Annotated in this window: 45 protein-coding genes and 1 tRNA gene; 24 read left to right on the top strand and 22 right to left on the bottom strand. The window is 62.6% G+C overall.

Translation table 11 applies throughout. The features are described 5' to 3' along the window. Nucleotides 1–111: 111 nt before the first annotated feature. The gene (locus EDF71_RS22875; RefSeq protein WP_133858839.1) at nucleotides 112–1,632 is read right to left on the bottom strand and encodes a helicase HerA-like C-terminal domain-containing protein; all 1,521 of its coding nucleotides are present in this window, start codon (nucleotides 1,630–1,632) and stop codon (nucleotides 112–114) included. Nucleotides 1,633–1,710: 78 nt separating this feature from the next. On the opposite strand from EDF71_RS22875, the gene EDF71_RS22880 reads away from it, so the two are divergent. From EDF71_RS22880 to EDF71_RS22920, 9 genes are all read left to right on the top strand, one after another. Beyond that, the gene (locus EDF71_RS22880) at nucleotides 1,711–2,430 is read left to right on the top strand and encodes a YebC/PmpR family DNA-binding transcriptional regulator (RefSeq protein WP_133858840.1); all 720 of its coding nucleotides are present in this window, start codon (nucleotides 1,711–1,713) and stop codon (nucleotides 2,428–2,430) included. Further along, nucleotides 2,427–3,704, top strand: a complete 1,278-nt coding sequence (purD, locus tag EDF71_RS22885) for a phosphoribosylamine--glycine ligase (RefSeq protein WP_133858841.1) — start codon at nucleotides 2,427–2,429, stop codon at nucleotides 3,702–3,704. Before EDF71_RS22880 ends, purD begins: the two co-directional genes overlap by 4 nt. Nucleotides 3,705–3,734: 30 nt before the next feature. After that, nucleotides 3,735–4,694, top strand: coding sequence for an oxygen-dependent coproporphyrinogen oxidase (gene hemF / locus EDF71_RS22890; protein ID WP_243854412.1), 960 nt, complete (start codon nucleotides 3,735–3,737; stop codon nucleotides 4,692–4,694). Between the two features lie 268 nt (nucleotides 4,695–4,962). Then, nucleotides 4,963–5,679 (top strand): ribosome silencing factor, encoded by a 717-nt coding sequence (gene rsfS / locus EDF71_RS22895; protein ID WP_133858842.1) that lies wholly within the window; start codon nucleotides 4,963–4,965, stop codon nucleotides 5,677–5,679. 72 nt (nucleotides 5,680–5,751) lie between these two features. Then, entirely contained in the window at nucleotides 5,752–6,219 is a 468-nt protein-coding gene (gene rlmH, locus EDF71_RS22900) for a 23S rRNA (pseudouridine(1915)-N(3))-methyltransferase RlmH (RefSeq protein ID WP_116925617.1), read from the top strand. Nucleotides 6,220–6,372: 153 nt separating this feature from the next. Next, on the top strand, nucleotides 6,373–6,987 hold the full coding sequence (locus tag EDF71_RS22905; protein ID WP_133858843.1) for a Maf family protein: 615 nt from the start codon (nucleotides 6,373–6,375) through the stop codon (nucleotides 6,985–6,987). 21 nt (nucleotides 6,988–7,008) lie between these two features. Beyond that, on the top strand, nucleotides 7,009–8,496 hold the full coding sequence (gene rng, locus EDF71_RS22910; protein WP_133858844.1) for a ribonuclease G: 1,488 nt from the start codon (nucleotides 7,009–7,011) through the stop codon (nucleotides 8,494–8,496). Between the two features lie 190 nt (nucleotides 8,497–8,686). After that, nucleotides 8,687–9,205, top strand: a complete 519-nt coding sequence (locus tag EDF71_RS22915) for a helix-turn-helix transcriptional regulator (RefSeq protein ID WP_133858845.1) — start codon at nucleotides 8,687–8,689, stop codon at nucleotides 9,203–9,205. After that, nucleotides 9,202–10,476: a HipA domain-containing protein gene (locus EDF71_RS22920; protein WP_133858846.1), complete on the top strand. Its 1,275-nt coding sequence runs from the start codon at nucleotides 9,202–9,204 to the stop codon at nucleotides 10,474–10,476. The genes EDF71_RS22915 and EDF71_RS22920 overlap by 4 nt, the downstream gene beginning before the upstream one ends. A gap of 124 nt (nucleotides 10,477–10,600) precedes the next feature. Here the strand turns inward: EDF71_RS22920 and EDF71_RS22925 are convergent, their stop codons facing one another. The 3 genes from EDF71_RS22925 to EDF71_RS22935 form a co-directional block, all read right to left on the bottom strand. Further along, the gene (locus EDF71_RS22925; RefSeq protein WP_133858847.1) at nucleotides 10,601–11,764 is read right to left on the bottom strand and encodes a pyridoxal phosphate-dependent aminotransferase; all 1,164 of its coding nucleotides are present in this window, start codon (nucleotides 11,762–11,764) and stop codon (nucleotides 10,601–10,603) included. A 90-nt stretch (nucleotides 11,765–11,854) separates the two neighbouring features. Then, complete coding sequence (locus EDF71_RS22930) at nucleotides 11,855–12,796, bottom strand: CysB family HTH-type transcriptional regulator (protein ID WP_133858848.1); 942 nt, start codon at nucleotides 12,794–12,796, stop codon at nucleotides 11,855–11,857. 170 nt (nucleotides 12,797–12,966) lie between these two features. Beyond that, nucleotides 12,967–13,371 carry a CbiX/SirB N-terminal domain-containing protein gene (locus tag EDF71_RS22935; RefSeq protein ID WP_133858849.1) on the bottom strand — a complete coding sequence of 135 codons (405 nt, stop codon included), beginning with the start codon at nucleotides 13,369–13,371 and terminating at the stop codon, nucleotides 12,967–12,969. A gap of 293 nt (nucleotides 13,372–13,664) precedes the next feature. On the opposite strand from EDF71_RS22935, the gene EDF71_RS22940 reads away from it, so the two are divergent. The 5 genes from EDF71_RS22940 (at nucleotide 13,665) to EDF71_RS22960 (ending at nucleotide 21,883) form a co-directional block, all read left to right on the top strand. Next, the gene (locus tag EDF71_RS22940; RefSeq protein WP_243854413.1) at nucleotides 13,665–14,909 is read left to right on the top strand and encodes an efflux RND transporter periplasmic adaptor subunit; all 1,245 of its coding nucleotides are present in this window, start codon (nucleotides 13,665–13,667) and stop codon (nucleotides 14,907–14,909) included. A gap of 24 nt (nucleotides 14,910–14,933) precedes the next feature. Beyond that, nucleotides 14,934–18,104, top strand: coding sequence for an efflux RND transporter permease subunit (locus EDF71_RS22945; RefSeq protein ID WP_133858851.1), 3,171 nt, complete (start codon nucleotides 14,934–14,936; stop codon nucleotides 18,102–18,104). A gap of 20 nt (nucleotides 18,105–18,124) precedes the next feature. Continuing rightward, entirely contained in the window at nucleotides 18,125–19,645 is a 1,521-nt protein-coding gene (locus tag EDF71_RS22950) for an efflux transporter outer membrane subunit (RefSeq protein ID WP_133858878.1), read from the top strand. A gap of 66 nt (nucleotides 19,646–19,711) precedes the next feature. Next, nucleotides 19,712–20,848, top strand: a complete 1,137-nt coding sequence (locus EDF71_RS22955; protein ID WP_133858852.1) for an NAD(P)/FAD-dependent oxidoreductase — start codon at nucleotides 19,712–19,714, stop codon at nucleotides 20,846–20,848. Between the two features lie 96 nt (nucleotides 20,849–20,944). After that, the gene (locus tag EDF71_RS22960; protein WP_243854414.1) at nucleotides 20,945–21,883 is read left to right on the top strand and encodes an AEC family transporter; all 939 of its coding nucleotides are present in this window, start codon (nucleotides 20,945–20,947) and stop codon (nucleotides 21,881–21,883) included. A 5-nt stretch (nucleotides 21,884–21,888) separates the two neighbouring features. On the opposite strand, the gene EDF71_RS22965 is transcribed toward EDF71_RS22960, so the two are convergent. The 4 genes from EDF71_RS22965 to EDF71_RS22980 form a co-directional block, all read right to left on the bottom strand. Continuing rightward, entirely contained in the window at nucleotides 21,889–22,428 is a 540-nt protein-coding gene (locus EDF71_RS22965; protein WP_133858854.1) for a GNAT family N-acetyltransferase, read from the bottom strand. A gap of 5 nt (nucleotides 22,429–22,433) precedes the next feature. Next, nucleotides 22,434–23,105: a pyridoxamine 5'-phosphate oxidase gene (gene pdxH, locus EDF71_RS22970; protein ID WP_192817000.1), complete on the bottom strand. Its 672-nt coding sequence runs from the start codon at nucleotides 23,103–23,105 to the stop codon at nucleotides 22,434–22,436. A 78-nt stretch (nucleotides 23,106–23,183) separates the two neighbouring features. Next, the gene (locus EDF71_RS22975) at nucleotides 23,184–23,720 is read right to left on the bottom strand and encodes a superoxide dismutase family protein (RefSeq protein ID WP_133858855.1); all 537 of its coding nucleotides are present in this window, start codon (nucleotides 23,718–23,720) and stop codon (nucleotides 23,184–23,186) included. A gap of 108 nt (nucleotides 23,721–23,828) precedes the next feature. Further along, complete coding sequence (locus tag EDF71_RS22980) at nucleotides 23,829–24,749, bottom strand: LysR family transcriptional regulator (RefSeq protein WP_133858856.1); 921 nt, start codon at nucleotides 24,747–24,749, stop codon at nucleotides 23,829–23,831. Between the two features lie 87 nt (nucleotides 24,750–24,836). On the opposite strand from EDF71_RS22980, the gene EDF71_RS22985 reads away from it, so the two are divergent. Further along, the gene (locus EDF71_RS22985) at nucleotides 24,837–25,847 is read left to right on the top strand and encodes a bile acid:sodium symporter family protein (protein WP_133858857.1); all 1,011 of its coding nucleotides are present in this window, start codon (nucleotides 24,837–24,839) and stop codon (nucleotides 25,845–25,847) included. 54 nt (nucleotides 25,848–25,901) lie between these two features. On the opposite strand, the gene EDF71_RS22990 is transcribed toward EDF71_RS22985, so the two are convergent. Both EDF71_RS22990 and EDF71_RS22995 read right to left on the bottom strand, forming a co-directional pair. Then, complete coding sequence (locus EDF71_RS22990) at nucleotides 25,902–26,381, bottom strand: hypothetical protein (protein WP_133858858.1); 480 nt, start codon at nucleotides 26,379–26,381, stop codon at nucleotides 25,902–25,904. Between the two features lie 157 nt (nucleotides 26,382–26,538). After that, a complete protein-coding gene (locus tag EDF71_RS22995) occupies nucleotides 26,539–27,717 on the bottom strand; it encodes a DUF72 domain-containing protein (RefSeq protein ID WP_133858859.1) in 1,179 nt (392 codons plus the stop codon). A 216-nt stretch (nucleotides 27,718–27,933) separates the two neighbouring features. Between EDF71_RS22995 and EDF71_RS23000 the strand changes: the two genes are divergently transcribed. After that, the gene (locus tag EDF71_RS23000; protein WP_133858860.1) at nucleotides 27,934–30,324 is read left to right on the top strand and encodes a Tex family protein; all 2,391 of its coding nucleotides are present in this window, start codon (nucleotides 27,934–27,936) and stop codon (nucleotides 30,322–30,324) included. Between the two features lie 164 nt (nucleotides 30,325–30,488). Next, complete coding sequence (locus EDF71_RS23005; protein WP_243854415.1) at nucleotides 30,489–32,456, top strand: AI-2E family transporter; 1,968 nt, start codon at nucleotides 30,489–30,491, stop codon at nucleotides 32,454–32,456. Nucleotides 32,457–32,479: 23 nt separating this feature from the next. On the opposite strand, the gene EDF71_RS23010 is transcribed toward EDF71_RS23005, so the two are convergent. Then, nucleotides 32,480–33,382: a LysR family transcriptional regulator gene (locus EDF71_RS23010; RefSeq protein WP_133858861.1), complete on the bottom strand. Its 903-nt coding sequence runs from the start codon at nucleotides 33,380–33,382 to the stop codon at nucleotides 32,480–32,482. Between the two features lie 75 nt (nucleotides 33,383–33,457). Between EDF71_RS23010 and EDF71_RS23015 the strand changes: the two genes are divergently transcribed. The 5 genes from EDF71_RS23015 to ggt all read left to right on the top strand — a co-directional run bounded on the left by EDF71_RS23015 (nucleotide 33,458) and on the right by ggt (nucleotide 38,958). Further along, nucleotides 33,458–34,639: an MFS transporter gene (locus tag EDF71_RS23015; protein ID WP_133858862.1), complete on the top strand. Its 1,182-nt coding sequence runs from the start codon at nucleotides 33,458–33,460 to the stop codon at nucleotides 34,637–34,639. Nucleotides 34,640–34,905: 266 nt separating this feature from the next. Beyond that, the gene (dkgB, locus tag EDF71_RS23020; RefSeq protein ID WP_133858863.1) at nucleotides 34,906–35,709 is read left to right on the top strand and encodes a 2,5-didehydrogluconate reductase DkgB; all 804 of its coding nucleotides are present in this window, start codon (nucleotides 34,906–34,908) and stop codon (nucleotides 35,707–35,709) included. Between the two features lie 108 nt (nucleotides 35,710–35,817). Beyond that, entirely contained in the window at nucleotides 35,818–36,342 is a 525-nt protein-coding gene (locus EDF71_RS25155) for a hypothetical protein (RefSeq protein WP_166656620.1), read from the top strand. A gap of 79 nt (nucleotides 36,343–36,421) precedes the next feature. Beyond that, a complete protein-coding gene (locus EDF71_RS25160) occupies nucleotides 36,422–36,682 on the top strand; it encodes a hypothetical protein (protein ID WP_166656621.1) in 261 nt (86 codons plus the stop codon). A gap of 275 nt (nucleotides 36,683–36,957) precedes the next feature. Further along, nucleotides 36,958–38,958 (top strand): gamma-glutamyltransferase, encoded by a 2,001-nt coding sequence (gene ggt, locus EDF71_RS23030; protein ID WP_133858865.1) that lies wholly within the window; start codon nucleotides 36,958–36,960, stop codon nucleotides 38,956–38,958. 99 nt (nucleotides 38,959–39,057) lie between these two features. Here the strand turns inward: ggt and phnX are convergent, their stop codons facing one another. The 5 genes from phnX to EDF71_RS23055 all read right to left on the bottom strand — a co-directional run bounded on the left by phnX (nucleotide 39,058) and on the right by EDF71_RS23055 (nucleotide 45,227). Further along, nucleotides 39,058–39,894 (bottom strand): phosphonoacetaldehyde hydrolase, encoded by an 837-nt coding sequence (gene phnX, locus EDF71_RS23035; protein ID WP_133858866.1) that lies wholly within the window; start codon nucleotides 39,892–39,894, stop codon nucleotides 39,058–39,060. An 87-nt stretch (nucleotides 39,895–39,981) separates the two neighbouring features. Beyond that, a complete protein-coding gene (locus EDF71_RS23040) occupies nucleotides 39,982–41,115 on the bottom strand; it encodes a TIGR03364 family FAD-dependent oxidoreductase (protein WP_133858867.1) in 1,134 nt (377 codons plus the stop codon). Nucleotides 41,116–41,148: 33 nt separating this feature from the next. Continuing rightward, on the bottom strand, nucleotides 41,149–42,870 hold the full coding sequence (locus EDF71_RS23045; protein WP_133858868.1) for a putative 2-aminoethylphosphonate ABC transporter permease subunit: 1,722 nt from the start codon (nucleotides 42,868–42,870) through the stop codon (nucleotides 41,149–41,151). Between the two features lie 81 nt (nucleotides 42,871–42,951). Beyond that, entirely contained in the window at nucleotides 42,952–44,082 is a 1,131-nt protein-coding gene (locus EDF71_RS23050; protein WP_243854418.1) for a putative 2-aminoethylphosphonate ABC transporter ATP-binding protein, read from the bottom strand. Nucleotides 44,083–44,192: 110 nt separating this feature from the next. Then, a complete protein-coding gene (locus tag EDF71_RS23055; RefSeq protein WP_133858870.1) occupies nucleotides 44,193–45,227 on the bottom strand; it encodes a putative 2-aminoethylphosphonate ABC transporter substrate-binding protein in 1,035 nt (344 codons plus the stop codon). Nucleotides 45,228–45,468: 241 nt separating this feature from the next. On the opposite strand from EDF71_RS23055, the gene EDF71_RS23060 reads away from it, so the two are divergent. Further along, nucleotides 45,469–45,915 carry a ribonuclease HI family protein gene (locus EDF71_RS23060; protein WP_133858871.1) on the top strand — a complete coding sequence of 149 codons (447 nt, stop codon included), beginning with the start codon at nucleotides 45,469–45,471 and terminating at the stop codon, nucleotides 45,913–45,915. A gap of 34 nt (nucleotides 45,916–45,949) precedes the next feature. On the opposite strand, the gene EDF71_RS23065 is transcribed toward EDF71_RS23060, so the two are convergent. Then, nucleotides 45,950–47,038 (bottom strand): DNA-binding protein, encoded by a 1,089-nt coding sequence (locus EDF71_RS23065; protein ID WP_133858872.1) that lies wholly within the window; start codon nucleotides 47,036–47,038, stop codon nucleotides 45,950–45,952. 178 nt (nucleotides 47,039–47,216) lie between these two features. On the opposite strand from EDF71_RS23065, the gene EDF71_RS23070 reads away from it, so the two are divergent. Then, complete coding sequence (locus EDF71_RS23070; RefSeq protein WP_243854416.1) at nucleotides 47,217–48,263, top strand: site-specific integrase; 1,047 nt, start codon at nucleotides 47,217–47,219, stop codon at nucleotides 48,261–48,263. A gap of 137 nt (nucleotides 48,264–48,400) precedes the next feature. Here the strand turns inward: EDF71_RS23070 and EDF71_RS23075 are convergent, their stop codons facing one another. The 5 genes from EDF71_RS23075 to EDF71_RS25165 all read right to left on the bottom strand — a co-directional run. Next, nucleotides 48,401–49,978 carry a PQQ-binding-like beta-propeller repeat protein gene (locus EDF71_RS23075; protein WP_133858874.1) on the bottom strand — a complete coding sequence of 526 codons (1,578 nt, stop codon included), beginning with the start codon at nucleotides 49,976–49,978 and terminating at the stop codon, nucleotides 48,401–48,403. A gap of 238 nt (nucleotides 49,979–50,216) precedes the next feature. Next, on the bottom strand, nucleotides 50,217–51,038 hold the full coding sequence (locus EDF71_RS23080) for a heparan-alpha-glucosaminide N-acetyltransferase (RefSeq protein ID WP_133858875.1): 822 nt from the start codon (nucleotides 51,036–51,038) through the stop codon (nucleotides 50,217–50,219). A gap of 149 nt (nucleotides 51,039–51,187) precedes the next feature. Continuing rightward, a tRNA-Pro gene (locus EDF71_RS23085) sits at nucleotides 51,188–51,264 on the bottom strand. A 69-nt stretch (nucleotides 51,265–51,333) separates the two neighbouring features. Beyond that, complete coding sequence (locus EDF71_RS23090) at nucleotides 51,334–51,849, bottom strand: TssQ family T6SS-associated lipoprotein (protein WP_133858876.1); 516 nt, start codon at nucleotides 51,847–51,849, stop codon at nucleotides 51,334–51,336. A 29-nt stretch (nucleotides 51,850–51,878) separates the two neighbouring features. Next, the coding region (locus tag EDF71_RS25165; protein WP_166656622.1) for a hypothetical protein at nucleotides 51,879–52,838 on the bottom strand (960 nt) is incomplete at its 5' end.

Raw genomic sequence — 52,838 nt, forward strand, 5'->3', positions numbered from 1 at the left:
CATCAAGCGCCGCGCCTACGGATATCGAGATGAGGACTACTTCTTTCTCAAGATCCGCGCCGCGTTCCCCGGTATTCCTCGATGAACCTTTTTTTTGCTCTGCAGCGCAGTCTACTTTTTGCCGCCCATGATGCTGCCCAGCACGCCGCGCAGAATCTGGTTGCCCAGCTTGGTGCCAAAGGAGCGGGCGGTGGACTTGGCCATGGACTGCACAATGCCGTCCTTCTTGCCGCCGCGCGGGCCGGTTGTGCCAAACAGGATGTCGTTGATGCTGCCCATCAGGCCGCCATCCTCGGCACCGGCAGTGCCAGCAGCCGCGCCTGCGCCCGGCTTGCCGCCTTGCGCTGCGGTAGCCTGGCCGGCACGTGCCTTCAGGATCTCGTAGGCCGATTCGCGGTCCACCGGTGTGTCGTAGACGCCGGCGACCAGCGAATTCTTCAGCAAGGCCTGGCGCTGCTCGGTAGTGATGGGGCCGATCTGGCTGCCGGGTGGCAGCACATAGACGCGCTCGGTCACGCTGGGGCGGCCTTTTTCGTCCAGAAAGCTCACGAGCGCCTCGCCCACAGCCAGTTCGGTGATCGCCGCCTCGATGTTCAGCCCCGGGTTGGCGCGCATCGTGGTGGCCGTGGCTTTGACGGCTTTTTGATCACGCGGCGTGAAGGCGCGCAGCGCATGCTGCACGCGGTTGCCGAGCTGGGCGAGCACGCTGTCGGGAATGTCCAGCGGGTTTTGCGTGACGAAATACACGCCCACGCCCTTGGAGCGCACCAGGCGCACGACCAGCTCGATGCGCTCTTGCAGCACCTTGGGTGCATCATTGAACAGCAGGTGGGCCTCGTCAAAGAAGAAGACCAGCTTGGGCTTGTCCGGGTCGCCAATTTCCGGGAGCTTCTCGTACAGATCGGACAGCATCCACAGCAGGAAGGTGGAGTACAGGCGCGGCGAATTCATCAGCTTGTCGGCCGCGAGGATGTTGATCACCCCTTGCGTGCCCACGGTCTGCATCATGTCGTCGATGTTGAGCATGGGCTCGCCAAAGAAGCTGTTGCCGCCTTGCTGCTCGATCTGCAGCAGACCGCGCTGGATGGCGCCCACGCTGGCCGAGCTGATGTTACCGTAGTCGGTGGTGAACTGCTTGGCGTTCTCGCCCACATAGGACAGCATGGCGCGCAAGTCCTTGAGGTCGAGCAGCAGCATGCCGTTGTCATCGGCAATCTTGAAGACCAGGTTGAGCACGCCCATCTGCGTGTCATTCAAGTCCAGCATGCGGCCCAGCAGCAAGGGGCCCATGTCCGAGATGGTGGCGCGCACCGGGTGGCCTTGCTCGCCAAACACATCCCACAAGGTGGTGGGGCAGGCCTTGGGCGTGGGCAGGTCAATACCACGGTCCTGCAAAGTGGCGGCCAGCTTGCCGCCAATCTGGCCTACCTGGCTGATGCCGGTCAAATCCCCTTTGATATCGGCCATGAACACCGGCACGCCAATGCCCGAGAATCCCTCGGCCAATGTCTGAAGGGTTACAGTCTTGCCCGTGCCGGTCGCGCCGGTGATCAGCCCGTGTCGATTGGCCAGGCCAGGAAGCAAAAAACACTCCGTTGTGCCATTTTTGGCAACCAGTAGGGGTTCAGCCATCGTAGGTTTCCTCTCCAGCATCAAAGTCAAAAGTAAAATCGCAGTCTAGCTAGATAAAACAATAGCAAAGGAAATTCTGTGGCAGGACACAGCAAATGGGCCAATATTCAACACCGCAAGGGTCGTCAGGACGAAAAACGCGGCAAGGTATGGACCCGTATCATTCGTGAAATTATGGTCGCTGCGCGCCAGGGCGGTGCAGATTTGAGCGCCAACCCGCGTTTGCGTCTGGCGATCGATAAGGCCAAGGCGGCCAACATGCCGGCCGACAACATCAAGCGCAACATCGACAAGGCCACCGGCAACCTCGAAGGCGTGACTTACGAGGAAATCCGCTACGAAGGCTATGGCATCGGTGGCGCGGCCATCATTGTCGACACCATGACGGACAACCGCGTGCGCACGGTAGCCGATGTGCGCCATGCGTTCAGCAAGCACGGCGGCAACATGGGCACCGAAGGCTCGGTGTCCTTCCAGTTCCGTAACCTGGGGCAACTGGTGTTCGCCCCCGGTGCCGATGAGGAAAAGATCATGGAAGTGGCGCTGGAAGCCGGCGCCGACGATGTGATCACCGACGAGGAGGGCGCGGTCGAAGTGCTGACGCCCCCGTCAGAATTTGAAGCGGTGCGCAATGCGCTGGAGGCAGCGGGCTTCAAGCCCGAGGTGGCCGAAGTGACGATGCGCCCCGAAAATACCGTAGATCTGGATGAGGAAGGTGCGGCCAAGATGCAAAAATTGCTGGACGCACTGGAAGATCTGGATGATGTTCAAGATGTTTACCATAACGCGGCGCTATGAAGGTACTTGTGATTGGTGGCGGCGGCCGTGAACACGCAATGGCCTGGAAGTTGGCGCAATCGCCCAAGGTCTCCAAAGTCTATGTAGCCCCGGGCAACGCAGGCACCGCACGCGACAAGCGTCTGGAAAACCTGCCGATCACCGATGTGGTTCAGCTGCGCGAATGGGCGCAGGACAACGGTGTGCAGCTGTCCGTCGTCGGCCCCGAGGCGCCTTTGGCCGCCGGCGTGGTGGACGAGTTCCGCGCCCACGGCATGAAGATCTTCGGCCCGACCAAGGCTGCTGCGCAGCTGGAAAGCTCCAAGGCCTTCTCCAAGGATTTCATGGCACGCCATGGCATCCCGACGGCGCAGTACGAGACCTTCAGCGACCCGGTGGCGGCCCATGCCTACATCGACAAGCTGGGCGCGCCCATCGTCGTCAAGGCCGACGGCCTGGCTGCCGGCAAGGGCGTGGTGGTGGCTACCACCGCCCAGGAAGCGCACGATGCCGTGGACTTCATGCTGGTGGACAACAAGTACGGCGTCGCCCATAACGATGGCGGTGCCCGCGTGGTGATCGAGGAGTTTCTCGATGGCGAAGAGGCCAGCTTCATCGTGCTGTGCGACGGCAAGAGCGTGGCGGCCATGGCGACCAGCCAGGACCACAAGCGCCTGAAGGACGGCGACCAGGGCCCCAACACCGGCGGCATGGGTGCCTACTCGCCCGCCCCGGTGGTGACGGCCGATGTGCATGCCCGCGCGATGCGCGAGATCATACTGCCCACCATCCGTGGCATGGAAAAAGACGGCATCCCCTACACCGGTTTCCTGTACGCGGGCCTGATGATCGACAAGGCGGGTCACCCCAAGACCTTGGAGTTCAACTGCCGCATGGGTGACCCGGAAACCCAGCCGATCATGATGCGCCTCAAGAGCGATCTGGTCGATGTGATGCAGGCTGCCACCGACGGCAAGCTCGACCAGATCGAGCTGCAGTGGGACCGCCGCACCGCGCTGGGCGTGGTGATGGCTGCCCATGGCTACCCGGACGCACCCCGCAAGGGCGATGTGATCACCGGTCTGCCAGAGGACGAAGAAGAAGTGATGGTCTTCCACGCCGGCACCACGGTGCAGGATGGCAAGCCCGTCACCAGCGGTGGCCGCGTGCTGTGTGTGACTGCCTTGGCCGACAACGTCAAGCAGGCGCAGCAGCGCGTGTATGCCGCTGCCGCGCAGGTGCATTTCGTTGGCGCGCAATACCGCCACGACATCGGCTACCGCGCGGTCAAGTGACCGTTCGCAAGCCCACAGTGAGCCCCGCCCGTGCTGTCCTCTTCCGTTGACCAACTGAACGCCGGGGCGGAGGCCCTGGCGGTGGCCGCCTATCTCCAATCGCTGCAGGCTTCGATCACCGATGCCGTTGAAGCGCAGGAGCAGGAGGCGGGCAGCGCCGTTCGCTTTCTGGCTGATGCCTGGCAAAAGGCGCCCGGTGAGAAGCTGCAAGGCCAGGGTCTGACCAAGATCCTGGAAGGCGGCACGGTGTTTGAGCGTGCTGGCGTGGGCTTTTCGCAAGTGCGGGGCCCACAGCTGCCACCTTCGGCCACCCAGCACCGGCCCGAACTGGCGGGCGCGCCTTTCACGGCCATGGGTGTATCCCTGGTCTTTCATCCGCGCAACCCCTATGTGCCCACCGTGCACATGAATGTGCGCATGATTGCCGCAGGCCACCCCAGCCAGCCAGCCACCTGCTGGTTTGGTGGCGGCATGGACCTGACGCCGTTCTACCCCTTTGCCGAAGACGCGCAGCATTTTCACCAGGTCTGCCACGATGCGGTGGCGCCTTTCGGTGCCGATCTGTATCCGCGCTTCAAGCAGTGGTGTGACAGCTATTTCTTCCTCAAGCACCGCAACGAAGCGCGTGGCATCGGCGGCATCTTTTTTGATGACTTCTCCGAGCTGGGCTTTGAAGGCGGCTTTGGGATGCTGCAGTCGGTGGGCGATGCCTTTTTGAAGGCCTACCTACCCATCGTGCAACGCCGCAAGGACCAGGCCTATGGCGAGCGCGAGCGGGACTTTCAGCTCTACCGGCGCGGTCGCTATGTGGAGTTCAACCTGGTCTGGGACCGGGGTACCCACTTTGGTCTGCAGTCGGGCGGGCGCACGGAATCGATCTTGCTGTCGATGCCGCCCTTGGCCAGCTGGAGCTACCAGCGCCAGGACCCTGAGGGTTCGCCCGAGGAGCGTTTGCTGACGGAGTTTTTGCAGCCGCGTGATTGGCTGTAAGCACACCACCTGGGGCTGTCGATTCCGTATGAGTTGGGCAGCCTGAACGCCTTCGGCTGGCCCAACGCCCATGCCACAAGGCCATACCAGAGCGCCATTGGGCGCAGCCTGCGTATAATTCGCTTTCCGCTGACCGTATGCATGCCCCATCGCAGGCTGCGCGGCAGCATCTCTTGAAGGCTTTGCCCTTTTGCCACTGCGTGTTGACGCGATCAACAATAACTGCAACACGCGCTATAGTAGAAACACTTTCATCCATCACCTACTGATGACCACCGCCAAAAAATCCGAATCCACTGCCAAGAAATCTGTGCAATTGCTGCAGCGTGCCATCGTTGATGGGCTGGAAGATGTGAAAGCACAAGATATCCAGGTTTTCAATACCGAGCACCTGTCGCCGCTGTTTGAGCGCGTGATCGTGGCCGCAGGTACCTCGAACCGCCAGACCAAGGCCTTGGCTGCCAGCGTCAAGGATGCCGTCAAGGAAGCGGGCTTCCCCAAGCCACGTACCGAAGGCGAAGACAACGGCGAGTGGATCATCGTCGACTGCGGCCCCGTTGTGGCCCACATCATGCAGCCGATGATTCGCCAGTACTACCGCCTGGAAGAGATGTGGGGCGACACGCCCGTGCGCGTCAAGCTGGGCGCTGCCAAGCCCAAGGCCGCCAAGCCTGCCAAGGCCAAGGCAGAAGCTGCTGCCGACACCGCTGACAGCAAGAAAAAGCCCGCTGCCCGCAAGCCAGCAGCTGCTGACAAGGCCGCTGATGCACCGGTGAAGAAGACCGCTGCCAAGAAGCCCGCCGTCAAGAAGATCTCGGGCACCGTGGCCAAGAAGCCTGCGGCCAAGAAGACCAGCGCTGCTGCCACCGTCAAGACTGTGGTGGTCAACAAGCCCAAGGCCAGCAAGCCCGCAGCCAAGTCGGCCGCTGCCAAGCCTGCAGCCAAGAAGCCAGCGGCCAAGCGCGCAACCACCAAGGCCAAGTAAACCCCCTCAACCTGCGGGTTGGAAAGAGCTGTACTGCCAGGCAGGACAGCTCTTTTTCATTGGAGAGTTCGCATGAAGATTTTCATCGTTGCGGTGGGCCAGCATGTACCCGATTGGGCGCAGACCGCCTATGACGACTATGCCAAGCGTTTCCCGCCCGAGTTGAAGGTGGAGCTCAAGGCCGTCAAGACTGAGCCGCGTGGCTCCAAGACTGTCGAGACCCTGTATGCCGCCGAGCGCAAGCGCATCGAGGCAGCCATACCGCGCGGCACGCGCATTGTGGTGCTCGATGAGCGTGGCACCAACCTGACCACCAAGGCGCTGGCCCAGCGGGTCAAGGGCTGGCAGCTTGAAGGCGATGATGTCGCACTGATCATCGGCGGCCCCGATGGGCTGGACCCCGAGTTCAAGGCTGCCGCGCATGAGCGCATTCGCCTCTCCGACATGACCTTGCCCCATGCGATGGTGCGCGTGCTGCTGATCGAGCAGCTCTACCGCGCCTGGTCGGTCAATGCCGGCCATCCTTACCACCGCGAGTAAGGCCAGCGCGCCTGCTCTCGGCTGGGCGAGGGCAGGGCAATATCCCCGCTTGCCAGCGGGCTGCCGGATGCGTTATGCTGCAAAAATAATAGCTGCTTGCGCTGGATTGATGGGCGCAGGCGCTTTTTTCAAATCTTGGCCTCGCTTCCCACCATGCACCCCTTTGTCTACCTGGCATCTCAGTCTCCACGCCGCAGTCAACTGCTTGAACAGATCGGTATTTCCCACCGCTTGCTGGTTGCCCAGGACGACGAACCCGAACCCCAGGACCCTGAAGCGCTGGAGCTGGTGCTGCCGCGCGAATCCGCCACCGACTATGTGCAGCGCGTGACCGGTCTGAAGCTCGATGCAGCACTGGCGCGCCTGCAGCGGCGCGGGCTGGAACAGGCGCCGATTCTGTGCTCTGACACCACGGTGTCGCTGGGCCGGGATATTCTGGGCAAGCCTGAGTCGCAGGAACAGGCCCGTGAGATGCTGCAAGCGCTCAGTGGCAAGACGCACCGCGTATTGACGGCGGTGGCCCTGCAAAGCGGGCGCAAGCGCCTGACCAGCCTGTCGGTCTCCAGCGTGGAGTTCGCGGTGATGGACAGCGCGCAGATCGACGCCTATGTCGCTAGCGGTGAGCCCATGGGCAAGGCGGGCGCCTATGGCGTGCAGGGGCGGGCCGCAGCGTATATTGCCAAGATCAGCGGCAGCTATTCAGGCATCATGGGCCTGCCGGTGTTCGAGACGGCCAATGTGCTGCGGGCTGCAGGGTTTGCCATCTAAGGCCATCTAAGAATGACTTCTATGCAAAATGATATTTTGATCAATTGGGCGCCGCAGGAGACGCGGGTGGCGATCATCGAGGGCGGCGCTGTGCAGGAGCTGCACCATGAGCGCACCCTGGAGCGCGGCCTGGTCGGCAATGTCTACCTGGGCAAGATATCGCGCGTGCTGCCCGGCATGCAGTCCGCCTTTATCGACATTGGCCTGGAGCGAGCCGCATTCCTGCATGTGGCCGACGTCTGGCAGCGCCAGGAAGGCGGCCTGGCGCCGATGTTTGCCCGCAAGGGCGAGCCCCAGGTGCCGATTGAAAAGCAGATCTTCGAAGGCCAGTCGATCATGGTGCAGGTCATCAAGGACCCGATCGGCACCAAGGGCGCGCGGCTGTCCACGCAGATCAGCATTGCCGGGCGCCTGCTGGTGTACCTGCCGCAGGACGACCATATCGGCGTGTCGCAAAAGATTCCCCAGAACGAGCGCGATGCCTTGCGTGCCCGCCTGCAGGCGCTGGTGGGCACGGCGCAAACAGGTGGTGGTGGCGGCTTTATTCTGCGCACCAATGGCGAGGACTCCAGCGACGAAGAGCTGGCCGAAGACATCAGCTACCTGCGCAAGGTCTGGAAGCGCATCAAGGAAAGTGCCGCCAAGCAGGCCGCCAAAACCTTGCTGCACCAGGACCTGAGCCTGATGCAGCGCGTGCTGCGCGACATGGTCACGGAAAACACCCAGTCGATCCGCATCGATTCACGCGAGCAGTTTGTGCTGCTGCAGCAGTTTGGCCAGGAGTTCATGCCGGCCGCGTTGCCCAAGCTGCAGCTCTACAAGGGCGAGCGCCCGATCTTCGATCTGTACTCGGTCGATGAGGAAATTGCGCGTGCACTGGGCCGGCGCGTCGATCTCAAATCCGGTGGCTACCTGATCGTGGACCAGACCGAGGCCTTGACCACCGTCGATGTGAACACCGGCGGCTATGTGGGTGCGCGCAATTTTGACGACACCATCTTCAAGACCAACCTGGAAGCGGCCCATGCCATTGCCCGCCAGCTGCGGCTGCGCAACCTGGGCGGCATCATCATCGTGGACTTTATCGACATGGTGCATGAGGACCACCAGGCGCAGGTGCTGCATGAGCTGCGCAAACAACTGCAGCGCGACCGGGTCAAGACCATGTGCGGCGAGTTCTCCCAGCTGGGTCTGGTGGAGATGACGCGCAAGCGCACCCGCGAATCGCTGGCCCACATGCTCTGCACCTCCTGCCCCGTCTGCAGCGGCGTGGGCGAGGTCAAGACAGTGCGCACCGTCTGCTACGACATCCTGCGCGAAATCTTGCGCGAGGCCCGCCAGTTCAACCCCAAGGAGTTCCGCGTGCTCGCTGCCCCGCCGGTGATCGAGATGCTGCTGGACGAAGAAAGCCAGCATTTGGCTGGGCTGTCCGATTTCATCGGCAAGCCGATCTCGCTGCAGGCCGAAGGGCGGGATGGATCGGACCAGTACGATATCGTGCTGCTTTGATCCACAGCGTCGCTTCTACAGCGGCTTGATGAAAAGTGCAATTATTTTGCACTTTTTTTTTATAAATAGCAAAATATTGCCTCTTTTTCTATTGGCAATGGCGTTGTAGCAGAACAAAAGCTGGTCGATTGCTTTGTAGAGTGCTAGTATTCTTTCATCAATGCCTGAAAAATGATGAAATATTAGCGCCATGGCCAAGAAGACCGCTCCTCTTTTGCCTTCTACTACCAAGCTGCTTGTGGAGTTTGGAGAGCGGCTAAAGCTTGCGCGCCTGCGCAGAAAGCTGACGGCCAAACAGGTGGCAGAGCGTGCCGGCATGACCCCGATGACCTTGCGCTCTTTGGAGGCCGGTGGGTCCGGAGTGACGATTGGCGCTTACTTATCGGTGATGCAGGTGCTCGGACTGACCAAGGATTTGGCCATGCTTGCCACCGAGGACCAGTTGGGCCGCCAGCTCCAGGATGCGCGCTTGGTCAAAGGCGAGACTGCGCGGCCTGCTCCAGGCCAGCACATCGTCAGCGAGCCAGTGAAACCTGGGCCTTCGCGTCAATCGGTGAAGGCACCGGCGACGAAGAAAAACATGCCGAGCAAAGCATTAGCCTCGCCAGCCAGCGGCACGGCAACAGATGCTTTGGGAGATACCAAAAGCACAGCGGCACTGAGCGCCCTGCTGAGAAAAAGCAAACGCAAGGGAGCTGGTGAATCATGAGCAAGATAGCGGTCTATGCGGACTGGGAGGGGCTGCCAGGGCCTCAGCGCCTGGGTTTTCTGCACAGTCGCCGAACGCGCGCGACGGAGCTGTTTGAATTTGAATACGACGCCAAGGTGCTAGGAGAGCCGCTGCTTGCCGGTGTGCACCTGGATCCGAATCTTCAGCCGTTCAGCGGGCCGCAGTATCCCCCTGCGCCCAGCGACAAGTTTGGCGTCTTCGATGATTCAAGCCCGGATCGTTGGGGACGCAAACTGATGGATCGGCGGTTCGAGCGTGAGAAGCGTGCAGCGCTGTGGCCGGCGGATGCACGCCTCTACGAATCCGATTACCTGCTGGGTGTGCATGACCAGTACCGCGTGGGGGCCTTGCGCTACCGGCTGGAGGACGAAGGCAGCTTCCTCGACGACCGGATCGACATGGCAGCGCCTCCTTTCACGGAAATTCGCGCGTTGGAGCAAGCCAGCCGTGGCTTGGAGCAGGACCCGGACAATACGGCGGTGCAGGGACAGGACTGGCTGCGGATGCTGATTGCGCCAGGCGGCTCGCTGGGCGGCGCCAGGCCAAAAGCCAGCGTCATAGACGACGCTGGGCGCCTGTACATCGCCAAGTTCCCCAGTATCAGAGACAGCTATGACGTCGGTGGCTGGGAGATGGTGGTGAATGCACTCGCACACGGCTGTGGCATTCAGGTGGCACCCGCACAGGCCCGTAAGTTTGCCAGCGACCACCACTGCTTTATGGTGAGCCGCTTTGACCGGACGGACAGCGGGCGTCGGCTGCATTTTGCCTCGGCCATGACGATGACCGGCCATAACGATGGCGATGATGCGTCGACGGGCGTGAGCTATCTGGAGTTGGCAGAAGTCATCCTGCGTCAAGGCGCGCAGCCCAAACAGGATCTGAAAGAGCTCTGGTCACGGATCTTGTTCAACCTGCTGGTCTCCAACACGGACGACCATCTCCGCAACCACGGCTTCATCCTAGTACCCGGCAAGGGCTGGAAACTGTCACAGGCCTATGACATGAACCCGGTCGCCCATGCCGATGGCCTGAAGTTGAACATCACCGATGCAGACAATGCGCTGGATCTGGAACTGGCTAGGGAGGTTGCAGGCTATTTCCGCATCAGTCTCACCGACGCAGATGAGACCATCGATGCATATCGCGACATCGTCAGTCAGTGGCGCGCGGTCGCTGCCCATGTAGGCCTGTCGGCCAGTGAGCAGGGACGAATGGCGGGCGCCTTTCGGCTTGCCGAGGGGGCTTGAGGCCGGTCCGGTATTGAGTCAATCGGCGCACGAGCGTTGATCTGCGTGGTTTTGTTGGAAGGCTTGCGTGTTGCTACTGCAGCCTTCCGCATCCCAGCCAGATCAAGCCCCGATACCGACGCGATTAAAGCTTGCGCAAGCGCTCCAGCGCCGCCAGCAAGGTCTCGTCCTTTTTGGCATAGCAAAAGCGCACCACCTGCTGGTCAAAGCCATCGCCATAAAAGGCGGACAGTGGAATGGCTGCCACGCCCAGATCCTTAACCAGCTGCTGGCAGAAATCTGCTTCGCTGGCATCGGTGACAGCGGAGATGTCCACGCACTGGAAGTAGGTGCCGGAGCTGGGCAGCAGCTTGAGGCGCGAGCCTTCCAAGCCGGCGCGGAACAGGTCGCGCTTCTTTTGGTAGAAGGCGGGCAGGTTCAGGTAGGGCGCAGGGTCCTTCAGGTACTCGGCCAGGCCCACCTGCATGGGGGTGTTGACGGTGAAGACATTGAACTGGTGCACCTTGCGGAATTCGGCGGTCAAGGGGGCCGGTGCGGCCACGGTGGCCACCTTCCAGCCCGTCACGTGGAAGGTCTTGCCAAAGCTGCTGACCACATAGGCGCGTGCGGCCAGGCCTGGGTAGCGCGACGCGCTTTCATGGCGCTCGCCGTCGAACACCATGTGCTCGTAGACCTCATCGGCCAGCAGCAGGATATTGGTGGGGGCCAGCAGGTCTTGCAGTTGTTGCATTTCCTGTGCGGTCCAAGTGGAGCCGCTGGGGTTGTGCGGGGTGTTGATCAGCAGCAGGCGCGTGTTGGGGGTGATGGCTGCAGCGATCTTGCCGAAATCCGGGCGGAAGGTCTTGGGCGTTAGCGGCACGCGCACCGGCACGCCGCCAGCCAGCTCAATATTGGGCACATAGCTGTCGTAGCAGGGGTCCAGCACGATGACCTCGTCACCCGGGCTCACGCAGCTCAGGATGACGGTCAGGATCGCTTGGGTAGCGCCGGCGGTGACGGTGATTTCGCTGTTGGCGTCATAGCGCTTGCCATAGAGCGCTTCAATTTTCTGGGCTACCACTTCGCGCAAGGCGGGCACACCGGTCATCGGCGGGTACTGGTTGTGGCCGGCCTGCATGGCGCGGCTCACGCTGTCGATCAAGGCCGGGTCGCAGCCAAAATCCGGAAAGCCCTGGCCCAGGTTGACGGCCTTGTGCTCGGTCGCAAGCGCCGACATGACGGTGAAGATGGTGGTGCCCACATTGGGCAGGCGGCTGGGGAACGACGGGGTGAGGGCGGAAGCGGACATGGTGATCAGGGCTGGAAAAAGACCGCAGCCGGCGAGCCGGTCTGCGATCCATCGATCAATAAGCGGTTTGGGTTTTGAATAGGGAGCGGATCAGAGCTCGTAGTCAGCCACATGGCCGACCATGGCACGGGCGATCAGATCACGGCTGAGGCGATCGCTGAGCAGCTCGGCAAATTTGTAGACAAAATTGCGCATGTATGCGCCGCGCTTGAAGGCCACGCGCGCCACGCTCTCGCCAAACAAATGGCCGACAGGCCGCACGGCCAGGTCCTTGAGCGGGTCGTCGCGCATGGCCATCTCGGCCACGATGCCAATGCCCAGACCCAGGCGCACATAGGTCTTGATCACGTCGGAGTCAATGGCTTCCAGAACGATCTTGGGCGTGAGCTGGCGGGCAGCCATCGCCGAGTCGATCTTGCCCCGGCCGGTGAACGAGGGGTGGTAGGTGATCAGGGGCTCGGCCGCGATGTCTTCCAGATTGATGCGCTCCTTCTGGGCCAGCGGGTGCTGGTGGGGCATGACCAGTACGTGCTGCCATTCGTAGCAGGGCAGGGTCACCAGCTCGGGGTAGTCGGCCAGCGATTCGGTCGCCATGCCCAGGTCGGCTTGCTCGTCGATCACCATGCGGGCCACCTCGGCGGGCGTTGCCTGGTGCAGGCTGACCGTCACCTTGGGGTAGTGCTCGCGCAGGCGTGCCACCGGCGTGGGCAGCACATAGCGGGCCTGGGTGTGGGTGGTGGCGATGGAGAGGGTGCCGCTGTCTTGCGCGCTGTACTGGTCACCGATGCGCTTGAGGTTGCCGACCTCGCGCATGATGATCTCGATGCTGCGCAGCACCTGCTGGCCTGGCTCGGTGATGCGCTTGAGGCGCTTGCCATGGCGCGCAAAAATGTCGATGCCCAGCTCCTCTTCCAGCTCGATGATGGCCTTGGAGACGCCGGGTTGCGAGGTGTGCAGTGCCTTGGCCGCCTCGGTCAGGTTGAGGTTGCGGCGCGCGGCCTCTTGCACAAAGCGGAACTGATGCAGGTTCATACAATGATGCGGAATATGAATTTGCATCATTATGCTTGATTGGAATATAAAAAGCACCCGATATGCAGAAACCCAAGCTGCGGAGCGGAATTTCCCAGCATCGGTGCCAGCTCATCGCTGCAAAGGCCTGTCTTCCAGGCCCAGTGGCTGAGCCTATAGCTACTGAAGCACTAGCCCTGCAACTTGCCTGCCAGATAACCGCCCGCCATGTCCGCCAGCAGCTGAATGACGCGTGCATCCTCGCCCATCGCCGGGGCAATGCGCAGCTGCAGCTGCGGGTAGAGCGGGGCGAGTTGCTCGACCAGCGCAGGAATGTCTTCGCTGGCATGCTTTCCCACGCCAAACAGCAGAGGCCAGATGGTGATGTGGCTCAGTTGGGGATGCGATTGCAGCAGTTGGGCCACAGCGGGGCCGAGTGGCGGATCGCACCAGTCGAGGTAGGCGCAAGCCACGGCAGCCGTCGGCTGGGCTTGCTGCACCTGGGCCAGCAGGTGCTCGGCATTGCGGCGCCAGACGGGGTCCTTGGAGCCATGGGACAGCAGAATCAAACCAATGGTAGGGGTGGGGGAGGGCATGGTGGGTGGGGCGTTAGCGGTGGCAACAAGCACTGCCGTGGGTAAAGCAAGGAACCTTTGCGCATTATCGCTTTCCCATAGCGGGCCCCCATTGGGGCGCCCAAACGGATACGCATGTAGCAAAATGTACGGCTTGCGCAGCCGGGTGCAGAAAACTGTCCCATCCCCTGCAACGCTTTACACTGCCTACATATTTAGCTGTAAAAATAGTAGTTTGCTCTACCTGAAGCCAAAAACTGATGATGCCGGATGTTTCCAATTTTTCGCGCCAGTCCCTGGCAACGTTTCAATCTTTGGCAACTGTCGGAAAGCTTTCCTCCCCCCGCACGCTTGGCCATGCTGCCCGTGTAGGCGCCGTGGTGGCCGCCATCGGCTTGCTGGCTGCCTGCTCCGACAAGGCTGCACCCACGGCCGCTGCCGCGCCCCAAGCGCCTGAGGTAGGCATCATCACCGTGCAGTCTGCATCGCAGCAGCTGACGGCCGAACTGCCAGGCCGCACCAATGCCTTCATGATTGCCGAGATTCGCCCCCAGGCCAATGGCATTGTGGAAAAGCGCCTGTTCACCGAAGGCGCATCAGTCAAGGCCGGCCAGGCGCTGTACCAGTTGGATGACCGCCCTGCGCGGGCCGCCGTCAACAGTGCCGAGGCCGCTTTGGCCAAGGCCAAGGCCACGGCCCAGACCGCCCGTAGCAATGCCGCGCGCAACAGCGAACTGGTCAAGATCGACGCCATCAGCCGCCAGGTGTTTGACGACAGCCAGGCACTCGTCGCACAGACCGCCTCTGATGTCGCGGTCGCCCAGGCCGCGCTGGACAACGCCCGCATCAACCTGCAGTACACCCGCATCAGCTCGCCGATCAGCGGCAAGGTCAGCACCTCGGCCGTGACGCCCGGTGCGCTGGTCACCGCCAACCAGGCAACGGCGCTCACCACCGTGGTGCAGCTCGATCCGATGTATGTGGACTTCACCCAGTCGAGCACCGAGATGCTGCAGTTGCAGCGCGACCTGAAGGCAGGTCGCTTTCAGCGCCTTGAAGGTGACCAGATCCCCGTGCGCATCCGCCTGGACGACGGCACCGAATACAGCCATGAGGCCAAGCTCAAGTTCTCTGGCGTGATCGTCAGTGCCACCACGGGCACGGTCACCTTGCGTGCGCAGGTACCCAACCCCGATGGCGTGCTGATGCCCAATATGTATGTGCAGGCGCTGCTGCCCACGGCGGTGGCACCTGATGCCCTGCTGGTGCCGCAGCAATCGGTGGTGCGCGATTTGACGGGCAAACCGACTGTCTTCGTCATCACCGCCGAGGACAAGGTGCAAAAGCGCGCCTTGCAACTGGACCGTGCCGTTGGCAGCCAGTGGCTGGTGGGCAGTGGCCTGAAATCGGGTGAGCGCGTGGTGGTCGATGGCTTTCAGCGCTTCAAGGACGGTGACAAGGTGCGCGTCGCCGAGGTGGATCTGAAGGCACAGGCCGAGCGGGTACGTGCCCCCGGACGCATACCTGGCCAGGCCGCAGCGCCGGCAGCAGCCCAGTAAGACACCCAAACCGAGGCTGCATCCATGGCACAGTTTTTTATCCAGCGCCCCATTTTTGCGTGGGTGATCGCCATCATCATCATGTTGGGCGGGGCGCTGTCCATCTCCAAGCTGCCGCTGGAGCAATACCCTGAGATCGCGCCACCGCGCGTCACCATCGGTACCCAATACACTGGCGCATCGGCCGAGACGGTGGAGAACTCCGTCACCCAGATCATTGAGCAGCAGCTCAAGGGCATTGACAACATGCTCTACATGAGCGCGACCAGCAATGCCTCTGGCCAGGCCCGCATCACCTTGACCTTTGCACCCGGCACCAATGTGGACGTGGCCCAGGTGCAGGTGCAAAACAAGATCCAGGGCGCGCTCAACCGCCTGCCCGAATCGGTCAAAAGCCGTGGCGTCTTCATCAACAAGGGCGGCCAGGATTTTCTGGTCACCTACAGCTTCTACTCGCAAGACCCGACGATGACCGAGGTCGACATTGGTGACTACATCAATGCCAGCCTGGTCGATGTGATCGGGCGCCTTGAAGGCGTGGGTGACATTAATGTGTTCGGTACCTCGTACGCGATGCGCATCTGGATGGACCCGGCCAAGATGGAGAAATTCGGCCTGATGCCGTCGGACCTGAGCAATGCGCTGAATGCGCAAAACGCCCAGGTATCGGCCGGTCAACTGGGCGCGCTGCCCGCAGTGAACAACCAGCAGCTCAATGCCACGATCACCGCGCGCACCAAGCTCAAGACGGTCGATCAGTTCGAGGACATCGTGCTCAAGGCCGCCACTGATGGCTCGGTGGTCACCATCAAGGATGTCGCCCGCGTGGAGCTGGGCGCCGAAAACCTGAACGTGCAGGCCAAGCTCAATGGCATGCGCGGCGCCGGTATGGGCATCATCCTGGCCGATGGCGCCAACGCGATGGCGGTGTCGGATGCCGTTGCGGCCAAGCTGGCCGAGATGAAGCCGTACTTCCCCAACCAGATCGACTACTTCGTCAGCTCGGACTCCACGCCCTTTGTGCGCGCCTCCATCCATGAGGTGGTCGCCGCGCTGGGCGAGGCCATGGTGCTGGTGGTGATCGTGATGTTCGTGTTTCTGCAGAACCTGCGCGCCACCCTGATCCCGGCGATTGCCGTGCCAGTGGTGCTGCTGGGCACCTTTGGCGTGCTGTCGATTGCCGGTTACTCCATCAATACCTTGACAATGTTCGCGATGGTGCTGGCCATCGGCTTATTGGTCGATGATGCGATCGTCGTGGTGGAAAACGTCGAGCGGGTGATGCATGAGACGGGCATGTCCGCCAAGGAGGCGACCAAGGTCTCGATGCGCGAGATCACACCGGCGCTGGTCGGTATCGGCGTGACCTTGTCGGCGGTGTTTGTGCCCATGGCCTTTTTTGGCGGCTCCACCGGGGTGATCTACCGCCAGTTCTCGATCACCATCGTCGCAGCGATGGCGCTGTCGGTGTTTGTCGCGCTGACCTTGACCCCCGCACTCTGCGCCACCATCCTGAAGGCGCCCGAGCATGCCGGTGGCCATGAGCGCGCCATCCGCAAGGGCCTGTTTGGCGTCAGCGACCGGTTCTTTCGCTGGTTCAACCGCAATTTTGACCGCACCGCCACCCGCTACCAGGGCATCGTCGCCCGCAGCCTGCGCCGCGCCAAGCGCATGATGCTGATCTTTATCGCGGTGCTGCTGGGCGTGTGGCTGCTGATGCACAAGCTGCCAACCTCCTTCCTGCCGGACGAGGACCAGGGTTTTCTGTATGTGAACGTCAACCTGCCTTCGGGCGCCTCGGACGCGCGCCTGCAGGATGTGCTCGACGAGGTGCGCGAATACCTGCTCCAGCAGCCCGATATCATCAGCTTCAACCAGGTCTCGGGCCTCAATGGCGACCAGAGCTCGGCGCGCGGCTTTATCCGCCTCAAGCCCTGGGATGAACGCAAGCTGGCGTCGCAGTCGTCGGCTGCCATCGCCAACAAGGCGACCAAGGACCTGTCGCGCATCCGCGATGCGCGGGTGCTGGTGATTCTGCCGCCGGCCGTGCGCGGTCTGGGTGCCAGCTCGGGCTTCAACTTCATGGTCAAGGACATGAACAGCATTGGCCATGATGGCCTGCTGGCCGCCAGCAACCAGGTACTGGCTGCCATGCGCGCCAACCCCAATCTGACGGCGGTACGTACCACCAATCTGGACGATGCGGCCGAACTGCGGGTGGATGTGGACGACCGCAAGGCCGCTGCGCTGGGGCTGTCGTATGCCGACATCAACAGCGTGCTGTCCAGCGCGATGGGCGGTACCTATGTGAATGACTTCCTGAACAACGGCCGGGTCAAGCGCGTCTACATCATGGGCGATGCACCGCACCGCATGTTGCCGCAGGACATCGCCAAATGGACCGTGCGCAACAAGAACGGCGAGATGGTGCCCTTCGGCGCCTTCTCGGACAGCCACTGGGCCTATGGCTCGCCCCAGCTGCTGCGCTACAACGGCAGTCCGGCCTATGAGTTTGAAGGCCGCGCAGCACCTGGCATCAGCTCGGGTGCTGCGATGCAGGAGGTCGAGGCCATCCTGGCCAAGCTGCCATCCGGCCTGGGCTATGAATGGACCGGTGCCTCGCTGCAAGAGCGCCAATCCGGTGCGCAAGCGCCCATGCTGTACGCCATCTCGATCCTGTTCGTGTTCCTCTGCCTGGCTGCGCTGTACGAGAGCTGGACCGTGCCGCTGTCGGTGATGCTGGCTGTGCCGCTGGGCGTGATTGGCGCGCTGGCCGCCACCTACACCCGGGGCCTGACCAATGACGTCTATTTCCAGGTGGGCTTGCTGACGACGGTCGGCTTAGCGGCCAAGAATGCCATCCTGATTGTGGAATTCGCGGTGCAGCTGCAAGAGCAGGGCAAGCGCCTGTTTGATGCCACGGTGGAGGCGGTGCGCCTGCGCTTGCGCCCCATCCTGATGACCTCGCTGGCCTTTGGCTTTGGTGTGATTCCACTGGCCATTGGCACCGGCGCCGGTGCGGGCGGGCGTAACGCTATCGGCACGGCCGTGCTGGGCGGTATGGTGGCCTCGACCGTGCTCGGTATTTTCATGGTGCCGGTCTTCTTCCTGCTCATCCGCAGCTGGTTCCGCTCCCACAGCCGCCATGACGAGGCGCCTGCGCAGCCCAGCCCTGCGCAGGAGACCGCGCCATGAGCCGTTTTGATACTTTCTCCATGACCCGTGCCTACCGTTTGCCGCTGTCCCTGTTGGCAGCGGGCCTGCTGTCCGCCTGCAACCTGGCGCCGCAGTACCAGCGCCCCGAGCCTGCCGTTCCTGCCACGCTCGATGGCGTGGCCCAAACCTTGCCCGCCGACTTTGTCGTCGAGCCGGCTGCCGCCGACAGCTTGCAGCTGCTGCCATGGCAGCAGTGGGTGGAGAGCGCAGGGCTGCGCCAGTTGATCGAGCAGGGCCTGCAGAACAACCGCGACCTGCGCGTGGCCATCGCCAACATCGAAAAGGCGCGTGCGCAGTACGGCGTGCAGCGCGCCGACCAACTGCCCAGCTTGAACGCCAATGCCCAAGGCAGCCGCACCCGCACTGCCGATGATCTGCGCTCCTCCACGGCGCCATCCTCCGTCGCCAACCAGGTCAGCGTGCAGCTGGGCCTGGCCAGCTATGAGCTCGATTTTTGGGGCCGGGTGCGCAACCTGAGTGAGGCGGCCTTGCAGCAGTACCTGCTGGTGGAAGAAAACCGCCGCAGCGTGCAGTTGGGCCTGATCACCGATATCGCCAACGCCTGGGTGGCCCTGGCCAGCGACCAGCAACGCCTGCAACTGGCGCGCGACACGCTGGCCACGCGCGAGCAGGGCTTTGGCCTGGTGCAGCGCATGCACCAGCTGGGCGCCTCCAATGGACTGGTGCTGGCCCAGAACGAGACCGCGGTCGAGACCGCCCGCAACGATGTCGCCGCCTACGAGTCGCAGGTGGCGCGTGACCGCAATGCGCTGCAGCTGCTGGTGGGTGGGCCCATCTCGGGCGATATGCTGCCGCCGGCACCCACGGCATCGCTGAGCAGCAATGAGGTCAAGAGCGCGGGCTCCGGCCAGTTGCTCGATGGCGCCACACCCCAGGTCAAGACGCAGAGCGTAGCCACCGCGATGACCGTGGTGCCGACTGGTCTGTCATCGCAGGTGCTGTTGGCCCGGCCCGATGTGGTTGCCGCCGAGCATAGCCTGCAGGCCCAGTACGCCAGCATTGGTGCGGCGCGTGCGGCCTTCTTCCCCACCATCAGCCTGACGGCCAATGCCGGCACCGCCAGCGATGCACTGTCGGGCCTGTTCGATGGCGGCAACCGCGCCTGGAGCTTTGTGCCCCAGATCCGTTTGCCGATTTTTGACGGCGGCCGCAACCAGGCCAACCTCGACATCGCACAAGCCAACCGCGATGCGGCACTGGCCCAGTACGACAAGGCCATCCAGGTGGCTTTCCGCGAGGTGAGCGATGCGCTGGCGGACCGCGCCACGATGCAGCGGCGCCTGAACTCGCAAGCGGCCTTGGTGCAGGCCGCGAGCCGGGTGCTGCAGCTGTCGCAGGCACGCTTCAAGGCCGGGGCCGACGATTTTCTGACCGTGCTGGATGCACAGCGCAGCCTCTACGCCGCCCAGCAAACCCAGATCACCTTGATGCAGGCCGAGCAGGTCAACCGCATCAGCCTGTACAAGGCGCTGGGCGGAGGCATCGACAAGCAGCCCTGATGCTGCAGGCCTTGCTGCAATCGCGCATGGCCGCCAGGGCGATGCGCGCTGCACTACCATGGCGGCATGACTGATACCTTGCCCACCCCTGCTGACCTTAATCCTTCTGCCGAGTTTGATGAATCCCAGGCGCAGGCGGTCGATGCGCTGATTGTGGGCGCCGGGCCCGTGGGCATGTTTGCCGCCTTCCAGCTGGGCTTGCAGGGTGTGCAGGCCCAGCTGTGCGACAGCCTGCCGCAGATGGGCGGCCAGTGCATTGCGCTCTATGCCGACAAGCCCATTTACGACATCCCCGGCATTGCGCTGTGCACCGGCCGCGAGCTGGCCGCGCAGCTGCAGCAACAGATCCAGCCCTTTCACCCCGTTTTTCATGGCCACACCCAGGTCGCACAACTGCTGCCCCATGGCGATGGCCGTTGGCGTGTGCAGCTGCAGTCCATCGATGGGCCGCAGACCCGCTGGTTGCTGGCCCGTACCGTGGTGGTGACCGCCGGCGTGGGGGCCTTTGTGCCCAAGCAGCTGCGCCTGCCCGGGCTGGAGGCCTGGTTGGGGAGCCAGGTGTTCTACCATCCCGCGTTCGATGATGCCTGGCTGGAGCCTATCCTGGCGCGCCAAGCTGCGCCGCGCATTGTCATCAATGGCGGCGATGACGCGGCCGTGGAGGCCGTGCTGGCCGCTGCAGACCATGCCAGCTTGCAAGCCGCGCAACTGGTGCTGATGCACCGGCGCGACCAGTTCAATGCGCCTGATGCACTGCTGCAGCGCCTGGCGCAGTTGCGTGCCAGCGGCAGGGTCGAGGTGGTGATCGGCATGCCGCAGGCCATCGAGGCCACTGAGCAGCTGCAGGCCATCAGCTACGTCGATGCCGATGGCGCGGACCAGCGCCTGGCCTGTGACCAGCTCTGGGTATTCCAGGGCCTGTCGCCCAAGCTCGGGCCCTTGCTGGACTGGAATCTGGCGCTGGAGAAAAAGCAGCTGCAGGTAGCAACCGACAGCTTCCAGACCAGCGCCGTGGGCATCTATGCCGCCGGCGATATCGTCAGCTACCCGGGCAAACGCAAGCTGATTCTGACCGGCTTCTATGAGGCGACGATGGCGGCGATGGCCGCCATTGAATACCTGCGCGGTGAGAAGCTGTTGCTGGAGTACACGACCACCAGCAAACGCCTGCATGAGCGCCTGGGTGTCTCGCACCCAGACTGAGGGCCGGTGCCCTGGGCGACCAAGGCAGGGCGCTGCTGCGGTGATAATCCCCGCCGGGTGTGATCAACAGAGGGCGATGCAGCGATGGCGGTGATGGTGTCTTTGGTTCCGGTGGTGCTGTTCATTGCACTGGGCTACTGTGCAGGGCGGTGGGGCTGGGTCAAGGCGGCGTCGGTGCGCGATCTGTCCAATATCGTTTTTCTGATCCTCACGCCAGCCTTGCTGTTTCGCACGATGAGCACGGTGCGCGTGCAAGAGCTCAATCTGCAGACCATTGCGATCTACTTCAGCGCCGCAGGCCTGCTGTTTGTCAGCACCTTGCTGCTGCAGGGCTTCAACACCTTGGGCGCGGCGCGGGCGCTGGCCAACTGCTTCAGCAACAACATCATGATCGGCGTGCCGCTGGTCGGCATGGTGTTTGGGCAGGAAGGCCTGGTGACCTTGTTCACCATCGTCTCGGTGCATGCGCTGATTTTGATGACCTCGGCCACCATCGTGTTTGAGTTGGCCGTCATGCACCGGCAGCAGACCGCGCAAGGCGGTGGGCGCAGCTACCGCGCGATGGCCATCACCGTGGGCCGGGCGCTGAAAAACGGCATCATCCACCCGATTCCCTTGCCCATCATTTGCGGCCTGTTGTTTGCGCAGACTGGTCTCCAGATGCCCGAGGTCATCGACAGCTCGCTAAAGATGCTGGCCCAGGCGCTGGGTCCGATGGCGTTGATGCTCGTGGGCATCACCTTGTTCTTCAGTGCGGTGGGGCGCTATCTGCTGCCGGCCAGCCGCATTGCCGTGGTCAAGCTGCTGGTGCATCCGGTGCTGCTGCTGGCCATTGGCTGGCTCTGGGGGCTGCTCGGCCTGCCGCTGGTGGTGCTGGCCACCGCTGCATCGCTGCCGGTGGGCGCCAATGTGTTTCTGTTCACCCAGCGCTATGAAGTGGGGCGGGAAGAGGTCACCGCCAGCATTGCGGTATCGACCAGCCTGGCCTTGGTGACGATACCGCTGATCCTGCTGGGCCTGGCGCAGCTGCTGTAGCCTGCTCAGGCCGCTGGCTTGGGTGCGGGCTGGAGCCGGTGCTGCATCAGCAGCTCATCGTGCAGCACGCCATCGACCAGCAAGGCTGCCGGCTCGGTGCCATAGCCCTTGAATCCTGCCTGTTCATACAAGCGAATCGCGCTGGCATTGGCGGCGTTGACGCTCAGGTGGATCTGCACCGCGCCGGGCACTTGGCGGGCAAAGGCCACAGCCTGCGTCAATAAGGCCTGCGCGATGCCCTGGCCGCGAGAGGCCGGCTCCACATAGACGCCCCACAAGGCCATGCGGTGCCGGGTCTTGAGGCCGTCCTGGCGGCGGATGCCCAGCATGCCCACCAGTTGGCCGCCGGCAAAGGCACCCAGCACACCCTGGTCAGCACTGGGCGCCAGGCGCGCCTCAATCAGCGCCAAAGTGCGGTCTTTTTCTTCTTCGTAGCTGGAGCCAAAGGCGCTGGGCGATGCGCGCAGCCCGGCCAGGCGCAGGCGCTGGAAGGCAGTGGCATCAGCCGGGGTCAGCCAACGGATCTCAAAAGCAGCGGCGGGCATTCGGCTCAGGGTGCGAGGCGTTCGCGGATCCAGTCGGCGCTGTTGGGCGCTGCCTGGCGGTAGCGCAGGCGGTCATGCAGCCGGCTCTTGCGGCCCTGCCAGAACTCCCAGGTATCGGGCACCAGGCGAAAGCCACCCCAGTGCGGTGGGCGGGGTGGCTTGAGCAGGAACTGCGCGCCATACTTGGCGGCATTGGTCACCAGCACCGTGCGGCTGTCGATGACCTGACTTTGCGGGCTGGCCCAAGCGCCAATGCGCGAATCGAGTGGGCGGCTGTTGAAGTAGGCGTCGCTTTCCTCGTCCGAGACCTTCTCCACACGCCCCTCGATGCGCACCACGCGCTCCAGCTCCACCCAGTGGAACATCAGCGCGGCAAAGGGGTTGCCGGCAATCTCGCGGCCCTTGCGGCTGTCGTAATTGGTGTACCAGACGATGCCGCGCGCGTCATAGCCCTTGATCAGCACGATGCGGGTGCTCGGTCGGGCATCGGCCCCCACGGTGGCTACCGTCATCGCATTGGGCTCGGGCAACTGCGCGGCGACGGCCTCGTTCATCCAGCGGTCAAACTGGTCGATGGGCGCTGCGCAGGAGGCTGCATCGTTCAGCTCGGCGCGTTCATAGCTTTTGCGCAAATCGGCAATGGAGTGGGAGAGTTCGCTCATGGCCCGATTGTGCATCGCTTTGGCGCAGCGCAGCGACAAAAATGCCTGTGGGCCACTGGGCGCCACAGGCTTTAGGGGTAGAGCAGGGACTGCTTACTGGATCACGCCGCAGCCCAGACGCGCGCCGGAGTTGCCGGTGGGCTGGGTGGTGTAGTCGTCCTTGTCCTTGTGCACCACCACGGCGCGGCCCTTGATGTCGCTGGGCTTGCCAGTGCCGATCGACAGGTCCTTGGTCTCCCAGACCAGGAAGGCAGTGCCTGCGGCATCGGCCATCAGGCTGGGCAGGTCGCCGACATGGGATTCGGGGCCAGCCTTGCCGTGCTGGTGGCCGCTGGGGTTGTAGTGGCCGCCGGCGCTCATCGCATCAGGGGAAGAGCAGTTGCCGTTTTCATGCACATGGAAGCCATGCTCGCTGCCCGGTGCCAGGCCCTTGACCTGGGCCATCACGCGCACCGTATCGGGGTTGACCTGGTAGATGCGGAAATAGCCGCTGATGTTGTTGCCTTCGGTCGGATTGATCGTCGCCTCGGCGATCGGGGTGGCGCGGTCGGTGTGGGCGCAGGCGCTGAGCACGGCGGCCACGGCTGCGGCAGCCGCGAGCTTGGCGATGGATGGGATGCGTTGAATCATGCGAACTCTCCTGGAGCCTTGGAATAAGGGGTTGTCACAAGCCACCGTTTTTAGCATGCATGTGGGGCTGTTCTTGTAGTCTGATTGCCAGCAATTGCGGCGGCTCGCTTACAAGGTGGGTGCGGTCGTCAGGCGTTGCGCTACCAGATCCCAGACCGCTTGTGCGGCAGCGGGCAGGCTGCGCTGGCGGCGCCGCACCAGCATGATCGCGCGTTGCACCTGGGGCCGCAGATCACGCACCTGCAGGCTGCTCAAACCCTGGGCCGGTATGGCGAGGCCCGGCATGATGCTGATGCCGATGCCGGCCTCGACCATGCGAAAGGCGGTGGTCACATGGCCCACCTCTTGCACCACCGGGCTGTGCTCGGGCCCGCAGCCGCTGGCCAGCAAGGCGGCGTCCATCAAACGGCGGCTGCCCGATGCGTGGTCCAGCAGCACCAAAGGCTCGCCGCGCAGCTGGTCCCAGCGCAGGCTGCTGGCATCTAGCGCCTGCTGCACCAGCGGGTGCCCGGGCGGCAACACGGCCACAAAAGGGTCCAGTTGCAGGCTGATGTAGTCCAGGTCGCTCAGCTCCGGCGGCTCCACCACCACGCCAAAATGCACATCGCCGCTGCGCACCTGGGCCAGCACCTCTTGCTGCAGGCGGTCCACCAGCTGCAGCTGGATCTGCGGCAGCTCGCGGTTGCAGGCTGCTATGCAGGCCGGCATCAGCGCGGCCGACAGGGTGGGGCTGCTGGCAATGCGCACCTGGCCGCGTGCGGCATGGCCCACATCAGCCACTTCGGCCAGGGTATCGGCCAGCTCCTGCAACAAGGGCGCAGCCTTTTGGGCCAGCAACTGGCCGGCATCGGTCAGCAGCACCTCGCGCGTAGTGCGGTCCAGCAGCCGCACATGGAGCTGGCCTTCGAGCTCCACCATCGCGCGGCTCACGGCCGACTGGGTCAGCCCCAGGGTCTGGCCGGTCTGGCTGAAGCTGCGGCACTGGGCGACACAGAGAAAGACCTGGAGTTGGCGGAGGCTGACGTGCATGGTTAGGGGAAAAAAATCAGATATATGACTTTAAATCATTAATAAATCTTATAAATTAATTTTACTTTCGCTCGCAAACGGCGTCCAATGGCGCTCATGAAATTCCGTCCCGACAACTTCACCCTGATGCTGGTCGCCACCGTGCTGCTGGCCAGTTTTTTGCCTGCCACCGGCCAGGTCGCAGGCGCCTTTGAGACCTTGACGACGGCGGCCGTGGCGCTGCTGTTCTTCCTGCATGGCGCCAAGCTCTCGCGCCAGGCGATTCTGGCGGGCATCATGCACTGGCGGCTGCACCTGTTCATCGTTGGCAGCACCTTTGTGCTGTTTCCGTTTCTGGGCTGGGCGCTCAAGCCGCTGCTCACGCCCCTGGTCTCGCCCGAGCTGTATGTCGGCGTGATGTTCCTCTGCGTGCTGCCGTCCACCGTGCAGTCCTCGATCGCCTTTGTGTCGATGGCGCGGGGCAATATCCCGGCAGCGATCTGCAGCGCATCGGCCTCGACCCTGCTGGGCGTCTTCATCACCCCGCTGCTGGTGAGCGTGTTTGTCACCGCCCATGGTGCCAGCGGCTCCTTTGTGGATGCGGTGGTCAAGATCCTGCTGCAGCTGATGCTGCCATTTGCGGTCGGCCATCTGATGCAGCGTTGGGTGGGGCCCTTCATCAAGAAGCATGGCAAGCTCACCAAGGTGGTGGACCAGGGCTCCATCCTGCTGGTGGTCTATACCGCCTTCAGCGCCGCCGTGGTGCAAGGCATCTGGCGCCAGGTGTCGGTCAGCACCTTGGTCGGTCTGCTGGTGATCAGCGCCATCATCCTGGCCCTGGCGCTGTTCCTGACCACCTTCCTGTCGCGCCGCCTGGGCTTCAGTAAGGAAGACGAAATCACCGCTGTGTTCTGCGGCAGCAAGAAGAGCCTGGTCAGCGGCGTGCCGATGGCCAAGGTGCTGTTTGCCAGCAGCACCGTGGGCATGATGGTGCTGCCGCTGATGCTGTTCCACCAGATGCAGCTGATGGTCTGTGGCGTATTGGCTGCCAAGTACGCCAAGCGCGCACAGCAGCTGGAGGCTGAGAAGGCGCTGGGCGCAGCGGCTGCGGGCAAGTAAGCCGCAGCAACAACCCTCAAAAAACGGGCCGGGCGCATCAAGCCCCGGCCCGTTTCACTTCAGCGCCGGGCTGAAGCTGATGCTGTATTTCTCCAGCGCCGGGCCCACTTCGAGCTGCATGGTGCGGCGCTTGACGGCGGGCTTGCCGCCGGTCACCTGGGCCGTGATCACAATGCCCTTGCCATGGGCGCGGCAGCGCAGGTCCTGCAAGCCCAGGTCGTTGTCGTCATTGATCTCGGCAAAGCCCTGGGTATGGGCAGCCACCCCGCGCCAGTGCGGTGTTTCCTCGGGCTGGTTCATCCACTGCACAAACAGATAGGTCTGGCCGTTTTGCTCACCCTGTACGAGGCGGTAGGGCTGCACGGCCTTTTTGCTGCCCTGGTTGCGGTTGCCGCACAGCTGCACGCTGGTAACGCTGTCGCTCACGGTGAAACGGTTGACGCGGGCTTCTGCCGCCTGGGTGCTGAAAGAAGTGGCCAAGCCGGCGCAAACGGCCGCCAGGCTGGCAAGTTGGCACAAAGTGCGGTGACGCATGGATTCAATCGCTCAAAGATAGTGGTTGCGGCGGCGGGCCAGAATGGCGCCGCGCGGCGCAGCCAGGCCAAACATCATAGGCCTGCGCCATGGCGCTGCCGGACAGATGCCGGCGCTACAGCGGCAAATTTGCGCAAAACATCGCAAGCGATTGCAATCAGGCGGTGCTCGGGGGTTCAGGTTTTTTCAGCGCGGCCATCGCCTCGGCCAGCCGCACAATGCTGAGCGGGCCGCAGCCCTCGGCCTCGTTGCTGACGGTGACATAGGCGGGCTGCCCCTTGCCGCAGACGCCAGCCAAGGTGCTGGCCAGCAAGGCCAGGGTGGCCGGGTCGGGCTGCTGGATGCGGTCAAACGGGGCCAATTGCTTTTCAGCATCGGCGTAGCCGTAGGGGCCAAAGACGGGGTTCACATTCCAGCGGCAGACCAGCGGGCCCGGCCACAGCGCGCGCAGCAGCGGCAGTTGCTCGGCCATGCGCGGCATCTTGGCATGCAGGCCCAGGCAATAGGTGGCACCGGCTTGGCGCAGGATCTGGGCCAGTTGCGGTGCGATCTCGGGGCGCAGCCAATCGGCGTCACGCACTTCAAAAGCCACTATCGGCCTGCGCTCTGCGGGCAGGTTTGCCAGCTCGGCCTGCACGGCCAGCGCCAGTTGCTCCAGCTCTGCCAGGGTGGGTTGCAGGTTCAGCAGCCGGCCGAGCGGCAGCGGGCTGAGCTGGAACAGCAGCACGCCGAGCTTGTCGAGCAGGCCTTCGCAGGCGGGCCGTACATAGCTGCTGAGGGCCAGCTCCACATTCAAAAAGGCGGGATTGGGTTCTTTACCGCGTCCTTCTTCACTGCGCACCTGTGCATCACAGACCAGCGCCGGCGCCTTGACGACAAAGCGAAAATCCGCCGGCACCTGGGCGGCATAGACCGCGTATTCAGACGCTGCCAGCGGCCGGTAAAAGCTGCGGTCAATACTGACGGTGCGCAGCAGCGGGTGCTCGGCATAGGCGTTCAGGCCGCGCTGGGCGAGGATGCGCTCGCTATAGGCCTTGTCCCAGACCAGGCCCTGCCAGCCAGGGTAGGACCAGGAGGAGCCGCCCATGCGCAGCAATGCGGGCATGGCGGGAGCCAGTGCTTCCCCCAGCAAGGGGTAGGCCGCGCCGACGGCCTGCGCACGGCTGCGCGCTTTGGCTGCAGGCGCCGGTGGCGTGGTGGATGGAGTCGTAGATGGAGGAGGGGAGACTTCGCCGTCTGGCGCGTCGGCGGGCGGCGCAGCCGGGCTGGGCGTAGCAGCAGCCGGCGCGGGCTCGGCGCCAAACAAATCCAAATTCGAATCGGGCTCTGTGGACATCGCGGCCCAGTATGCCATTGCTGCGCGCTGCGATTCGCATTGTTTGACGATTGGCCACCCCTGCGGACAGCAGGCGTCACCGCTAGGCCAAGGCCTGCAGGATTGCTATAAAAATTACACTTTTCAAATTCGGCAACTGTTCAAATCCCCAGTGGCTGCCAGCAGCTATGGCACACTGCTTGTTTTGCCAGAGAAGCATTGGAGCGAGCGTAGAGCATGCAAAAGATCATTGCGCAGATTGCGGCTGAGCTGAAGGTTGCCGAATCGCAGGTTACGTCGGCGGTGGAGTTGCTGGACAGCGGCGCCACAGTGCCCTTTATTGCCCGCTACCGCAAGGAAGCCACCGGTGGTCTGGACGACACCCAGCTGCGGGATTTGGCCGAGCGCCTGACCTATCTGCGGGAACTGCAGGACCGCCGCGAGACGGTGCTCAAGGCGATTGACGAGCAGGGCAAGCTGACCGACGCGCTGCGCCTGGCCATTGCCCGCGCGCCGACCAAGCAGGAGCTGGAAGACATTTACCTGCCCTTCAAGCAAAAGCGCCGCACCAAGGGCCAGATCGCCAAGGAATTTGGCATTGAGCCGCTGGCCGACAAGCTGTTTGCCGACCCGAGCCTGGATCCACAGCAGGAAGCCCAGGCCTTTTGCAAGCCCGCCACCGTGCTCGACGACGGCAAGCCCGGTCCGGATTTCTCGACCCCGCTGGCGGTGCTGGATGGCGTGCGCGACATCCTGTCCGAGCGCTGGGCCGAAGACCCGGTGCTGGTGCAAAAACTGCGCGAGTGGCTCTGGGCCGAAGGCCTGCTGCGCTCCAAGAAGGTGGATGCCAAGAACGAAAACGACCCCGAGGTTGCCAAGTTCCGCGATTACTTTGACTACGACGAGCCGATTGGCCGCGTGCCATCGCACCGCGCGCTGGCCGTGTTCCGGGGCCGCGCGCTGGAGGTGCTGGAAGCCAAGCTGGTGCAGCCCGAGCTGCAGCCTGGCGTGGCACCCGAGCCGGGCCAGCCCAGCCTGGCCGAAGGCAAGATTGCGTTGCACCTGGGCTGGAGCCATGCCAAGCGCGCCAGCGATGACCTGATCCGCAAGTGCGTGGCCTGGACCTGGCGCGTCAAGCTGAGTCTGTCGACTGAGCGCGACCTGTTCTCCCGCCTGCGCGAAGACGCTGAAAAAGTGGCGATCAAGGTGTTTGGCGACAACCTGCGCGACCTGCTGCTGGCGGCCCCCGCCGGCCAGCGCGCCGTGCTGGGCCTGGATCCGGGCATCCGCACCGGTGTGAAGGTGGCCGTGGTGGACCATACCGGCAAGCTGGTGGACACCACCACCGTCTACCCGCATGAGCCGCGCCGCGACTGGGACGGTTCGCTGGCCGTACTGGCCCGCCTGGTGGAAAAGCACCAGATCAACCTGATTGCGATCGGCAACGGCACCGCCAGCCGCGAAACCGACAAGCTGGCCGCCGACCTGATCCGCATTGCGGAAAAAGCAGACAAGAAGATCGAGAAGGTGGTGGTGAGCGAAGCAGGCGCCTCGGTCTACTCGGCCAGCGAATTTGCGGCGCTCGAGATGCCCGATGTCGATGTCAGCCTGCGCGGTGCGGCATCGATTGCCCGCCGCCTGCAGGACCCGCTGGCCGAACTGGTCAAGATCGACCCCAAGAGCATTGGCGTGGGCCAGTACCAGCACGATGTGAACCAAAGCGAGCTGGCCCGCCAGCTCGACGCCGTGGTGGAAGACTGCGTGAACTCGGTGGGTGTGGACCTGAATACCGCCTCTGCACCGCTGCTCAGCCGTGTCTCCGGCCTGTCGGGCACGGTGGCCAAGTCGGTGGTGCGTTGGCGCGATGCCAATGGCTCGTTCAAGAACCGCAAGCAGCTGATGGATGTGGCCGGCCTGGGTGCCAAGACCTTTGAGCAGGCAGCGGGCTTTTTGCGCATCCGTGGTGGCGACAACCCGCTGGACATGACCGGCGTGCACCCGGAAACCTATGCCGTGGTCGAGCAGATCATTGCTACCACGGGCAAGCCGGTGGACCAGCTGATGGGCCGTGGCGAGGTGCTCAAGAGCCTGAAGGCCGAGCGCTTTGTCAGCGAGAAGTTTGGCGCCGTCACCATTTCGGACATTCTGGGCGAGCTGGAAAAGCCCGGCCGTGACCCGCGCCCGGACTTTGTCGTGGCCCGCTTCAACGAAGGCGTGGAAGACATCAAGGACCTGCGCGAAGGCATGACCCTGGAAGGAACGGTCAGCAACGTTGCCCAGTTTGGCGCCTTTGTGGATCTGGGCGTGCACCAGGATGGCCTGGTCCACGTCAGCCAGATGAGCTACAAGTTCATCGAAGATGCCCGCGAAGCCGTCAAGACCGGCCAGATCGTCAAGGTCAAGGTGCTGGAAGTGGATGTGGAGCGCAAGCGCATCAGCCTGACGATGAAGCTGGACGCCGCGCCCCCGCGCCGCGATGGCCCGCGTGACAACCGCTTTGAAGCGGCTGGCCGGGGCCAGGGCGGTGGCGGCCGGGGTGGCTACACGCAGCCGTCCCGCGCCAACCAACCTGCGCAGCAAAACGCAATGGCCTCGGCCTTTGCCAAACTGCAGGGCCTCAAAAAATAAGTGCTGGGCCCATCGCCTGCGCTGACCGCAAGTGCCAACCGGCCTTGCGGTTTTTTGTTGCGCGCTCCCATTCCGCCAAAAATCGGCCAAAGATGACATCCGCCAGCCCGGAAATTGGATGTAATAGCGGCTTGCGCCTCCCCACCTTCTGATCTCCCCACGCCATGCCCCCCGACCACGCCGCGCCCGATGATGAGCCCGTAGCCCAGCCCGTTCCTGGGTCCAAGCGGCCGCCGCGCGGCGAGCTGCGCGATGCGGCGCGTGCGGGCCGGCGCACCGCAGGGCGGCGCAGAGGCGTGGTGTCGACCCAAGATACGTTGGCCCCGCTGCTGGCCATGGTGCCCGGCCTGCGGCTGATGGTGGGCATGGTCATCGCGGCGGTGGTGATTCTGGGCCTGTATGTGGGCAGGGATGTACTGCTGCCGGTGGCACTGGCGGCCTTGCTGGGTTTTTTGCTTGATCCAGCGGTCAGCCGGCTCAAGCGCTGGGGCATGCCCCGCGTGCTGTCGGTCGCACTGGTGATGGTGCTGGCCTTGGGTGCGCTGGGCGCAGGCGCCATCTATGTGGGCAACCAGGTGACCAGCCTGAGCGCCGAGCTGCCGACCTACCAGAACACCATTCGCCAGAAGCTGCGCCACGTCAAACCCTATTTCAATGGCCCAGGCGTCTGGGATGGCGCGGTCAAGGTGCTCAACACCGTGGAGACCGAGATCAGCCAAGGCGATGCGCGTGCGCGCCGGGTGCAGAAAGTGGAGGTGCAGGAGCCCGCCGTCAAGCCCATTCAAAAGGCGCTGGAGCTGCTGAGCAAGGTGGCCGAGCCGCTTGCCACCACCGGTATCGTGTTCCTGTTTGTGGTCTTGATCCTGCTGGACCGCAGTGGCTTGCAGGACCGGCTGCTGCGGCTGATGGGGCCCAACACCCATATGGCCTCCGACGCGCTCGACGATGCCGCCACCCGCATCGGCCAGTACTTGCGCATGCAGCTGTTCGTCAACCTGAGCTATGGCGTGCCGATGGCTTTGGGCCTGTGGTGGATTGGCGTGCCCGGCGCGATTCTCTGGGGCATTCTGGCGGCCGTGCTGCGCTTTGTGCCCTATATCGGGCCGATGGCATCGGCGGTTTTCCCGCTCACCCTGGCCTTTGCGGTGGACCCGGGCTGGAGCCTGCTGCTCTGGACCCTGGCACTGATCCTGGTGCTGGAGCTGATCAGCAACAACGTGATCGAGCCCTGGCTCTACGGAGCCAGCACGGGCTTGTCGACCTTGTCCATCATTTTGGCGGCCACCTTCTGGACGGCGCTGTGGGGGCCCGTGGGCCTGATCTTGTCGACCCCGCTGACGGTCTGCCTGTTGGTGCTGGGGCGCTATATCCCGGGCATGGGGTTTTTGGAGATCTTGCTGGGCAGCCAGGCGGTGTTTGACCCGCCCGAAAAACTGCTGCAGCGCCTGTGGCGCGGCGATGTGGACCAGGCAATTGATGTGGCTTCGGAAAATATCGACGAGGCCCTGCCACCCAAGCCCAGCCAGCATGAGCAGGCCTTGGCTGTGACCCAGTTCTATGACCAGGTGGCCGTGCCGGCACTGCTGATTGCCGCGCAGCAGTACCGCCATGCAGCCAGCCCGCCCCAACGCCAACGCCTGTCGGAGGCCGTGGCCATGCTGCTCAGCGGCCTGCAGCGCCACTACCGGCCCGCCGCATTGCCGCAGGTGGGCGAAGGCCAGCCGCCGCTGGACAGCATGGTCTGCGTGGGCATGCAGTGGGATATTGACCGGCATGCCGCCACGATGGCCGCCCACGCGCTGCGGCTGCATGGGGTGGACAGCAGCACGCGCGCCGTCTCCATCGATACCGTTCTGCGCGAGGGCGATCTGGCCCTCTATGACGGCGTTCGCAATCTCTGCATCTGCAGCTTTCACCCCAACCCGATCGGCAAGCTGAGCCAGATCTGCGAGAGTCTGCACCGGCGCTGTCCGCAACTGCGCATTACCGTGATGCTGCTGGGCGGCCCGGGCCGGGCTCCTTTGCGCTCTGAAACACTGGGCGGCATGCAGGCGGACAACGCTGTCTACCAGATCAGCGGCTTGACGGCGCTAGTGGTGGAGCAGCGCCCCTTGGATGCGGAAGCGGACTAAGCAAGCAGCGCAAGGTGGTGGGCTCAGTCGCTGAAAGGCTGCGCCCCCAGCGCGCCAATCACATGGTCGACAAAGCAGGTGATGCGCGAAGCCAGTGCCGTGTTGCGGTAGTAGACCGCATGGATGGACTGGCGCACATCGAGCAGCTGGTCCTCAAACAAGGGCAGCAGTTGGCCACTGTCCCTGTCTGCCCGGGTCATGAAATCCGACAGGCAGACGATGCCGAAACCCGCCAAGGCCATATGGCGCAGGGTCTCGCCGCTGGATGAGGTAATGGCTGGCTGGATGCGCAAGAGTTCGCCGCTCGCGTCACGCAGCGGCCATTCATTGAGGGAGTCGGGTTGGGTAAAGCCCAGCACTACATGCTGCGCCAACTGCTGGATGTTGGGAGGGGTGCCATGGCGCGCCAGGTAGGCGGGGCTGGCGAGCACACGGATGCGGCTGATGCCCACCGGCCGCGCATGCATGCTTGAATCCTTGAGCGCGCCAATGCGAAAGGCCACATCGCTGCGCTTTTCGATCAGATCCACAATCCCTTCGTGCGAATGGAGCTCCAGCTCCACCTCGGGGTATTTGGCGCGAAAGCTGTCGACCAGGGGCACCAGTACATGCAGCATAAAGGGCGTGGCGGCATCCACCCGCAGGCGCCCGGCGGGCCGCACACGCCGCGCGGCCATCAGCTCTTCGGCCTCGTCCACCGACACCAGAATGGCGCGCGCCCGCTGCAAGAAGGCGCTGCCTTCCTCGGTCAGCTCCAGGCGGCGGGTGGTACGGCGCAGCAGGGTGGTTTGCAGCTTTTCCTCCAGCCGGCCCAGGGTGCGGCTGGTGGCGGAGACGGTCTGGTCTAGTAACTCGGACGCCGCAGTGATCGAGCCGGTATCGACCACGGCCACAAAGGCCTGCAATTCATCGAGCGTGGTCTTCATTGTTGCCCTGGCGTCAAAAGATTTTGGTGGCGATCGTACTTAATCTGCAAATATTAGCAGGGCACACTAGAGGCTATGAAGTCTTCCGCTGTTTTGTTCGCCTTGGCCATTGGCGCTTTCGCCATTGGCACTACCGAGTTTGCCCCGATGGGGCTTTTGCCCGTCATCGCCCAGGGTGTCGATGTCAGCATTCCCACGGCGGGCATGCTGGTGTCGGCCTATGCCGTGGGCGTGATGCTGGGGGCACCGGTGATGACCTTGCTGTTCAGCCGCTTTGGCCGGCGTGCTGCGCTGGTCACCCTGATGCTGATTTTCACCGTGGGCAATCTGCTCTCGGCACTGGCCCCTGGCTACACGACCTTGCTGCTGTCGCGCCTGGTGACCAGCCTCAACCATGGCGCTTTCTTTGGCATTGGCGCCGTGGTGGCGGCCAGCGTGGTGCCCAAGGATAAGCAGGCCAGCGCCATCGCGGCCATGTTCATGGGGCTGACGGTGGCCAATATCGGCGGCGTGCCCGCTGCCACCTGGATCGGCCAGCAAGTGGGCTGGCGGCTGGCCTTTGCCGGCACGGCTGCGCTGGGCTTGATCACCATTGCTGCGCTGTGGATGGTGCTGCCCAAGGGCGAGGCCGGCACACGCCCTGATGTGCGCCGCGAACTCAAGGTGCTGACCCGCCCCGAGGTGCTGCTGGCCATGGGCACCACGGTGCTGGGTGCCGGCTCCATGTTCACGCTCTATACCTATGTGGCGCCGGTACTGACCGAGATCACCCATGCCAGCCCCGGCTTCATCGCCTTTGCGCTGGTGCTGATTGGTGTGGGTTTCACCATCGGCAACAGCCTGGGTGGCCGGCTGGCGGACTGGTCGCTCGATGGCGCCACACGCATCATCCTGCTGGCCCTGGCCCTCATCATGCTGGTGCTGCCCTGGGCGCTCGGCAGCCATCTGGGCGCCGGCATTGGCCTGGTGGTCTGGGGCGCTGCCGCCTTTGGCATGGTGCCTCCGGTGCAGATGCGGGTGATGCAGGCAGCCGCCGAGGCGCCGGGCCTGGCCTCATCCGTCAACGTGGGCGCCTTCAATCTGGGCAATGCCGTGGGCGCCGCCTTGGGTGGTGCTGTGATCGGCCAGGGTCTGGGCTACGCAGCAGTGGCCTGGGCGGGCGCAGCATTGGCTGCTGGGGGGCTGGGCCTGGTGTTGATCCAGGGCCGCATGCGCCCTGGGCAAGCTGGTGCTGCAGCGGCGGCGGGCCATATCTAAACATTGCTATTTGGGCCAAGGGCTCCTCGTGCAGACCACAAGCTGCGCGAGGAGCTTTTTGCTTTTTTGGCCTGTTGAAGTCGCGCGCGGAGCAGGGCAGGGCTTGATAGTTGATATTTCTTCAAAAGAATATTGTTGATCCAGGGCTTTATCTGCAAGGATGAAAAGCGCAAACTGGCTGCCAATGCGATCAAGACCTGGTTGCTGATCCAAGCGCTGCAGGTCCGCCGCACTTCTCTGTCTGTATTTTTCCCAAGGAGTTTTTCATGTCTATTCCTCGTTTTGGCGTTGGTACTTTCCGTCTGCAAGGGCAGGTGGTGGTCGATTCGGTGCGCAATGCGCTGGAGCTGGGCTACCGGGCGGTCGATACCGCGCAGATCTACGGCAACGAAGCCGAAGTGGGCCAGGCCATTGCCGACAGCGGTGTGGCACGCGAAGAGTTGTTTGTCACCACCAAGATCTGGACCGACAACTACAGCCAGGCCAAGCTGGTTCCCAGCCTCAAGGACAGCCTCAAAAAGCTGCGCAGCGACTATGTGGACTTGACCCTGATCCACTGGCCTGCACCGGGCAATGGCGTGGCGCTGCAAGAGTTCATGACCGCGCTGGCCGACGCCAAGGCCCAGGGCCTGACCCGCCAGATCGGTATTTCCAACTTCAATATCGACCTGACCCGCCAGGCCATTGCCGCCGTCGGAGCAGGGGAGATCGTCACCAACCAGATCGAGCTCAGCCCCTACCTGCAGAGCCACCAACTGACGGCCTTTCTCCAGGAGCAGGGCATTGCCGTGACCTCGTACATGACCCTGGCCTATGGCAAGGTGCTGAAGGACCCGGTGCTGGCCGAGATCGCCAACAAGCACCAGGCCACCGTCGCCCAGGTCGCCCTGGCATGGGCGTTGCAACTGGGCTACGCCGTCATCCCGTCTTCCACCAAGCGCGAGAACCTGGCCAGCAACCTGCTGGCCCAGCAACTGGTGCTGGATGCCGAGGACATGGCCCGCATCGCCCAGCTGGAGCGCAATGGCCGTGAGGTGAATCCTGAAGGGCTGGCTCCGATCTGGGATTAAGCCTTTAACAGCGTTATTTAGCGAAGGCCTGCCGTTGTGCAGGCCTTTTTCACGCAAAGGAGCAGGGTAAGCCGCTAGGATGCACGTAGAGAAAACGTAAAGAAATGTATGAGATTCCTAGTTGCACTGGGCTTGCTGCTGGCAGGCTCAGCCGGTGCCCAAGAGGTGTACCGCTGCGACAATAGCTATAGCTCCGAGCCCTGCAAAAATGCCAAAACCATTGATGTCACCCCCGCAGTCAGCAATCCGGATGGACCGCTGACCCGGCTGATCTACCTCTGCAAGCGACCCGACAAAACCGAGCTGTGGTGGATAGACCGGCCATGTTCGCAAGAGCGATGGGACTTGGTCGAGAGCGTCAGAGTGCCCAGCAATGTGGACTGGAAGACCCAAATGGCCATCGCCCAACGAAAACGGGCGGACGATGCGCGGCGAGCCAGGCATGCGCGTCATCATTACCATTCGGCTGCGTCTGGCAGCGGACGATCCAACGAGGCGCGTTGCGAGGAATTCAAGCAAAGGGTGGAATATCTGGATTCCGCCGCCAGGGCTGGCGGTACCGCACGCAAGCTGGAATGGATCCGAGAAGAACGGCAACGCGCGCGGGATGAGCAATTCCGGGCCGGGTGCTGAGGTTCCTGTTACAGCCCTTGCATGCGCTGAAGGGTTTCAGACCAGCGCGCCGCTACACTGCGCGGCAGGAGGAACAGCGATGGATTGGGCAAGATTGCAGATGGAGATAGACCGACAGCTCGCTTGGATGCTTTTCTGGTCGTTGATCGCTACCGTTATCTCGTTGTGGGTCGGTTATGAGCTGTTGAAGGCAGCGATCAAGAACGGCATCGATGCCTCCAACCTGGGCGACCGCCGCAGGTTGATGCAAACAGCGCAGCCACCGGTGGCGCCGGCAGGTTATCGCTGGGTGTTGGTCAAGGATGATAAGTCAGGTACGGATATCCGGCCGGAGCGCTGAGAGACAGAGTTTGCGTGTGTCCAGGCAATGGTGCAGGTTGCAGCTACAGTGCCTCCTCACCAATACTTAGCTAATTGATACGATGTATATTATGTTAAGTCGCATTTCTGTCTAGCCAGCACACCACCACCCAGCAGAAAACCTCAAACCTGCCCTGCCACTAGGCAAGGCAGTCACTTTGTTGCCAAACCGAGGGTTAACCACGGCTTATACAGCCTCTCGATGATTCGTTTTACTAAGACAATTTCGTGTCAATTGATCCAAGGAACAGTTATATGAAAAACGAAAAATCGCTGGGTGCCGTTCCTGCGCGCTACAGCATGGCCGCGCTGGCCGCCATTGTCGCGCTGACGATGACCGCCTGCGGCGGCTCCAGCCATAACGACAAGGAAGATCTGGTGAGCACGGCTTGCGAGGCCGGCACGTCGGATGGTTCGGTGGTGGTGGGTTCTGGCCTGCCTGGCGATCCTTCGTTCCCTGAGCTGGCTTCGGGCTACCGCACCGGCAAGAAAGCAGTCGAAGGCAACAAGTACATGGTGGTGACGGCCAATCCTCTGGCTTCCAAGGCCGGTTGCGAGGTGCTGAAATCCGGCGGTTCTGCCGTCGATGCAGCAGTGGCCGTGCAGATGGTGCTGGGTCTGGTGGAGCCCCAGTCCAGCGGTATTGGTGGTGGTGCCTTCATGCTGTACTACGATGCAGCGACCAAAAAAGTGACGGCCTATGACGGCCGCGAAACCGCCCCTGCGGCAGCGACCCCCGATTACCTGCGCTATATCGACAGCGGCACGCAGACCACGCCGCTGCCCAGCGCCCGTGCCAGCGGCCGCTCCATCGGCACGCCCGGCGCTGTGCGTATGCTGGACCTGGCCCACAAGGACCATGGTGCCAAGCCCTGGAAGGACCTGATCCAGCCGGGTATCGACCTGGCCACCAATGGCTTCAAGATCAGCGGCCGTATGTCGGATGCGCTGGCCGGTGCCAAGACCGCGCTGCAGGCCGATGCCGATGCGCTGGCCATTTATTTCAACGCCGATGGCTCGACCAAGGGCCTGGGTGAGACCTTCAAGAACCCGGCCTACGCTGCTACCTTGACCAAGATGGCAACCGGCGGCGCGGATGCGTTCTACACCGGATCGGTGGCACAAGGCATTGTCGACAAGATCGCCGTGACCCAGAACGTGACCACGGGCGCGCCCATCACCCCTGGCGTGACCACGATGGCCGACCTGGCTGGCTACCAGGCCAAGAAGCGCGATGCAGTCTGCACCACCTACCGCGCCAAGTACGTGATCTGCGGCATGCCACCACCCTCGTCCGGCGGTATTGCCGTGGCGCAGGCCATGGGTGTGCTGGAGAACTTTGACCTGGCCCCCCACAAGCCCACCGCGCTGGATCTGGAAGGCGGCAAGCCGACCGCCATGGGCGTGCACCTGGTGAGCGAAGCCGAGCGCATGGCCTATGCCGACCGCGACATGTATGTGGCCGACACTGACTTCACCCCCCTGCCCGGCCCGCTCAACAGCACCTTGCTGGACAAGAGCTACCTGAAGTCGCGTGCCGCGCTGATCTCTACCACCCAGAGCATGGGCACCGCGACCGCTGGCCAGTTTGGCAACACCCGTCTGGGCGTGGGCAAGGTGGCCGAAGCCGGCACCACGCACATGACCATCGTCGATGGCAAGGGCAACGTGGTCAGCATGACCACGACGGTGGAAGCGGGCATGGGCTCCTACCACATGACCCAGGGCTTTGTGCTGAACAACCAGCTGACCGACTTCTCGGCAGCACCGGTCTCGGCCGATGGCCTGCCTATCGCCAACAAGGTGGAAGCCGGCAAGCGCCCACGCAGCTCGATGGCGCCTACCCTCGTGTTTGACGCCACGGCTGACGGCCAACCCGGCGCCTTCAAGATGGCGACCGGCTCGCCCGGTGGTGCCACCATCATCCAGTTCGTCACCAAGACCCTGGTCGGCGCGCTGGACTGGGGCCTGGATGCCCAGCAAGCCACCAACCTGGTGAACTTTGGCGCCTCCAACAGCCGCACCACCAACCTGGGCGGTGAGCACCCCAACATCAATGCCACCAACAGTGGTGACAACGATCCGCTGGTGCTGGCACTGCGCGCCATGGGCCACACCGTGTCGGTCAATGCGCAATCCAGCGGTGTGGGCACCGTTATCCGCACCGCCAATGCAGCGGGTGAGGCCCGCCTGAGCGGTGGCGCCGATCCTCGCCGTGAAGGGGTGGTGCTGGGCGATACCTACAAGGCCAAGTAAGACAGGGTCTTCTCCATCGCCAAAGCCGCTGCGGGTTGTTGCCCGCAGCGGCTTTTTTGCTGGTTGCGCCCTGCTCGCGCTGCGTCTCAACCTATCGCATCAGGCGGCCGCTTGGGCTGGCAACTCCTGGCGCTGCAGGTGCTGGTTGATCTGCTCGATCACCGGCAGCAGGTCGGCCACGCTGTCGATGACAAAATGCGCACCGGCATCGCGCAGTTGCTGGCTGGCGACGCTGCGGATCTCTGCTTGCTCGTCTGAGCTCAGTGCTTGCCATTCGGGCAAGGACAGGCCATTGGCGTTGCCGCTGACTGCCACGCCGACCGTCCAGCAACCGGCGTTCAGGCCTTCGGCAATACCGACGCCGGTGTCGTCCACCTTGACCACCGTCGAGGCTGGCCAGATGCCTAGGTCGGCAAAGCAGCGGTACATCATCAAGGGGCTGGGGCGGCCAGCGGCAAGGTCGCCGGCGCAGACGATGTTGTCCGGCGCATAACCGGCGCGGGCCGCGATGGGTTCGAGCACATCCATGATTGGGCGGTTGTAGCCGGTGGTGCTGCCGATCTTGATGCCATCGAGGCGCAGGCGGTTGACCACTTCCAGCGCACCGGGGATGAAGTCGGCAAAGTCACCCACCACGCGGGCGTTCATCGGCGTGAACACTTCGTAGAGATGGTCGATATCGCTGTTGGCGACCGGCTTGCCATAGCGGCTCTCCCACTGGGCCGCCACCTCGGGCAGTTGGCAGAGCGCTGCAATATGGTCCCATTTGGCCGAACCCATTGGGCCCCGGGCCTGGGCGATGCTGATCTCGATGCCGAAATCCTTGAACAGCTGCACAAAGGCGCCCATGGGGGCGCGTGAGCCAAAGTCGACAATCGTGCCGGCCCAGTCAAAAACAACGGCTTGTACGCGTTGGGGGTTGTGAAAGTTCGTCATGGTGTCCTCTGCCCGCTAGCCCGTTCAAGGCCATTTGGGGTATGTCTATATATAGAAGATGGGTCGTTCAGCGGGTGGTGCCTGCCTTTACCAATCGGCAAAGGTGTCATAGGCCACGCCAAAACCGGTGCTGGCCCCCGTGCCGCTGGTGACGATGGCCACGCGGGTGGCGGCGTCCGGTGCCTCGATAAAGCAGTCCGTCTGCGGGGCCGAAGGGTAGATGCCCACCCAACGCTCGGTCACGCGGTAATCGCCAATGTTCAAGGCCTCGCGCATGTGGCGCAGCATCAGCGCATCAACATCGTCTTGCGCAAAGGGCTTGACGGAGGCGCCGTAGTGGTGCGAATCGCCCACCACCAGGCTGCCGTCGGCGCTCTGCACGACGATCAGATGGATGCCTTGGGCCAGGCTCTCGCCCTCTTCCTGCTGCAGCTGTTCCAGCAAGGCTTGCGCCTCAGGCAGCTTGCTGTAGCCGTGGTAGCGCACCAGGCTCAGATCGCCCATCACCGATGCGTTCAGGCGCAGATCGCCAGCGGGCTGCACGCGCAGCATCTGCAGCTGGCACAGCTGCACCTGGTGCTTGGCAAACAGCGCGCTGTAAAGGCCATGGATATCGGCATTGGTGCAGACCACCACCCGCTCGGCATGCAGCTGGCCCTTGGCCGTCACGACCTTGGGCGTGGCCACTTCCAGCACCGCTTCGCCAAAGCGGAACGTCACCTGCATCTGCTCGGCCAGCCAGCGGGTCAGCTGGGCAATCGCATCGCGTGATTCGACCCGCAGGTCAATGGGGCTGTGCAAGACCGCCTTGGCCTGGTCCAGCCGCAGCTCGGGCGCATGGCGGGCGGCTTCTTCGGCCGTCCACAGGGCGCAGTTCACGCTCTGGGCCATGTCGGTTTGCATAAAGGCCTGCAGCACATCCAGCGCCTTGTCGCGCGTTGCCACCAGGTTCAGGCCCTGGTGCTGCACCGCAATTCCGGCCCTGGGCGCAAGCTCGGCCCAGACGTCGCGCGCATGGCGGGCGCGGCGCCAGGTGTCCCCTGCCCCTTGCCCAGTCACCGTCACAAAGCCGAAATTGCGGATCGAGGCGCTCACGCAGGCGGCATCGCGGTCCAGCACGCAGACCTTCAGGCCCCGGTGTGCCGCTTCATAGGCATGGGCCAAGCCGACAATGCCTGCGCCCACCACGATCACATCAAAACTTGTGCTTCCTACCGTCATTCCTGTCTTTCCTTGTCCTATATCCACCTTCGATCAACGCTGCCGCCAAGCCTGCGTGCGCTTGTTCAACCACCAGCCCAGCGCCTGGTAGAGCACGGTCACCACGCAGCTGATCGCGGCAATCATCACGGCCATCGCGGCGGCGGCGGCCATGTCGCCGGCCTCGTCCAGGTTCAGGATCGCAACCGCGCCCAGGCGGGTTTCTGGCGAGTAGAGGAAGACCACGGCCGAGATCGTGGTCATCGCCGCCACAAAGAAGTAGCGCGACACCTCCAGCAAGGCTGGCAGGCACATGGGCAGGGTCACCTTCCACAAGGTGCGGTAGAACGGCACCTTGAGCGAGGCGCTGACCGATTCAAACTCGCCATCGATCGACTTGAGCGCCGTCACCAGGGTCATATGGCCGGTGGTGTAGTAGTGCATCACCGTGCACAGCACCATCAGCGGCATGGTTTGGTACAGAAAGTTCAGCGGGTTGCCCGGGGCGTTGAAAAAGAAGATATAGCCCAGGCCCAGCACCAGGCCGGGCACGGCCATCGGCAGCATGGCCAGCATGCGCAGCACAGGGCGCAGCGCAGGCATGCCCTTGGTTTTTTCCAACAAATAGGCGCCCATGAAGACCACGATGGGCCCTGCCACCGCGGCGCTGGCGGCCATGGTCAGGCTATTGAAGACGGCGGTATCGACGCCGGCATCGACCAGGCCGCTGGTGTAGTGGCTCAGGGTCAGGCCTAACTGGTAAGGCCAGAACTGCACCAGCGAGGCAAAGATAGCCATGCCAAACATGGCCAGCATCAGCGCGGCCAGCGCCCAGCACAGCAGGCTGCAAAAGCGGTCGGTCGCCGCATGGCGGCTGGGCTGCAGCACCACGGCGCGTGCGGTCAGCACGGCGGTCTGCTTTTTCTGCACATGGCGGTCAATCGCATAGGTGATGACCGCGGGCAGCAACAACAGCAAGGCGACGACGGCACCGCGCTGGAAATCCTGCTGGCCGATCACCAGCTTGAACACATCAGTGGCGAGCATGTTGAAATTGCCGCCGATCACCTTGGGGATGCCGAAATCGGTGATCACCAAGGTGAACACCACCAGGGCCGCCGAAACCACGCCATAGCGCGCGGCCGGCAAGGTCACGGTGAAGAACTGGCGCGTGCGGCTCGCGCCCAGCGCAGTGGCAGCCTCGTACAGGCGCTGGTCGCCCAGTGCAAGTGCGGTGATCAGGATCATCAGCGCATGCGGGAAGGTGGCAAAGCACTGGGCCAGCACAATGCCGGGCGCGCCGTAGATGGTGTCAAAACCCAGTCCATTGAGCACGGACTTGAGCACGCCCTGGTTGCCAAACCAGTAGATCAGCGAGATGGCGGACAGCAGCGAGGGTGCCAGTAAAGGCAGCAGGCTGATGCTGCGCAGCAAGCCCTTGGAGCGGATGCCCGAGCGCGTGATGGCATAGGCAAAGCCAAAGGCCAGCGGGATGACCACAACGGTCACCATCAGCGAAACCCAGAGGCTGTTCCAGAGGCTGCCCAGCAGCGCGGGTGACTGGAAATAGCGGACAAAGCGCATGAAGGCCGAGCCCTCTTCGCCCGAGGTGGGCGCAAAGGCCTGGCCCAGCAAGGCAGCCAGCGGTGCCAGCAGCCCGATCAACAGCAGCGCCGTGATGACAACCAGCGCCAGTTGCGCGATGCGGTCACTGGGCGCTGCGCGCAGGCCGGTGTGGCGGGGGAGCGCTGCAGGCGCTGAAACGGATGAGGTCATAGTGTGGTCGTAAAGCCCCATGGCCTGGGGCATGGCCGTGAGCGGCCCCGGCCCCGGCGCTTGCCAGGGCAGTGGTCGGGCTCAGGCGGCCTGGGCAAAAATCTTCAACTGTTGCGCATGGATGGAGAACTGCAACCAGCGGCCCGGCTGGATATCGAGCTGCAGGCACTGCGCAGGGCTCAGCTGCAGTTGCACATGGCGCTCGGGCAGGCGCTGTACATCCACATGGACAATGCAGACGGCTCCCAGAAACTCCAGCTGCTCCACCACACCGGTCAGCACCGGCGAACCATTGGGCGCAGGCGCGCTGCCAATGGGTGGCATGGCGGTGCAGTCATGCACGCTGCAGTCTTCTGGCCGCATGTAGACATGCAGGCTTTGGCCAGGGCTCAGGCGCGGCGCCTGCGGGCAGTACAGCTTGTGGCCCGCCAGCGTGATGCCGCCATTGCCGGCGGCCAGGGCCTGCAGCTTGTTGGCCTTGCCGATGAATTCCGCCACGAACGGGGTGGCTGGGCGTTGGTAGATGTCGCGGGGGGTACCCACCTGCTCGACCACGCCATGGTTCATCACCACCACGCGATCGGCCATGGCCATCGCCTCTTCCTGGTCATGCGTGACCATGATGGTGGTGACATACAAACGCTGCTGCAGCGCACGGATCTCGTTGCGCAGGTGCACGCGCACGGTGGCATCCAGGGCAGACAGCGGCTCATCGAGCAGCAGCAGCCCGGGCGACATGGCCAGCGCACGGGCCAGCGCCACGCGTTGCTGTTGGCCGCCCGACAACTGGGCCGGGTACTTGCCGCCACTGACCGACAGGCCCACGGTGTCCAGCAGGCTTTGCACCTTTTGGGCCACCAGGGCCTTGGGTTGGCGCTGGCTGACAAGGCCATAGGCCACGTTGTCAGCCACCGTCAGATTGGGAAACAGCGCATACGACTGGAAGACGATCCCATAGTCCCGCTGCGAAGCGGGCAAGGCCGAGATGTTCTTGCCGTCCTGCCAGATCTCACCGCTGGTCTGGGCTTCCAGCCCGGCTATCGCGCGCAGCAAGGTGGTCTTGCCGCAGCCCGAAGGCCCCAGAAAACACACCAGCTCGCCACGGCGAATCTGCAGGTTGATCGACTGCAAGGCGGTAAAGCTGCCGTAGGACTTGTGCAGATGGCGGATCTCCAAAAAGGGCGGGCCGCCCTCTTCGTCGCCCTTGCGCAAGCCCGGCTCGGCGGACTCGAATGCATACGAGGTATCGCGCAGGGATGCGGTCTGTGCGGCCTGTGCCGCCTGGCCCTGCGTTACTGGCAAACGCGCTGTCTCCCTGTCACTCACTTCTTGGCCTCGCTCTTGGCGTCGTAACGCTTGGTCCATTCAGCCAGCACGCGCTCGCGGCTGTCAGCCATCTTGGAGAAGTCCAGAGGAATCAGGCGCGATTCATAGTCGGCAGGGATGTTGGCCAGCTTGGGAGCCACGCCAGGCATGGCGGTCACGGCGAAGTTCTTGCCGTACAGCTCCATGGCTTCCTTGCTCACGGCCCAGTCCACCAGCTTTTGCGCGGCGTCGGCGTGCTTGGTGCCCTTGTAGATGCTGATGCCTTCCAGATCCCAGCCCAGGCCTTCCTTGGGGAACACCAGCTCGATCGGTGCGCCCTTGGCCTTGTTGGCGTGTGCGCGGTATTCGAAGGAGATGCCGGCAACGTATTCGCCTTGGGCGGCCATGTTGCAAGGCTTGGAGCCCGAGTGGGTGTACTGGGCAATGTTCTCGTGCAGGGCATCCATGTACTTCCAGCCACCGCCATTGCCGTTGTCGTCGCCAAACAGCTGCAGCCAGGCGGCTACGTCAAAGTAACCAGTGCCGCTGGATGCAGGGTTGGGCATGACCACCTGGCCCTTGAACTCGGGCTTGGTCAGGTCTTGCCAGCTGGTGGGCATGGGGATGTTGCGCTTCTTGGCTTCCACCGTGTTGAAGCAGATGGTGGCGCCAAACACGTCCATACCAACCCAGTGGGGTGGGTTCTTGCTGTCGCGGTACTTGGCGGTGATCGCCTCCAGGCCCTTGGGCGCATAGGCTTGCAGCATGTCGTTCTTGTCGAAGATCGCCAGGCTCGATGCAGCCACGCCCATGATCACGTCGGCCTTGGGGTTGGCTTTTTCTGCCAGCAGCTTGGCGGTGATGACACCGGTGGAGTCACGCACCCACTTCAGCGCAATGTTGGGGTGGTTCTTGTTGAAGGCCGTCTCGTAAGCCTTGAGCTGGTCCATTTCGAGGGCGGTGTAGACCGTCAGTTCGGTTTTTTGGGCATACACCAGGCCGGTGGCGGCCATGGCGGCAGCCGCGGCTACCAGCTTTTTCCAGTTCTTCATTGCGTACTCTCTCGCCTGGGTTAATAGGATCGATGGAGTATCTGAGTCGTTTATGACAGCTGCATGGCAGCTTGGCGAACTTTGGATGACAGAGGTTGGCGTCTCCAGCAATGGCTATCTATTTGTTTTAAATTAACTACAAAAACTATCGTTAGATTGCGTTGATACATGGCTCAGAGGCTCAAGATATAACCATTCCTGTTCGCTGCCGTAGGTATTGGCCAGCCTTTATGCTGCCCGCATGTCATCAGCCACCTGGATCGCCTATATTGACGGCAGCGCCCTGCCCAACCCCGGACGCATGCGCATTGGCGGCATCGCCTATGCACCCGATGGGGCCAGCCATCAGTTCAGCCAGGCGCTGGCCCATACCGGCTGCAACAACGAGGCCGAGGCGGTGGCGGCCATCCACGCCCTTACCTGGCTGCAAGGCATGGGAGCACGCGAGGTGCTGCTGCACACCGACAGCAGCATTCTGGCCGCGCAAATGGCAGAACCCGCCGCCAAACCGATTGCCCGCCTGGCTGCACTGTATGAACAGGCCCGCGCGCTGCGTGCCGGTTTTGTGCAGCTGGAGGTGCGCTGGGTGCCACGCCACAAGAACACCATTGCCGATGCCTTGGCGCGGGGTGATGCCGTGCCGGGCGCTGATGCGGTGGATACATCGCCGCTAGTCAGCACCGTCTGATCAAGACCGCGTCCGTCCGCGCAGCGCAGACCCCTTAGTTCTTGCCCCGCAGGCGCGAGCCGGGCAGCTTGCGCAAAGGCCGCGCCGCCGGTTGCGTGCTGCGCATAGGTCGGCGGCTGCTGCCTGCCGCCGTGTCGGCAGCCGCGACAGCATCCCCTCCCCTGCCCGCGCTTTGCGCCCATTCCAGCTTGCACTGGGCTAACTCGCTCTCATGGCGGTGGGCTTGCAGCGCCAGAGCTTGCGCATGCGCCGCTTCTGCAGTCTGCAGGCGGTGTAGCAGCTGCTGCGCCTCGGTTTGTGCCTGCTGCAGCTGCACGGTTTGCTGCTCGCGTTGGTCCTGCAGCGCTTGCTTGTCCTGCTGCCATTGGGCTTCCAGCTTGGCCAGCTTTTCCTGCTCGGCACGCTGGGCGGCCATGGCCTGCTTGGTGTCCTGGCGCGCACGGTCCAGGTCTTGCAACACCCGGTGCTGCTGCAGCTGGGCGCTGTGCTGCAACTCGCGCAGCTGCTCGGCATGGGCCAGGTCGGCCTCATCACGGGCCTTGCGGTTGGCAAACAGCTCCTGCTCTAGCGCCTGCAGGCGCTGCTGCTGGGTGGCGGCGAACTGGTCTTTTTGCCGTCCAGCCTGCTCCAAGTCAGCCAGGCGCCCGCTTTGCATCTTGATCTGGGCATGGGCCACCGCCAGCGCCTGCTCGGTAGTGGCGCGCTGCTGGGCCATCAGGGCGCGCTCTTGTTCCAGCGCTTGCTGGGCGTCTTCCAAAGCCTGCTGCTGCGTCTGCAAATCCTCGCGCACGGGCTCCAGCAGCGCATCCGCCGCTTGCGCTGCCTGCGCTTGCACCTGCTCCCAAACTTGCTGCAGCGCCTGTACCAGCAAGGGCGGCAAGCCGTTGCCAGCAGCGCTATTGGCGTCGCCAGCCAGGGCGTTGCCCCCTACTCCCGCACCCAAACGTGGGCCCAAGGTGGCAAACCAGGCCTCCAGCATGGGGCTCACCGTATTGGGCGAGCCCCGGCCGATCTTCTGGCGCACCCGCTCAATCGTGGGCCTTTTGCCCTCCAGTAGCAGCGCATCGGCCGCCAGCCAGACATCTTCTTTTTGCACGCTGCGCGTGGCACGCGAAATTTCCATTTTTTGAACCCTTTTCCGATTACTATCGATAAGAGATTGTTATCGCAAGTAATCTGCTTGTTTTATGTAATGTATCATACATAGCATGTAATATTTAATCAATATGAAGTCTTACATTCCACTTTCTGCGCCTCTAGATACGGATTTGCTGCCTGCCGCGCCACCCGGAGCCGCGCCATTGCAGCCAGAGCTGTTGTCCGCGTCGGCCGAGGATGCTCTGCGCGCACTGCGGCTGGAGGCGGCTTCTGAAAACACCACCAGCAGCTACCAAAGCGCGCTTCGCTACTGGGCCGCCTGGTACTGGTTGCGCTATGGCCAAGCCATCGCCCTGCCCTTGCCGGCCAATGTGGTGCTGCAGTTTGTGGCGGACCATGGCGAGCACCTGACCGCACAGGGCGCGCAGTCGGGCCTGCCGCCCGCGCTGGATGCGCAGCTGGTGCGGCAAGGCTTCAAGGGAAAGCTGGGGTCACTGGCGCATTCCACCCTGGTGCACCGGATTGCGGTGCTCTCCAAAGCGCACAGCCACCAGGCCCTGCCCAACCCCTGTCACAGCACTGAGGTGCGCGAGGCGCTGTCGCACTTGCGCAAGGCCTATGCGCGCCGGGGCATGCTGGAGCAAAAAAAGGCCGCCCTCACCCGCCCCTTGCTGGAGCAGCTGCTGGCCACCTGCGATGACAGCTTGAAAGGCCGGCGCGACCGCGCCTTGCTGCTGTTTGCCTGGGCCAGCGGCGGGCGGCGGAGATCCGAGGTGGCAGATGCGCGCATGGAATGGCTGCAAACCATGGGCCCCGGCCAGTACCTCTATGACCTGCGCCTGTCCAAAACCAACCAGAGCGGTTCAGCCCGGCCGGAGAACTTCAAGCCCGTGGTGGGCGTGGCCGGTGCGGCGCTGGCCCAGTGGCTGGAAGCCTCGGGCATTCGCGAGGGCGCCATATTTCGGCGCGTGTTCAAGAACGGCCAGGTGGGCGATGCCGCTTTGAGCGCGCTGTCGGTCAACAACATCGTCAAGGAGCGCTGCGCGTTGGCGGGGGTCGAGGGGGATTTTTCTGCGCACTCGCTGCGCTCGGGCTTTGTGACCGAGGCCGGCCGCCAGAACATGGCCTTGGCCGACACGATGGCGATGACCGGTCACCAAAGTGCGGCAACGGTGCTGGGCTACTTCCGCGCCGAGGCGCCGCTGGCGAACAAGGCTGCGCGGTTGCTGGATGATCCGCAGGGGGAATGAGGATGCACTGAAAGCGCCCCATGGGGGGCGGCCACTTTCAGGGCATTTATTTAGCAAGCGGGCTGAGCACGAACCTCGGTGCGTCAGCCCCAAACTGGCCATTCAAGCCCTTCCATGTATCGAAGGGCATTTGAATCTTACTGAAGATTGAAGGCAATCAAGCGCCCTGCACTGATGGCAAACAGAACGCCATTCTGAGAGACCGCAAGGTGGCTGTTCGGCGCGTTATAGGCCCAAAGGGGATCCTTGCTCCCTTTCTTGATAGCCACCAACCGATCAGGCGAGCCGAAAATAGCGACGTCCTTGAACATCAGCGAGTGACGGTCGTTATATTTGACCGGGTAATCGCGTACGGTGCCCCAGCTGTATTCCAGTTCGCCAGTATTGGCGTTTCGCCAGTTGGCAAACTCTCCATCAGTGACAAGCAGGGTCTGAGCAGAAGCAGAGAACATCACCCCGGATTCTGGAAGTGACCACTTTGCCTGGCCTGTTCCCTTATCAAAGCATGAAACCGTCAGCAGCTCACTGGTGCTGCAAATGTTGTTACCCGCCAGGAACAATGGCGCGTCTACATAAAAGTCTTGCACGCGTGCAAAAAACTTTTCAGAGCCATCTTTGGCAGACAGCGCGACGATACCGTATTCATTATTCTTGCCGATGACTGGCGCATAAATCGTGGATTCTGTCTTCAGGAATGTGCTTGGTGAATTCGATCTTTCTGCAATCACCGTGTAGTAACCGGCGCTGTTCCAGCCCCCGCCATTTTGAGTCTTGTAGATGATCGAATTTCTAGAATCTACACTGGTGCTCCAGTAATCAGGCTTGGCGGGTCGGTGTGCCGCCAGATAGCCATTCGCATAGGACTCGATGCTCTCTACACGGCCTGGCTTTTCAACGAATGAACCCAGTTGGACGACGTTGCTATAGCCCGTTTCAGGATCGACTTTGTATGCGATCTCTTGGCCATCATCCGTTATGGTAATTTCTCCATGGTCAATGGAGAATTTCATTGAATAGTTGTCTTCCGACATCCATAGCATACGGCCATCGCGCTCGTCAAACGCCTTTAATGAGCGTGTGGTCAAGGGTAGGAATTGATTATTTAACGTTGATAGCACAAAAATTTTTCCACCAAAAGCACGTAGCTGGTGCTCTTGCTCCCCTTCTCGCATCTTGAACTCCCAGCGCTTAGTGATATTTGCTGTATCCAGTGAGGCATCTATGTACGAGGAATTTGTGAAATCACCAAACGATCCAGACCAATTGATGTCGGCGAATTGCTTCAGTGGCCTTCCATCCCAGGGTCCAGAGACTTTGAGGGAGTATGGCAGCCTAGATGGGCCATCTCCGTAAAATTGAGCGCAAGATGCAGCGTTGTCCTTGCAGACCTTGACATCCAGAAAGCCATTATGGGTGCCCGGCGAAAGATTATTGTCGAAGACAACATCCACGCCGTAAGAGCGATCATTGATTTGAGTGATGGAAATCTCGGAGATTCCAAGTTCGGTGCTCAGGACTTGAAGACTTGCTGGCTGTTTGATCACTTCCTTGGCCGTGACAATAAATTTGGCTTTGGGTACAGCAATATCGTCAGAAAATCCTTGCAGCACCAGTTGCGCTTTGTCAAAGCTCAGAAAACTTTCCGAGCCACCTCCGCCGCCTCCGCCACAGGCGCTCAACCCAAGCGCCAGAGCGGTAACCAAATAAATTTTCATGTGTCACCATGTGTCTAAAAGCACATTGTATCCAGCTTGTAAAGTGCCATAGACTGCAAATATGCACTCGAGGCACGGCACCGACATTCCTCGCCTTACGCTCAAAAAAAGCGTCAATTTATCGAGTTGTCTTTGCTGCTAGAAAGTTTGGGGGTCTGGATTCAAGCCCTTGATCCAGAAAGAATTTTTCTCCCGCCCCCCGCAAGGCGTCTGGAGAGCGCAGGCCCGGACGGATTCCTTAATCCAGCACCGTAGGCAGCAGCAACACCAATAGCATCAGCCCTCCCATCAGCACCAGCTGGTGCAGCATGTAATAAGGCAGGCTGTGGCGACCCAACCAAGCGAGGCCGCGACTGAGTGTATTTTGCGCAGGCCGAGCCAAATACGCTGGCAGCCAAGCTCCTGCTTTGGCGATCTGCTGGCGGCCGATCTGGAAACCCAGCAGCATGACGCCCAACCAAGGCAGGACGGGCACAAAGTCCTCGGTGGCGGGCTTGCGCGTTACCAATCCCAGGGGAGTGAAGGGCTTGGCGTTGAGTAGTTTTACCAACGAGGCGGGAAAGCCGCTCGCAAAATATTGGTAGAGGCTTGGCGCAAGCAAACAAAGCAACGCTATAGGAAACAACACGCGGTGATTACAGCCCTGCAGCAGCCGCAAAAGCAGCAGCATCACCGCCACGCCATGCAGCACGCCAAAGTAGATATAGCTGTTGGGAAACACCAGGTAGGAGCCGGCGCTGACCAGTAGCGCGCAACCCGCCACCTGCGCCCAGCGCCGGCAAAAGCGTGCAGTGCTGGTTTGCTTGCTTTGGGCGGCGGCTTGCGCCAAACCAGCGCACAGCAGGAACAGGCTGACAATGGCAGTGCGCTGCCAGGTCCAAACGGGGTTGTGGTAGAAATCCTGGCGCCAGAGCTGCAGGTAGCTCAGATCAAAGCAGAAGTGAAAAGCGGTCATCCAGACCATCGCCAGGCCCCGCAGCACATCCAGACGGTCCCAGCGATCGCGCGGCGCGCGGGGCTCTGAATCGGCATAGGTGACGGGGTGGAACTGGGTGGGCATAGATCAAACACGGGGGCTGCGCTATCGTGCCACAGCTGCACCGTGGCCGCTGCTTAGCGTTGTTGGCAAGCAGCAATCCAGCCACCTGTTTTTATAGCGCTGGATATGAAAAAGCCTGTCGCACTCACATGCGACAGGCTTTTAAATAATGGTCGGAGCGGTGGGATTCGAACTCACGACCCTCTGCTCCCAAAGCAGATGCGCTACCAGGCTGCGCTACGCTCCGACTAAGCATCTATTGTAACCCGTTTTTGGGCTGCTTGGCAAAAAAGAATATTCCGGGCGTCCAGGGCAATCACTTTTGCACTGAATCCCCTACCTTGGCCTGGGCTTGCCGGAACACCGGGTCCCACAGCGGGTGGCCCTGCTCTGCACTGGACAGCTCAAACGAAGCATCGATCTTGAGGATGTCCTCGAAACTCTTCTGGCACTGGGGCGCCTTGCCTGTCACACAGTAGCTGAACGCCATGTACTTGAGCGACCGCACCCGCAGCTCCGGCCAGGCGCGTGCGAAGACGGGCTCTCTGAACACCTTGATGGCATTGTCATAGCGGCCATCGTTGTACATCGCCAGGCCCTGGCTAAAGCGCCGCTCGACGGCGGTCAGGCCTGGGTTGCTTGTGTCAACCTGGTCGGACACCTGCGATGCGCGAGATTCTGGTGGTGGAGGCGCTGCCGCCTCCACCTCTTGCGAGGTCGGTGTTGCGTCTACCTCCACTTCAGCGTGCTGTTGCGTGTTTGCGCATCCCATCAGGGCGATGGCCATGGCTGCTATCAAAGACCGCTTCTTGAAATGTTCATGCATCGTCATTTGGGCTTCTTTCTTTTAGGGTTTCAGACTCAAAATTTGTGGGACAGCACGGCGTCTTGTTTGTTAGTGATGTGGATGGACGTCGTGTGCTTGGGAAGGTCTCCGTTCTCTATGACTATTTGGTGCATGCCTTCGGGCAGCCAGATTCGCGTGAGCGGCGGAGAAATGCCTTTTTCCTGACCATCGATCACGATGCGGCCCCAAGGCTGGACAGCAAAACGTAGATATGCGCCCGGATTTTTCTGATCGGCGGCACTCACCTCTTCGATGGCAGGCACCACTGCAGGAGGCGCAGCTCTTGCTGGCGTGGGGGCTATGGGCTCGGTGGCCAAAGCGCTATCTGGAACAGCGCTTGGTACCTGGGCATTGGCAGGTGGCAATCTGGGTGTTGCATCAGCGACGCTGCTGCTGGGATCGGACGACGTGGCGCTGTCTAAGGACACGGGAGCCAATTCGCTGAGCGACGGCTCGGCCCAGATGTGTTGCGCATCCAGGCGCCCATCTTCTTGCTCTAGAGTGGCTTGCCTTGCATCGGCTGGGCTCTCGCTGATCTCAACGGGACGGACCGATTCCAAGCTGGTGTTGGCGACTTGCGCAGATGGAGATGGCGCAGGGCTGATCCACCAGGACAATGCTGCGCCAATTAGCAGCAGCAAGCTAACGCCGGCGATCAGCGGAAGAAGCAAGCGACGACCTGCGCCGGGCGTCGGCAGGTTTCGGACCGCTTCCCTTTCGTCCTGCGCAGCCTCTAGCGTGTTGGGTGTGATCTGGGCCTTCTGCTGGGTGGGGCTGGCCGGTTCCAGCATGGTGTCGAGAGCATCAATATGCGGCTGCGGTTGCGGTGGAGCTACCGTTGCCGCTGAGGCTGCCAATTCCGCTGCCTGAGGGCCATCAGTGTTAGTGCCGATGCAAATCTGATCAGGTAAACCACAAAGTGCCGATGCAAAATTGACCAGGGTGTTCCACTGACCTGCTGAAACTTTCAGCAG

Origin of the sequence: Comamonas sp. JUb58 (assembly GCF_004364775.1) — a bacterium.
In the GTDB taxonomy this organism is placed as follows: domain Bacteria; phylum Pseudomonadota; class Gammaproteobacteria; order Burkholderiales; family Burkholderiaceae_C; genus Comamonas.

Coding starts and splice junctions, on each gene's coding strand:
- EDF71_RS22875 (WP_133858839.1), bottom strand. CDS start 1,632: ATGGCTGAACCCCTACTGGTTGCCAAAAATGGCACAACGGAGTGTTTT.
- purD (WP_133858841.1), top strand. CDS start 2,427: ATGAAGGTACTTGTGATTGGTGGCGGCGGCCGTGAACACGCAATGGCC.
- rsfS (WP_133858842.1), top strand. CDS start 4,963: ATGACCACCGCCAAAAAATCCGAATCCACTGCCAAGAAATCTGTGCAA.
- rlmH (WP_116925617.1), top strand. CDS start 5,752: ATGAAGATTTTCATCGTTGCGGTGGGCCAGCATGTACCCGATTGGGCG.
- EDF71_RS22905 (WP_133858843.1), top strand. CDS start 6,373: ATGCACCCCTTTGTCTACCTGGCATCTCAGTCTCCACGCCGCAGTCAA.
- rng (WP_133858844.1), top strand. CDS start 7,009: ATGCAAAATGATATTTTGATCAATTGGGCGCCGCAGGAGACGCGGGTG.
- EDF71_RS22915 (WP_133858845.1), top strand. CDS start 8,687: ATGGCCAAGAAGACCGCTCCTCTTTTGCCTTCTACTACCAAGCTGCTT.
- EDF71_RS22920 (WP_133858846.1), top strand. CDS start 9,202: ATGAGCAAGATAGCGGTCTATGCGGACTGGGAGGGGCTGCCAGGGCCT.
- EDF71_RS22925 (WP_133858847.1), bottom strand. CDS start 11,764: ATGTCCGCTTCCGCCCTCACCCCGTCGTTCCCCAGCCGCCTGCCCAAT.
- EDF71_RS22930 (WP_133858848.1), bottom strand. CDS start 12,796: ATGAACCTGCATCAGTTCCGCTTTGTGCAAGAGGCCGCGCGCCGCAAC.
- EDF71_RS22935 (WP_133858849.1), bottom strand. CDS start 13,371: ATGCCCTCCCCCACCCCTACCATTGGTTTGATTCTGCTGTCCCATGGC.
- EDF71_RS22945 (WP_133858851.1), top strand. CDS start 14,934: ATGGCACAGTTTTTTATCCAGCGCCCCATTTTTGCGTGGGTGATCGCC.
- EDF71_RS22950 (WP_133858878.1), top strand. CDS start 18,125: ATGACCCGTGCCTACCGTTTGCCGCTGTCCCTGTTGGCAGCGGGCCTG.
- EDF71_RS22955 (WP_133858852.1), top strand. CDS start 19,712: ATGACTGATACCTTGCCCACCCCTGCTGACCTTAATCCTTCTGCCGAG.
- EDF71_RS22965 (WP_133858854.1), bottom strand. CDS start 22,428: ATGCCCGCCGCTGCTTTTGAGATCCGTTGGCTGACCCCGGCTGATGCC.
- pdxH (WP_192817000.1), bottom strand. CDS start 23,105: ATGCACAATCGGGCCATGAGCGAACTCTCCCACTCCATTGCCGATTTG.
- EDF71_RS22975 (WP_133858855.1), bottom strand. CDS start 23,720: ATGATTCAACGCATCCCATCCATCGCCAAGCTCGCGGCTGCCGCAGCC.
- EDF71_RS22980 (WP_133858856.1), bottom strand. CDS start 24,749: ATGCACGTCAGCCTCCGCCAACTCCAGGTCTTTCTCTGTGTCGCCCAG.
- EDF71_RS22985 (WP_133858857.1), top strand. CDS start 24,837: ATGGCGCTCATGAAATTCCGTCCCGACAACTTCACCCTGATGCTGGTC.
- EDF71_RS22990 (WP_133858858.1), bottom strand. CDS start 26,381: ATGCGTCACCGCACTTTGTGCCAACTTGCCAGCCTGGCGGCCGTTTGC.
- EDF71_RS22995 (WP_133858859.1), bottom strand. CDS start 27,717: ATGTCCACAGAGCCCGATTCGAATTTGGATTTGTTTGGCGCCGAGCCC.
- EDF71_RS23000 (WP_133858860.1), top strand. CDS start 27,934: ATGCAAAAGATCATTGCGCAGATTGCGGCTGAGCTGAAGGTTGCCGAA.
- EDF71_RS23005 (WP_243854415.1), top strand. CDS start 30,489: ATGCCCCCCGACCACGCCGCGCCCGATGATGAGCCCGTAGCCCAGCCC.
- EDF71_RS23010 (WP_133858861.1), bottom strand. CDS start 33,382: ATGAAGACCACGCTCGATGAATTGCAGGCCTTTGTGGCCGTGGTCGAT.
- EDF71_RS23015 (WP_133858862.1), top strand. CDS start 33,458: ATGAAGTCTTCCGCTGTTTTGTTCGCCTTGGCCATTGGCGCTTTCGCC.
- dkgB (WP_133858863.1), top strand. CDS start 34,906: ATGTCTATTCCTCGTTTTGGCGTTGGTACTTTCCGTCTGCAAGGGCAG.
- EDF71_RS25155 (WP_166656620.1), top strand. CDS start 35,818: ATGAGATTCCTAGTTGCACTGGGCTTGCTGCTGGCAGGCTCAGCCGGT.
- EDF71_RS25160 (WP_166656621.1), top strand. CDS start 36,422: ATGGATTGGGCAAGATTGCAGATGGAGATAGACCGACAGCTCGCTTGG.
- ggt (WP_133858865.1), top strand. CDS start 36,958: ATGAAAAACGAAAAATCGCTGGGTGCCGTTCCTGCGCGCTACAGCATG.
- phnX (WP_133858866.1), bottom strand. CDS start 39,894: ATGACGAACTTTCACAACCCCCAACGCGTACAAGCCGTTGTTTTTGAC.
- EDF71_RS23040 (WP_133858867.1), bottom strand. CDS start 41,115: ATGACGGTAGGAAGCACAAGTTTTGATGTGATCGTGGTGGGCGCAGGC.
- EDF71_RS23045 (WP_133858868.1), bottom strand. CDS start 42,870: ATGACCTCATCCGTTTCAGCGCCTGCAGCGCTCCCCCGCCACACCGGC.
- EDF71_RS23055 (WP_133858870.1), bottom strand. CDS start 45,227: ATGAAGAACTGGAAAAAGCTGGTAGCCGCGGCTGCCGCCATGGCCGCC.
- EDF71_RS23060 (WP_133858871.1), top strand. CDS start 45,469: ATGTCATCAGCCACCTGGATCGCCTATATTGACGGCAGCGCCCTGCCC.
- EDF71_RS23065 (WP_133858872.1), bottom strand. CDS start 47,038: ATGGAAATTTCGCGTGCCACGCGCAGCGTGCAAAAAGAAGATGTCTGG.
- EDF71_RS23075 (WP_133858874.1), bottom strand. CDS start 49,978: ATGAAAATTTATTTGGTTACCGCTCTGGCGCTTGGGTTGAGCGCCTGT.
- EDF71_RS23080 (WP_133858875.1), bottom strand. CDS start 51,038: ATGCCCACCCAGTTCCACCCCGTCACCTATGCCGATTCAGAGCCCCGC.
- EDF71_RS23090 (WP_133858876.1), bottom strand. CDS start 51,849: ATGACGATGCATGAACATTTCAAGAAGCGGTCTTTGATAGCAGCCATG.